The sequence below is a fragment of the Paenibacillus sp. LK1 genome (genome assembly GCF_002750415.1).
Taxonomy (GTDB): Bacteria; Bacillota; Bacilli; order Paenibacillales; family Paenibacillaceae; genus Paenibacillus; species Paenibacillus taichungensis.
On record NZ_PEII01000002.1, the window covers coordinates 403,701 to 461,371 of the forward strand.

56 protein-coding genes and 1 riboswitch (2 of these 57 cut by a window edge) are annotated in these 57,671 nt (G+C 44.6%); of the genes, 8 read left to right on the forward strand and 48 right to left on the reverse strand.

Going from position 1 to position 57,671, the window contains the following annotated elements; translation table 11 throughout:
• From CS562_RS05520 to CS562_RS05580, 13 genes are all read right to left on the reverse strand, one after another.
• Positions 1–28: the beginning of an alpha/beta hydrolase gene (locus CS562_RS05520; RefSeq protein ID WP_099854216.1), read on the reverse strand. 128 nt of this gene lie to the left of the window's left edge; only the first 28 of its 156 coding nucleotides appear in the window; the start codon lies at positions 26–28; its stop codon lies off the left edge, out of view.
• 119 nt (positions 29–147) lie between these two features.
• Entirely contained in the window at positions 148–1,200 is a 1,053-nt protein-coding gene (gene vanG / locus CS562_RS05525) for a D-alanine--D-serine ligase VanG (RefSeq protein ID WP_099854217.1), read from the reverse strand.
• 52 nt (positions 1,201–1,252) lie between these two features.
• Positions 1,253–2,059, reverse strand: a complete 807-nt coding sequence (locus CS562_RS05530; RefSeq protein WP_099854218.1) for a D-alanyl-D-alanine carboxypeptidase family protein — start codon at positions 2,057–2,059, stop codon at positions 1,253–1,255.
• Positions 2,025–3,179, reverse strand: a complete 1,155-nt coding sequence (alr, locus tag CS562_RS05535; protein WP_099854219.1) for an alanine racemase — start codon at positions 3,177–3,179, stop codon at positions 2,025–2,027. The genes CS562_RS05530 and alr overlap by 35 nt, the downstream gene beginning before the upstream one ends.
• A gap of 319 nt (positions 3,180–3,498) precedes the next feature.
• A complete protein-coding gene (locus CS562_RS05540; protein ID WP_099854220.1) occupies positions 3,499–4,350 on the reverse strand; it encodes a hypothetical protein in 852 nt (283 codons plus the stop codon).
• Positions 4,347–4,877 carry a sigma-70 family RNA polymerase sigma factor gene (locus CS562_RS05545; protein WP_180287037.1) on the reverse strand — a complete coding sequence of 177 codons (531 nt, stop codon included), beginning with the start codon at positions 4,875–4,877 and terminating at the stop codon, positions 4,347–4,349. The genes CS562_RS05540 and CS562_RS05545 overlap by 4 nt, the downstream gene beginning before the upstream one ends.
• Before the next feature lie 238 nt (positions 4,878–5,115).
• Complete coding sequence (locus CS562_RS05550; RefSeq protein ID WP_076288481.1) at positions 5,116–6,477, reverse strand: LLM class flavin-dependent oxidoreductase; 1,362 nt, start codon at positions 6,475–6,477, stop codon at positions 5,116–5,118.
• Between the two features lie 32 nt (positions 6,478–6,509).
• Entirely contained in the window at positions 6,510–7,322 is an 813-nt protein-coding gene (locus CS562_RS05555; RefSeq protein WP_099854221.1) for an ABC transporter permease, read from the reverse strand.
• A complete protein-coding gene (locus CS562_RS05560; protein WP_099854599.1) occupies positions 7,319–8,164 on the reverse strand; it encodes an ABC transporter permease in 846 nt (281 codons plus the stop codon). The genes CS562_RS05555 and CS562_RS05560 overlap by 4 nt, the downstream gene beginning before the upstream one ends.
• A 42-nt stretch (positions 8,165–8,206) precedes the next feature.
• Positions 8,207–9,217: an aliphatic sulfonate ABC transporter substrate-binding protein gene (locus CS562_RS05565; RefSeq protein WP_099854222.1), complete on the reverse strand. Its 1,011-nt coding sequence runs from the start codon at positions 9,215–9,217 to the stop codon at positions 8,207–8,209.
• 54 nt (positions 9,218–9,271) lie between these two features.
• On the reverse strand, positions 9,272–10,048 hold the full coding sequence (locus tag CS562_RS05570) for an ABC transporter ATP-binding protein (protein ID WP_099854224.1): 777 nt from the start codon (positions 10,046–10,048) through the stop codon (positions 9,272–9,274).
• A gap of 182 nt (positions 10,049–10,230) precedes the next feature.
• A complete protein-coding gene (locus tag CS562_RS05575; RefSeq protein WP_076288477.1) occupies positions 10,231–10,905 on the reverse strand; it encodes a TetR/AcrR family transcriptional regulator in 675 nt (224 codons plus the stop codon).
• Between the two features lie 50 nt (positions 10,906–10,955).
• Entirely contained in the window at positions 10,956–12,185 is a 1,230-nt protein-coding gene (locus tag CS562_RS05580; protein WP_373561682.1) for an aminopeptidase, read from the reverse strand.
• Positions 12,186–12,369: 184 nt separating this feature from the next.
• Here CS562_RS05580 and CS562_RS05585 point away from each other — a divergent pair, with 184 nt between their 5' ends.
• Complete coding sequence (locus CS562_RS05585) at positions 12,370–13,644, forward strand: stalk domain-containing protein (RefSeq protein ID WP_099854228.1); 1,275 nt, start codon at positions 12,370–12,372, stop codon at positions 13,642–13,644.
• 107 nt (positions 13,645–13,751) lie between these two features.
• Here the strand turns inward: CS562_RS05585 and CS562_RS05590 are convergent, their stop codons facing one another.
• The 8 genes from CS562_RS05590 to CS562_RS05625 form a co-directional block, all read right to left on the reverse strand.
• The gene (locus tag CS562_RS05590) at positions 13,752–14,255 is read right to left on the reverse strand and encodes a GNAT family N-acetyltransferase (protein WP_099854230.1); all 504 of its coding nucleotides are present in this window, start codon (positions 14,253–14,255) and stop codon (positions 13,752–13,754) included.
• 213 nt (positions 14,256–14,468) lie between these two features.
• Positions 14,469–14,777, reverse strand: coding sequence for a hypothetical protein (locus tag CS562_RS05595; RefSeq protein ID WP_076288473.1), 309 nt, complete (start codon positions 14,775–14,777; stop codon positions 14,469–14,471).
• Between the two features lie 15 nt (positions 14,778–14,792).
• Complete coding sequence (locus CS562_RS05600) at positions 14,793–15,977, reverse strand: aminotransferase-like domain-containing protein (RefSeq protein WP_099854232.1); 1,185 nt, start codon at positions 15,975–15,977, stop codon at positions 14,793–14,795.
• A 191-nt stretch (positions 15,978–16,168) separates the two neighbouring features.
• Positions 16,169–17,323 carry an NAD(P)/FAD-dependent oxidoreductase gene (locus tag CS562_RS05605; RefSeq protein ID WP_257219386.1) on the reverse strand — a complete coding sequence of 385 codons (1,155 nt, stop codon included), beginning with the start codon at positions 17,321–17,323 and terminating at the stop codon, positions 16,169–16,171.
• A gap of 41 nt (positions 17,324–17,364) precedes the next feature.
• Entirely contained in the window at positions 17,365–18,099 is a 735-nt protein-coding gene (locus CS562_RS05610; RefSeq protein ID WP_099854234.1) for an SAM-dependent methyltransferase, read from the reverse strand.
• Between the two features lie 324 nt (positions 18,100–18,423).
• Positions 18,424–19,518 carry a Ger(x)C family spore germination protein gene (locus tag CS562_RS05615; protein WP_180287038.1) on the reverse strand — a complete coding sequence of 365 codons (1,095 nt, stop codon included), beginning with the start codon at positions 19,516–19,518 and terminating at the stop codon, positions 18,424–18,426.
• Positions 19,515–20,585, reverse strand: a complete 1,071-nt coding sequence (locus CS562_RS05620) for a GerAB/ArcD/ProY family transporter (protein WP_099854238.1) — start codon at positions 20,583–20,585, stop codon at positions 19,515–19,517. Before CS562_RS05620 ends, CS562_RS05615 begins: the two co-directional genes overlap by 4 nt.
• Positions 20,578–21,924, reverse strand: coding sequence for a spore germination protein (locus CS562_RS05625; protein WP_099854240.1), 1,347 nt, complete (start codon positions 21,922–21,924; stop codon positions 20,578–20,580). Before CS562_RS05625 ends, CS562_RS05620 begins: the two co-directional genes overlap by 8 nt.
• 205 nt (positions 21,925–22,129) lie before the next feature.
• Between CS562_RS05625 and CS562_RS05630 the strand changes: the two genes are divergently transcribed.
• A complete protein-coding gene (locus CS562_RS05630) occupies positions 22,130–22,603 on the forward strand; it encodes a MarR family transcriptional regulator (protein WP_076288466.1) in 474 nt (157 codons plus the stop codon).
• A 149-nt stretch (positions 22,604–22,752) separates the two neighbouring features.
• Entirely contained in the window at positions 22,753–23,988 is a 1,236-nt protein-coding gene (locus CS562_RS05635) for an MFS transporter (RefSeq protein ID WP_099854242.1), read from the forward strand.
• Between the two features lie 88 nt (positions 23,989–24,076).
• On the opposite strand, the gene CS562_RS05640 is transcribed toward CS562_RS05635, so the two are convergent.
• The 7 genes from CS562_RS05640 to CS562_RS05670 form a co-directional block, all read right to left on the reverse strand.
• Entirely contained in the window at positions 24,077–26,092 is a 2,016-nt protein-coding gene (locus CS562_RS05640) for an alpha-L-arabinofuranosidase C-terminal domain-containing protein (protein WP_099854603.1), read from the reverse strand.
• 32 nt (positions 26,093–26,124) lie between these two features.
• Positions 26,125–27,018, reverse strand: a complete 894-nt coding sequence (locus tag CS562_RS05645) for a carbohydrate ABC transporter permease (RefSeq protein ID WP_099854244.1) — start codon at positions 27,016–27,018, stop codon at positions 26,125–26,127.
• Between the two features lie 16 nt (positions 27,019–27,034).
• Positions 27,035–27,997, reverse strand: coding sequence for an ABC transporter permease (locus CS562_RS05650; protein WP_099854246.1), 963 nt, complete (start codon positions 27,995–27,997; stop codon positions 27,035–27,037).
• A 33-nt stretch (positions 27,998–28,030) separates the two neighbouring features.
• Positions 28,031–29,599, reverse strand: coding sequence for an extracellular solute-binding protein (locus tag CS562_RS05655; protein WP_099854248.1), 1,569 nt, complete (start codon positions 29,597–29,599; stop codon positions 28,031–28,033).
• 158 nt (positions 29,600–29,757) lie between these two features.
• Positions 29,758–31,449 (reverse strand): response regulator, encoded by a 1,692-nt coding sequence (locus tag CS562_RS05660; RefSeq protein WP_099854250.1) that lies wholly within the window; start codon positions 31,447–31,449, stop codon positions 29,758–29,760.
• Between the two features lie 3 nt (positions 31,450–31,452).
• Positions 31,453–33,252, reverse strand: a complete 1,800-nt coding sequence (locus CS562_RS05665; protein WP_099854252.1) for a sensor histidine kinase — start codon at positions 33,250–33,252, stop codon at positions 31,453–31,455.
• A 74-nt stretch (positions 33,253–33,326) separates the two neighbouring features.
• Positions 33,327–34,181, reverse strand: a complete 855-nt coding sequence (locus tag CS562_RS05670) for an AraC family transcriptional regulator (protein WP_076288460.1) — start codon at positions 34,179–34,181, stop codon at positions 33,327–33,329.
• Between the two features lie 123 nt (positions 34,182–34,304).
• On the opposite strand from CS562_RS05670, the gene CS562_RS05675 reads away from it, so the two are divergent.
• From CS562_RS05675 to CS562_RS05685, 3 genes are read left to right on the forward strand one after another with little or no spacing between them, the layout of a single operon-like run.
• Positions 34,305–35,843: a sulfatase family protein gene (locus tag CS562_RS05675; protein WP_099854254.1), complete on the forward strand. Its 1,539-nt coding sequence runs from the start codon at positions 34,305–34,307 to the stop codon at positions 35,841–35,843.
• 43 nt (positions 35,844–35,886) lie between these two features.
• Positions 35,887–36,489: a chromate transporter gene (locus CS562_RS05680; RefSeq protein WP_306553764.1), complete on the forward strand. Its 603-nt coding sequence runs from the start codon at positions 35,887–35,889 to the stop codon at positions 36,487–36,489.
• A gap of 24 nt (positions 36,490–36,513) precedes the next feature.
• The gene (locus tag CS562_RS05685) at positions 36,514–37,044 is read left to right on the forward strand and encodes a chromate transporter (protein WP_099854255.1); all 531 of its coding nucleotides are present in this window, start codon (positions 36,514–36,516) and stop codon (positions 37,042–37,044) included.
• 105 nt (positions 37,045–37,149) lie between these two features.
• Here CS562_RS05685 and CS562_RS05690 read toward each other — a convergent pair whose 3' ends face one another.
• The 10 genes from CS562_RS05690 to CS562_RS05735 all read right to left on the reverse strand — a co-directional run bounded on the left by CS562_RS05690 (position 37,150) and on the right by CS562_RS05735 (position 48,425).
• Positions 37,150–38,160 carry an aldose 1-epimerase gene (locus CS562_RS05690; RefSeq protein ID WP_257219387.1) on the reverse strand — a complete coding sequence of 337 codons (1,011 nt, stop codon included), beginning with the start codon at positions 38,158–38,160 and terminating at the stop codon, positions 37,150–37,152.
• Positions 38,161–38,172: 12 nt separating this feature from the next.
• Entirely contained in the window at positions 38,173–39,957 is a 1,785-nt protein-coding gene (locus CS562_RS05695; protein ID WP_099854257.1) for a glycoside hydrolase family 2 protein, read from the reverse strand.
• Positions 39,958–39,974: 17 nt separating this feature from the next.
• Positions 39,975–41,741, reverse strand: a complete 1,767-nt coding sequence (locus CS562_RS05700) for a glycoside hydrolase family 2 protein (RefSeq protein WP_099854259.1) — start codon at positions 41,739–41,741, stop codon at positions 39,975–39,977.
• A 50-nt stretch (positions 41,742–41,791) separates the two neighbouring features.
• On the reverse strand, positions 41,792–42,598 hold the full coding sequence (locus tag CS562_RS05705; protein ID WP_062318999.1) for a carbohydrate ABC transporter permease: 807 nt from the start codon (positions 42,596–42,598) through the stop codon (positions 41,792–41,794).
• Complete coding sequence (locus tag CS562_RS05710; RefSeq protein WP_076288454.1) at positions 42,598–43,488, reverse strand: carbohydrate ABC transporter permease; 891 nt, start codon at positions 43,486–43,488, stop codon at positions 42,598–42,600. The genes CS562_RS05705 and CS562_RS05710 overlap by 1 nt, the downstream gene beginning before the upstream one ends.
• A gap of 87 nt (positions 43,489–43,575) precedes the next feature.
• On the reverse strand, positions 43,576–44,868 hold the full coding sequence (locus CS562_RS05715; protein ID WP_099854261.1) for an ABC transporter substrate-binding protein: 1,293 nt from the start codon (positions 44,866–44,868) through the stop codon (positions 43,576–43,578).
• Between the two features lie 198 nt (positions 44,869–45,066).
• Complete coding sequence (locus CS562_RS05720; protein WP_099854263.1) at positions 45,067–45,996, reverse strand: ArsR/SmtB family transcription factor; 930 nt, start codon at positions 45,994–45,996, stop codon at positions 45,067–45,069.
• Between the two features lie 105 nt (positions 45,997–46,101).
• Positions 46,102–46,317: a hypothetical protein gene (locus CS562_RS05725; RefSeq protein WP_076288451.1), complete on the reverse strand. Its 216-nt coding sequence runs from the start codon at positions 46,315–46,317 to the stop codon at positions 46,102–46,104.
• A 228-nt stretch (positions 46,318–46,545) separates the two neighbouring features.
• A complete protein-coding gene (locus CS562_RS05730) occupies positions 46,546–47,808 on the reverse strand; it encodes a cytochrome P450 family protein (RefSeq protein ID WP_099854265.1) in 1,263 nt (420 codons plus the stop codon).
• Between the two features lie 35 nt (positions 47,809–47,843).
• Positions 47,844–48,425, reverse strand: a complete 582-nt coding sequence (locus CS562_RS05735) for a cysteine hydrolase family protein (RefSeq protein WP_099854267.1) — start codon at positions 48,423–48,425, stop codon at positions 47,844–47,846.
• A gap of 129 nt (positions 48,426–48,554) precedes the next feature.
• Here CS562_RS05735 and CS562_RS05740 point away from each other — a divergent pair, with 129 nt between their 5' ends.
• Entirely contained in the window at positions 48,555–49,151 is a 597-nt protein-coding gene (locus tag CS562_RS05740) for a TetR/AcrR family transcriptional regulator (protein WP_240321389.1), read from the forward strand.
• Positions 49,152–49,244: 93 nt separating this feature from the next.
• On the opposite strand, the gene CS562_RS05745 is transcribed toward CS562_RS05740, so the two are convergent.
• Complete coding sequence (locus CS562_RS05745) at positions 49,245–49,715, reverse strand: GNAT family N-acetyltransferase (RefSeq protein WP_076288448.1); 471 nt, start codon at positions 49,713–49,715, stop codon at positions 49,245–49,247.
• Positions 49,716–49,801: 86 nt separating this feature from the next.
• Complete coding sequence (locus tag CS562_RS05750) at positions 49,802–50,977, reverse strand: MFS transporter (RefSeq protein ID WP_076288447.1); 1,176 nt, start codon at positions 50,975–50,977, stop codon at positions 49,802–49,804.
• Positions 50,978–51,181: 204 nt separating this feature from the next.
• On the opposite strand from CS562_RS05750, the gene CS562_RS05755 reads away from it, so the two are divergent.
• Positions 51,182–51,730 carry a TetR/AcrR family transcriptional regulator gene (locus tag CS562_RS05755; protein WP_076288446.1) on the forward strand — a complete coding sequence of 183 codons (549 nt, stop codon included), beginning with the start codon at positions 51,182–51,184 and terminating at the stop codon, positions 51,728–51,730.
• Between the two features lie 150 nt (positions 51,731–51,880).
• On the opposite strand, the gene CS562_RS05760 is transcribed toward CS562_RS05755, so the two are convergent.
• From CS562_RS05760 to CS562_RS05795, 8 genes are all read right to left on the reverse strand, one after another.
• Positions 51,881–52,231 (reverse strand): MmcQ/YjbR family DNA-binding protein, encoded by a 351-nt coding sequence (locus CS562_RS05760; protein WP_076288445.1) that lies wholly within the window; start codon positions 52,229–52,231, stop codon positions 51,881–51,883.
• A gap of 131 nt (positions 52,232–52,362) precedes the next feature.
• Entirely contained in the window at positions 52,363–53,139 is a 777-nt protein-coding gene (locus CS562_RS05765; protein WP_099854269.1) for a class I SAM-dependent methyltransferase, read from the reverse strand.
• A 200-nt stretch (positions 53,140–53,339) separates the two neighbouring features.
• Positions 53,340–53,669, reverse strand: coding sequence for an antibiotic biosynthesis monooxygenase (locus CS562_RS05770; protein WP_099854271.1), 330 nt, complete (start codon positions 53,667–53,669; stop codon positions 53,340–53,342).
• Between the two features lie 175 nt (positions 53,670–53,844).
• Positions 53,845–55,224, reverse strand: a complete 1,380-nt coding sequence (locus CS562_RS05775; protein WP_072732762.1) for a DEAD/DEAH box helicase — start codon at positions 55,222–55,224, stop codon at positions 53,845–53,847.
• Positions 55,225–55,352: 128 nt separating this feature from the next.
• On the reverse strand, positions 55,353–55,667 hold the full coding sequence (locus CS562_RS05780; RefSeq protein WP_099854273.1) for a DMT family transporter: 315 nt from the start codon (positions 55,665–55,667) through the stop codon (positions 55,353–55,355).
• Positions 55,664–56,005: a DMT family transporter gene (locus CS562_RS05785; protein ID WP_063565132.1), complete on the reverse strand. Its 342-nt coding sequence runs from the start codon at positions 56,003–56,005 to the stop codon at positions 55,664–55,666. Before CS562_RS05785 ends, CS562_RS05780 begins: the two co-directional genes overlap by 4 nt.
• A gap of 95 nt (positions 56,006–56,100) precedes the next feature.
• Positions 56,101–56,201: riboswitch (guanidine-I (ykkC/yxkD leader) on the reverse strand.
• 76 nt (positions 56,202–56,277) lie between these two features.
• Positions 56,278–57,255 (reverse strand): aldo/keto reductase, encoded by a 978-nt coding sequence (locus CS562_RS05790; RefSeq protein WP_099854275.1) that lies wholly within the window; start codon positions 57,253–57,255, stop codon positions 56,278–56,280.
• Between the two features lie 178 nt (positions 57,256–57,433).
• Positions 57,434–57,671 carry the 3' portion of an aldo/keto reductase gene (locus CS562_RS05795; protein ID WP_180287039.1) on the reverse strand. 749 nt of this gene lie beyond the right edge of the window, so only the last 238 of its 987 coding nucleotides appear in the window; the start codon falls outside the window, past its right edge; it ends in the stop codon at positions 57,434–57,436.

Consider the following 57,671-nt stretch of genomic DNA (forward strand, 5'->3'; position numbering starts at 1 on the left):
TCCCAAGTTCTTTCACATGGCTTTTCATCCATAAAAGGGATCATAACAATCATTCTACTCTTCACTACACTGTAAACCGTCGATGTCTTTCCCCCGCTGTTGAATCCGATCTTTTTTTGATTTTCCTCATCGAGTTAAGCCACGCTCTCAGTTCTCATCAATGGCGAGCTCGATGAGCTGGTTAAGAATATTTGCATAAGTCATGCCACTAGCTTGGAGCATGTTGGGATAGCGGGAATTCGATGTGAAACCAGGTATCGTGTTGACTTCATTGAACACAATTCTTCCATCAGCGGTCAGGAACATATCTACTCGGGCAAAACCTCTGCATCCAAGCGTTTTATAAATAGTCAGAGCGCTCTCCTTAACCTTCGTTGCAGTGTCTTCATCAATGCGGGCTGGCAAGTGAATCTTCGAACTGATCAAGGAGTACTTTTCCGAGAAGTCAAAAAAGTGCCCCTGTAGTTCAATCTCATCAATCATACCGATGATGGGATCAGAATTGCCCAATACAGCACAACCCACTTCAAAACCGTTAATATTTTGCTCAATGACTACTTTGCTGTCGTGTATGAAGGCGTGTTCAATTCCGGTAATCAACTCTTGCCTATTGTTCACCTTCGATATGCCTAATGACGATCCTGATCTAGCCGGCTTAACAAAGAGTGGGAAGCCCAGTGCTTCTGCTTCTGATAACACTTCTTCCATCCGTTCACTCCTATGTATTGTAAGGGAACACGGCGTATCTATGCCTGCTGCCTGCACCAGTTTATGAGCCAGTTCCTTGTCCATACATAACGCAGAGGATAACATGCCACATCCAACAAACGGTATACCCGACAGTTCCAATAATCCTTGTAGAGTTCCATCCTCACCGTATTTGCCGTGAAGTACTGGAAACACAACATCAATCGGTGTTACATGATATTCCGTATGCACAAGCTCAATGAGTCCTCTGACTTCTCTACTCGGCGAGAAAAAGGATGGGATACAACTCGGATGCAAATGCCACCGATCATTGCGAATATCCTCAACCGTTCCACTATATCGGAGCCAAGAGCCTTGCTGTGTAATTCCAATTAATACAAGATTATATTTTTCGGTATCCAAATTTTCAATCACTGAAGCGGCTGAGCTCAAAGATACGTTATACTCACCTGAACATCCGCCAAACAATACCGCAATCGACTTCTTCTGCATCGTAAAATCCTCCTAAAATGTGATATGTCTAAATCATCCTTATTGCTATAACTTAATTTTTAGAGAATGTCGTAACAATGAATCCTTCACGATTCGTTCCTGATATCCGATAAGAATCACAACTCAAGATCGGGATATGGCTAGATGTCCCTTTATCCGCGGGAACGTAATATATCTGGATTGTCATGTCCTTTTCTTTAATCGTAAGCTGCTTTCCAGGGTACCGATACTGCTGTACAAAATCGATATACTCCTCTAAACATAGATTGTTCTCTTCCATGATTTTGGAATGGGGATATCCTACATATCTAAAATGCCATGGTTCATAAGCAATACGCGTGATTGATTCTTTTTCTTGTTTATATCGAAGGATAAAACCGAATTGTATGGCATGTTGTCTGAAGGACTTGTAAATGCCCGTATCCGGAAAGGAAGGAGCAATAAAATCGATATTCGATTTCAATTTACCCACATCGATAGCCAACCCCGTTTGGTGTTCACTATGGTCAGGCAAGGCTACGTATTTGGAAGTATATTCCGAACCCTGTTCAATCAAACAATCTTGATAGATCTGGACTTGATCTTCTTTTGTTCGATATGCGCTGACAGCGACAATATCATCCGTCCCCCCACAAGCTTTAAGCAGAGCATGAAATTGATTGAAACACTGCTTCTCCAGAAGCATCTCCTTATTTAACTTCTTTATTGAAGGCAATGAATCCAATGACTCTAGTTGATGGACTTGTACTTGTCTTCTGATTGGGTTTTGATCATTGATTAACACTAAGTGTCCTTGAAACCGTTCTTCGTTACTTACGCTGATTTCAATATGTTTTTGTACGACTTCCCGTGATTTCATGATGAACTTCCCCACCTTCTTTATAAATTCGTAACACTCTGTCCGTGATGGAACTCGTTATTTCTTGAGAGACACCACCGATATGATTGGCCAGTTCCTGAATCTGAATTTCTTGGTCGCCTGAATAGCCAACGAAGGTCACCTTTGATCCTTCCGGAAAATACATCGGAAGCTTGACCATCAATTGATCCATGGAGATTTTCCCTATAATTTTTGCGCGAACCCCTTCCACCAAAACCTCCGAATTTTGCATTCTCTGCGACCATCCATCGGCATAGCCGATAGGTACTGTTCCGATCCATTGCTCTGAGTCTGTTTGATAAGCATTGTTGTACCCCACATATTCGCCTTCTTTTAATTTTTTCGTTTGCAATAATCTACTGTGCATACTGAATGCCGGCTTTAGTTGGATGTTAGGTACTAGTTTTTCAGGATAAAAGCCATAGATTGCAGCTCCTATTCGAGCCATATCCATGCACAATTCCGGGAATCGAAGTGCTGCTACACTTCCCGCACAGTGATAATGATTGATCGGAATCCGTGATATACTGCTCCATTCTTTCATTTCCAGGAAGCGTTGAATCTGAAGCTGTAGATAACGGTTGTCTGCCTCACCTGCAGTTGCGAAGTGGGTATAGAACCCGTCGACTACTACATCTGGTGCTCTGAGCCAAGGAACCATTTCAAGCCACTCTTCTTGCGTGCGTATACCTATTCGCCCAAGTCCAGTATCCATTTTCACATGCACAGATAACTTATGTGGGGTATGAATAGGCTTGTATTTTCTCATCTCATGAAACCATGACGCCTGTGTAACGGTAAGCATCAAATCATGTTCAAGAGCCAGAGGTACAAGTTCGGGACGAATCGGAGTCAAAATAAGGATCGGTTGTTGTAAGCCGGCATTTCTAATGCGGATGGCTTCTTCAATGAAGGCACACGCTAAATAATCCGCGCCTGCCTCTACTGCTTCTTTGGCTGTCTCGATATCTCCATGCCCGTATGCATTTGCTTTAACAACGGCCATTAATTTGGTCGAACGGGGTAGAAATTTGCGGATCTCTATGATATTCTCGCGAATTTGCGTTAAATCTATTTCAGCCCAAGTATCTCGGTACATCCGAGGGATCTCCTCAACTGAATAGATGACTTGTTTTTACTTCCTATTTTCAGTAGATCCGCATATGCACTTTTCATTGTTTGGCCTCCTAAAGGTGTAAATGTAGTGCGTTGAATTGATTTAAGTGTATATTAAGGCCGCTTCAGCTCCTATCGATCAAACTTACACAAAACTGACAACGATGTAAGATTACAGATTTACACTTCTCATAGTTACAACAAAAAAAGTCGCCAAAAGGGCGACTCGTAAAAGATAACGGAAATGAACTTCAATAATAAAGTCTACAAGAAGAAGCCTGCGTTAAAGCAGGCCACTTTCATTATTGCGGATTTTCATTACTCATCCAACTGTCGACACGCAGTGGTTCACTGTAGTCTTCCCGGTCAGTAAATTCTTTCAGGTGTTTCTCTGCATCTGCACGGTTCTCGAAGGCACCCATAACGACGGAGAATTTTCCATTTTGGGTCTGCACAACGCTGCTGCCATCGGCTGAATATTGTTCAGCCAACATGGCCAGTGATTCACCCTGCTCCATGTCTTCGCTACGGACAAAGAAAAGCTCATGCGATTGCGTTTTCTTCCCGTCGGAAAAAAGCTTCAACTGAATATATCCAGGCTGCTGATACTCTGACACGGAATAATCCACATCATCCTTCAGTTCAACCACAAAGCCAATCGCAGAATCATCCAAAATGATATTTTGATAGACATCTTTTACATTCTTAAGTGCTTTAATATCCTTCTCCAACTTGTCATAATCCAGATGACGTACCCCATTGAAGGTGAAGATCAGACGATTCGGCCCTTCTTTGTGATCCACAGTATACGATGGAGCAGAGGTGATCTGTTCACCATCGATCTGAAAATGAATGTTTAGTGTATCCGATTCTTTGGTCGTTGTAACCGAAACCCCATCTGTGCGCTCCCCGCCGCCACCAACTTGCAAAATTTTGACGACAGAACCTATAACAGGTACATCGGATAATGCCTTGGCTACACCTGGAACGTTAGCTGTTATCATCACCGCAGCACAGGCAGCAACCAGGGAGGAGCTACGCCAGATCATCATTTTTCTTCGCTTTTGGTTTCGTGCGCGCTGACGGGCTTGCTGAATAACTCCGGAAAGGCCGGATGGAATATTGATCTGTTCATATCGTTCTTTTCCTGTCATGTAAAATCAACCTCTTCCTTGGTCAGATGTTTTTTGAGTTTGTTTAAGATCTTATAGAACCTGGTCTTCACCGTGCTTTCCGGCAGGGACAATACCTCCGCCATATCCTTGAATCGCTGATCCTGGAAAAATTTCAAAACGATAAATGCCCTATCTTCGGGAAGCAGGTGATCAAGTGCTTCGTATAAATCCCATTGCTCTTCAAGCCCCATGGAACTCTCTTCGGCTGCAAACGGTATTGTACTGTCTTCCATATACGTGTATTTCTTCTTTCGTCTGATGTGATCCAGAGAGCAGTTGATGACGATTCGGGTCATCCAGGTTTCAAAATAATCAGGAGTTTTCACTTTTTCATAAGATAGAAAACCTTTATAAGAGGCCTCAGATATGATTTCCAATGCTTCCTGTTCATTTTTCACATAAGAGAACGCGAAGCGATAAAGCTTTTCTTTACATGCCTCCAGACGATCACTGAACTGCTGTTCAGTTAGTGCTGTACTTTCCTTGCTCAGTTTGTCCACCCCCATTGCGACTGTATATTTTGATTATTGCCGCATTTTTAATAAAGCTTACTTTGTATGTTGTTTCGCATGTTAGACAGCTGAGAGTCGAAAATAGTTTTAAAGAAGATGAATTTTTTGAATTTTTTATCTGGGAACAAGAACTTATATCGTCCCAAACGAAAAAAGCCGCCAATAGGCGACTTCTTTTCTCTTTCTTCTTTAGGAAGACCAGTAATTGAAAATCAGACTAAAACGGGAATGCTCATATTGTTATGGAGGTCTTATCTAACGTCTTCTCTTTTTGAAAATGACTTATACCCGGGCGATCCAGCCCAAGATGATCACGAAGCGTGCTGCCCGTATAATCCGTACGGAAGAGCCCCCGGGCTTGAAGAATCGGAACCACATAATCCACAAATTCATTCAAATCTCCCGGCAAAACGGGTGGCATGATGTTAAATCCGTCGCAACCATATTCTTCAAACCATTGTTGCATCAAATCAGCCAGTTGTTCATAGGTCCCAACAAACTGCATATGCCCTCTTGCCCCTATCAGCCTCCGACCCAGCTCAAGAATGGATAACTTATCTTTTCGAGCCATGTCCATAATCAGCTGTACCCGGCTTTTCATGCCATTGGAAGCTTCTACGGGATCTGGAATATCAGGCAACTGGCCTTCAACAGGATACTCCGAAAGGTCAAACTTAAGCATACCGGATAACATACCAACTGCAGCCGCCGGAGGGATTAACTCCTGTAGTTCTTGATATTTCCGCTGAGCTTCCTGCTCCGTCTTACCCAAAATCGGTGATAAACCAGGCATTATTTTCATGCTGCCTTGTTCGCGTCCATATAGAGCGAGTTTGGATTTGACGTTATTATAGAACTCTTTCGCAGCATTCAGAGACTGTTGGGCCGTGAAAATCACTTCACCATAGTTGGCTGCAAAATCCTGTCCCGGTTCGGATGATCCGGCTTGGATGAGTACAGGATATCCTTGCGGGGAACGAGGAACATTGATTGTACCTTGGGTAGAATACCACTGCCCTTTATATGAAACTTCCTTTAGTTTAGACGGGTCCGCAAATAGTCCAGCCTGTCGATCCACAATTAAGGATTGATCTTCCCAGCTATCCCAGAGCAGGGTGGCTACTTCGACAAATTCCCTGGCCATTTTATATCGAAGCCCATGCTCGGGATGTTCTGTTCTTCCATAGTTATTTGCTTCAACATCTAATTGGGATGTCACGATGTTCCATCCTGCGCGTCCTTCACTGATATGGTCCAATGTGGCAAATTTTCGAGCTACGTTATATGGCTCGTTATAGGTAGTCGACACGGTGGCGGTCAAACCCAGCTTTTCTGTATCCGTAGCCAAGGCCGACAGGAGCGTTAGCGGGTCCAGCATCCCTGCAGCCGATTGATCAGCGCCCATCACGTAGAGAAGATCAGCCAGAAACATCATATCAAACTTGCCTCGTTCAGCCGTCTGTGCGATGGACCTGTAAAACTTATAATCAAAAATCTGTTCAGCTCCTGAATCCGAGCGCCGCCAGCCATAGTGATGATGACCTGTATAATAAATGAATGCCCCTAGATGAAGTTGCTCTTGTCTCGTCCCCATATAAATCTCCCCTTCTTGTTTCAATTATCGGATTACCCCTTGAACGTATCTCGCCAGCGAAGCCATCTGTCTTCAAGGAGCCGGACAGTCGAATCCGAGAGCTTTCCTACAACCGCAAAGACTACAATACCAACAAATACAATATCCGTTTGCGAGTAAGCACGAGCATCCTGTATCATGTAGCCGACACCTGCGCTGGTTCCCATCATTTCAGCCACAACAAGGACTAGCCACGCCGCGCCCAGAGACAGTCTAACTCCAAGCAGAATATTGGGAAGTGCCGCAGGAATAATGAGTTTGCCGAGTAACTCCCATCTTGAATACTCGTAAATCCGGGAGACTTCAATCAGCTTCATATCAACGTTTCGTATACCGAGAAATGTATTCACATATACAGGAAAAAACGCACCTAGCGAGATCATTAGAATTTTTGAAAACTCTCCTACACCAAACCATAAAATGAATAATGGAATGAGGGAAAGAAGCGGGATCATCCGCAGCATCTGTAATGAAGGGTCAAGTGTGCGCTCCGCCAATTTCCCAAGCCCTGTGGATAGGCCGAGCATGAGCCCGGCAGCTGTTCCAAGCAGAAATCCCAGGCCCGCTCGATAGGAGCTGATCCCGAGATGTTCCAACAACTCGCCGTTCAAGATTAGACGGATGAACTGCTCTGCAATCTTGGAAGGAGCGGGTAGCATGGTCGCTGAAACCAGCTGAAGGGCAGAGGCCAATTCCCAGATGAGGAGAATAGCCAACGGAATAATCCACCCGTGAAGACGACCCGGAATTCTGCTCAGCCAGTCTCCTGCTCGTTCGGTTTGTTTACCAATCTCCAGCTTGCTCATTTTGCTTCTTCTCCTTTAAAACCGTCTTGCCACCGTAGTGCTCTCACTTCCAGAAGCTTAATGATGGAATCTGACAGTTTGCCCACGAAAGCAAAAACAATAATTCCCACAAACACTACGGTGGTGAGTGAGAACGATCTAGCATCATTGATCAGGTATCCCAAGCCTGCACTCGAACCCATCAATTCGGCAACGACCAGACCCAACCAGGCGACACTAACGGATAAACGTATACCCAGAAAGATATTCGGCAGAGATGCTGGAAGAATTAACTTCGTGATCATCTGCCATTTGCTGAATTGTAGTACCTGTCCTACATCAAAAAGCTTACTGTCAACGGATCGGATACCCAGAAAAGTATTAACATACAGCGGAAAGAAAGCACCTTTAGCGATCAGCAGCAATTTTGAAGTTTCACCGAAACCGAACCACAAAATAAACAAGGGAGCAATGGCCAAGTGAGGCAGCGTCCGCAGCATTTGAAAGGAAGGGTCCAGCAGTCGCTCTGTCTTGTAAGAAAACCCGACCCACAAGCCCATTGTTAGACCAAGACCGCCTCCGATCAGAAAACCAAGTAGAGCTCTCCACGTCGATATGCCCAAATGCCTTACAAGTTCACCTGTCTCCGTCATGCTGACGAGCTCTTTCCATATACTGCTTGGCGTTGGAAGCAGAACGGGGTTCAAATATCCCATAGTCCCGGCTACCTCCCACGCGATTAACAGACACACCGGAACGATAAGCCCTAGTACCATATTGCTAGCTCTTAAGTAAAGTTTTCGCCGCTTAACCGAGTTTTTCTTTTGAATTAAAGGCGGGATAACCGCCTTTTCCGCACGCATTTGCATGTAGTGAACGCCTCTCTTCTATAGGGGTCATTATATTTATTTCAGTGGATCCTTGAGAGCTGCGTCGATATATTGATTGTCCGTTATTGCTTTAACAACAACCTGATTCCGAATGTTCTTCACTTTATATTGGAAATCCGCTGTTTGCTGCATTTCTTCTACAATATTTTCATTAACTGGTGTGTTAATCATGCGGGAACGTTCGAATGTCCCACTGATAACACTGGCAGGAACACTACGTTCAGCTGCATATCTGTCGATCGCTTCGGTTTCATGCTCGCTTTCCCACTTCAATGCTTTATTAACTACCTTCAAGTACAGAGTCACAAGCTCTGGATGCTCCTCTGCAAAACCAGTTCCCGCGATCGTAAACGAAGGGGACAATACGCCAAGCTGCTCTCCGTCGGATAGCACTTTTCCTTTTCCAGTTAAGGTATTGAGTGTAATGTAAGGGTCCCATGTCGCCCAGGCATCGACACTGCCGGTTTCAAACGCAGACTGTGTCTCATCAGGCTGTAACTGAATGATTTCAAAATCTTTATCCGTCAGACCGGACTTCTCCAAACCACGGTATAAAAAGTTATATGCATTGCTTCCTTTTGTCACGGCAATCTTCTTGCCTTTCAGGTCACTAAGTGACTGGGCGGTACTACCGGCAGGTACAATAATCGCAACGTTATTTTTTCCGTCCAGAACTTGCGATACGATTTTAAAAGGAATATTCGCAGCTTGTGCTGCGATAATAGGCATGTTCCCCAGGCTGGCGATATCCAGCTTATTGGAAGCAATCGCCTCTGTCATAGGCGGTCCACTCTGAAACTCAATCCATTCCACTTTGGCACCTGTTTTTTCAAATTCTTGTTCAAACCATTTTTCTTCGCGTGCTTTACCGAACAAGCCACCGCTTCCCTGAATCCCAATTTTGACAGTTACATTTTGGCTCGTACCTGAACCACTTACATTTTCATTTGAACTCTTGGATGCACAAGCCATTGTCAATAAAGACAACGTGAGTACCATAACAAGAACCAGATATGATTTTTTCATATAATCCACTCTCCCTTTAATATGCTGTACTTCCTTCTTCGTCTATGGATAACGCTATATACCGCCGCCTACGTCATATAAAGGCTCATCCACTTTTTCGAACTCATTTAATACCAGTCTTCGCATCTCCTGAAATGCACTACCTGATCTTTTTCGGGGAAAAGGTAAATCAATCGAAAGAATACTCCGAATATGACCTGGACGCGGATTCATAATGACGACGCGTTCCCCTAGGAAGACGGCTTCATCGAGATCGTGGGTTACAAACAGCATTGTTGTTCCATTACGTTGCCAAATATCAAGCAGCACTTCCTGCAAATGAGACCGAGTAAAAGCGTCGAGCGCTCCGAACGGCTCATCCAGCAACAATACGTCCGGATTACGCAGCAAAGCTCTCGCAATGGCGACGCGCTGAGCCATACCACCTGATAATTCGCGAGGATATGATTTTTCAAATCCTTTTAAGCGGACCAGATCAATTAGTTCCTCTACCTTTCGGCGGACATTCACATCTCTAAGAGAGAGATTGGCTGCAATGTTTTTCTCCACCGTTAACCATGGGAATAGCCGGGGCTCCTGAAAAATGAATCCTTTCTCTATGCTGGGGCCGACAATTGGTTTACCGTTAAGCAAGACGGTCCCCGTATACTGCGTATCTAAGCCAGCCACAATTTTAAGCAACGAGCTTTTCCCGCATCCGCTTGGACCAATGATGGTTACTAATTCACCTTTTCGAACGTTGAGCTGAATGTTGTTTAACGCAATGATTTCGCCTACAGGGGCGACAAACGTTTTGTTCAGGTCACTGATCATAAGCATATCCCCAGACATTAAAGACACCCTTTCGCATTTAATCAATAATACTTACATGTTTACTTGGTTTTGAGGCCAAAAAAAGAGATTTACCCATTCCCACAGCATATAGAGCGGTGCAGTGTAAATCTCAGTGTTTGCAAATCAACAAAGTGAATTTCGGTTCGTTTTGTTATACGATATATTATCAATACCAATTCTTACCTGTCAAACATTTTTTTATTTATGTAACTTAAATCATTGTTTTTCTTGAACAGATCGCTTGTTAAACCCTCCTTCTCTGGTATCATAAAAAGACGAACAATTTTTTCCGGGTCAATATCTACTTGTATTTCATAACCTGGAGCGAGCTGCAAGGTCAGACCTTGAATCAGACTTACAAAATAAAATGCAAGTTGTCGAGTATCTCCATGTATGATGCCGCCTCTCTCCTGTCCTTGGCGAAAAATCTCTGCCAAAGGTTCCAGATTGTCGGTAAATCTCTGAGTTGCAGCTTGTTTTATTTCGGTGCTGACCGCCTGATTCGTTCGTATACTTTGGAGCATGATGGTGAAGGCCCAATTACTCTCGTTTGATAACCACCCTTTGCTAATCTCGAATAGTTTTTCACGAGGATCTATATCCATGTCTGCTATCTGTGCAATTGTCCTCCCATACATCGTTTGTCCTCGACGCAGAACCTCACTGAAAATTTCGTCCTTCGATGTAAAGTAGGTATAAATATTGCCTACGCTAAGTTTTGCTTCCTTGGCGATATCTTTAATATTGGTTGAATCTATCCCACGTTTAGCCATGGTTTGTAAGGCTGAATTTAAGATATGCTCAATGCGTTCCTTTCTCATTTGTTGGTCCTTCAAAATGTTTCTGGGTGACATTTGAATCCTCCTCCGTTTTATTACCAATTATTGATCTATGATTATTAATTCTAGGCCCAGTTACCGTTACGAAACACAGGTTCCAAGTTCCCATTTGCAAGTTCTCCATCAATATTCATAGTAGCCGATCCAATCATAAAATCGACATGAATGAGGCTTGAGTTCACACCGTTTGCCGCTTTTTCCGCTTCAGTCATCTCGTTCCCTCCCTCAAGACAGAAGGGATAAGCATTACCGATCGCGAGATGGTTGGATGCATTTTCGTCAAAAAGAGAGTTATAAAAAACAAGCCCTGATTCCGAAATAGGAGAATGATGGGGCACCAGCGCAATCTCGCCCAGATAGGCCGCCCCTTCGTCGATGCTTATTAATCTTTTTAGCACCTCATGCCCTTGCGCTGCTTGAATATTAATAATTTTCCCATTTTCAAACGTCAAGGAGAAATCATCGATTAGATATCCTTCATAACTTAGCGGCTTAGTACTGCGAACCGTGCCGTTCACCCCCTGCTTTAACGGGGTAGTCCATACTTCTTCTGACGGAATGTTTGCCAAAAATGAAATACCCTTTTCATTAATGTTATCTGCATCACTAACCCAGATATGTTTAGGCGACAATTCTATCCGCAGATCCGTACCAGGTCCACGGTATCGCAGTGCTCGATACTTTTTACGATTAAGCTGATCCGTCTTGTTTCTAAGCAGCTCAAGATGTGTCTTCCATGCCTCAACGGGATCAGCCGAATTAATCCGCGTAACGTTAAAGATAGCTTCCCACATCGTATCAATCAAATGCTCCTCGACAACATCAGGAAACACCTTGGAAGCCCAAGCCATTGATGGAACCGTAGCTATAGACCAACTGACCTTGTTGGACATGCCGTAGCTGCGAAATTTGGCTAATGCCTTACCTTTGGCTGCATTCAAATTCATGATCCGCTGTGGATTTATTCCATGCAGAAGATCGGGATTGGGTGCCGTGATCGTCAGGAAAGCTGCATTTTTTTCGGCAAAATTCTCCCAACCGGCTGCCCGGAACGCCGGGTATTCGTGGAACACCGAATCTGGTGCAAGTTCATACTTTAAACGCGTAATCTCATCGTCGTTCCACTCGATATAGACATCATGAGCGCCGGCCTCATAAGCATGTTTTACAACTAGTCGAACAAACGGTGCAGCCGATATTGGCGCGGTTATGACAAGCGTTTGTCCCTTCTGAACATGAACACCAACGTTGACCACAAGTGCTGCATAACGCTCCAATTTTTCACGCAAATCCAATCGCATTCTCCTCCTGCTTCTGACTAAAATTAATATCGCTTGGTTTAATTATTACTCTGCAAAAGTCCATCATATCTTGTAATTGGAACTCTATGAAAATTTTGCTATACTATTTTATACTAGATCATGATTCAGATAAGATGCAATTCTACTATATTTGATGAGTTGGAGGAATACAAAAAACATGTTTCATACACGAATAGGAAAAACTGCTGCTGCCACTATTCTTGCCATATCCTTGCTCGGAACCACTCCAAACCTTAATGATGCCTACGCCGCACCAGCCATTTCGGTCTTGCTGGATGATGTTCCTCTGAAATTCGATGCTGCCCCTCTGATTGATAAAGGTGTCACCTATGTCCCTTTCCGGACAGTTGGCGAAGCCCTGGGAATTAGCATTACATGGAACAGTAAAACGCAAACCGTGAAAGCGATTGGAAATGTAAAAGGTCAGGCGACGGAAGTGCTGCTTCAAGTGGGAAGCACTACAGCAACCGTTAATGGAGAAAAAGTAAAGCTCGCAGCGCCACCTGTTCAGCGGGAAGGTCGTGTGCTTATTCCACTCAGTTCGTTCAGTAGTCAGTTCGGTGTTAATGTAGGCTGGAACCAGTCAACTCGTACCGTTTCTCTTGTTTCACCTCAACGTGAAATGCATTTGAGAGCCTTCTATGCGCTGCAATCCTATAAGGAAATCGATTTGGTGTCATCCATGAACTCGGTCGCTTTTGGCTGGAGTCGCATCGATCGCGAAGGTCAATTTACACTTCAGGGTGATGAGTATCAAATTCCTGCTGCTGCCGGTGACGTTACACCTCAATCCATCGTTTCTGATGCAGCGAATCAGAGTATTAAACCGTATCTTATGGTTTATTCTTTGGATGGAAACGGAGAACTGACCAAGGTGCTGAGTGACAGCAGTATGCGCAAGAAGTCCATTGAGGGCATAACTGCTGCCATAGCTGAGAATGGCTTCGGAGGGGTTGTTCTTGATTTTGAAGGACTAGGTTTTAAGTTGGATGCTGTAGAGCAGCAGAAGCTGCTGAACAATTACGTCAAGCAATTGAAAGATTCCTTGCCTAAAGACATCGCTCTATCTTTGGCCGTACCTCCATTAAATAGTGCATATAAAGGTTATGATTACAAAACGCTCGCTTCATTGGCAGACGACATCATCATTATGGCTTATCAATATAATCCGGTCGGCACCAAAGCGCAGGTTCCCGAGCCGAACAGTCTTGTGGATCAGGCCATCCAGCTTGCGTTAGATGCTGGTGTTTCCAAACAAAAGCTTTTGCTCGGTATCAGCTTAAATAGTGAAACCTCATCTTCCATAGATGATAAACTGGGTCTTGCCAAGCGGTATGATCTCAAAGGAGCTGCCTTCTGGCGCCTTGGTTTATTCCGTACCTACAATAATCAGATGGAAGGCGCTGTCAATGCCTCTGTTATAAAAGAGTAAAGGAATTCCGTTATTCTTGAATCCATTAGCTTTTCACACACCAAAAAAACGAACCGAAATCTCTGGATGCTGACAAGAGATTTCGGTTCGTTTTTTATAAATGATATCTATGCGTTCAATGAGGAAGAATGTTCATTTCTGTGAGATTCACTGAGTACCAGATCTTTTTGATAAGCAAGCACTCGATCCCAGTCCCCGTGAAAAATCGGTATCCGATAGTACCCAACTCTTTCATAAAGGGCAGCCGCCTCAGGCTGTTTGGGGCCAGTTTGCAGCTTCAGATTGGTGTAGCCGAATTCTAGCGCAAGACGCTCTGCTTCGGCGAGAATGGCCTGGGCCACACCCTTGCGACGGAAATCCGAACGTGTATACATGCGCTTGACCTCCACGGATGTATCATCAAGGGGTCTGATGGCTCCGCAGCCTACCGGATATCCATCCAAACGCGCGACAATAAAGGCTGCTCGTGGTGTCTCCACATCGGATGGCTGAAATCCCGCCGTACCATCGCCGCCATATAACAATCCCAGTTCTTCGCTCAGCTCCTTGATTAAAAGTTCCGAATCCTCGCTTCGTATATCTTCGGCAGCTGCAAGCACGATTGACGACATTGCGTAAAACCCCTTTCCCTCATTGGATTTATTGGATTTTGTGATTTATATAAATTATCACGAACAGGTCCTTAGCGTCAATTCCCCATCGATTGAATATTTCAATAAGCAAACTGACGAATAGATTCAGAGCAAAAAAGTCGCCAGATTGGCGACTTTCCCGACACTTATATGGTTACAATTGGACGGATGCATTTCATTCCAAGCCTCTGCTTACCCTTCAACCACATCGGCTCGCAAATCCGTAGCAACCTCGATCATTTGCGGAACAACAGCTTCATTGACAATGGCAACATACAGATCTCCCATATACAGACGAAATGGAATCTGCAGGTTTTCATACGCCCACATGAAGAAATCCCCATCGATGGACATGACGCTCTCCGGTCCCTGGACGGTAAGAACAGGTGAGTACGTAAAGTCGGGTTTGGATGCAAAATACTGTTTGCATTCTTCCAAGGAGATGGATTGCTCCTCGTTATTTTCTTGCATGGATCGAGTGATCCGAAAACGTTGATTCATGAAATATGCCTCCAATTAGAATTTGTGCAGAACCTGTCCCAGAATTTCGATGCCCTTCACAATTTGCTCATCGGAAGGTGTTGAGAAATTAAGTCTGATCGCATTGCAGGGTTCGTTCTCGTCGACGAGAAAAGCAGTGCCCGGAACAACCGCTACACCTTCCGCAGCAGCTGTTTTGGCATAATCCAGCATCGGGATATGAGCCGGCAGATCACACCAGAGGAACAGCCCTCCATCCGGTTGAGTAAAGGTAATGGACTCACCCATATGCTCCTGCAGCTTGTCAATCATCAAGGCAGACTTCCTGCGATAAATCGCACGGATACTGCTGATATGCTCTGCATAGTTATACTCAGTCATGAACTTGTGTGCCAGAATCTGCGGCAGCATGGCTGTATGTACATCCTCTCCCTGTTTGGCAACAACCATCTTCTGAACAACCTCGGAAGGAGCCAGAACATAACCAACACGCAAGCCAGCGGACAGAATCTTGGAGAAAGAGCCTACGTAAATAACCAGACCTTCATCATCCATCGACTTAATCGTCGCTACATCTTCTCCGCTAAACCGAAGTTCTCCGTATGGATTATCTTCCAGAATCATGACTCCATACTTCTTGGCAAGATCATAGATCGCCTTGCGTTTCTCCAAGCTGGTGGTAAAACCTGTAGGGTTTTGGAAGCTCGGAATGACATAGATCAGCTTTACATTCTGCTCGGTTTGCAGGGCATGTTCCAGCTTCCCGATATCCATACCGTCCGTCTCCATCGGAACGCCGACCAGGTTTGCTCCTGAAGCCCGGAAAGAGTTCAGTGAACCGATAAAGCTTGGGCTCTCACAGATAATCGTATCCCCTTCATTACAGAATACTTTACATGCGAGTTCAATTCCTTGTTGTGCTCCAGACACGATGAACAGTTCATCCGATGCTTTGCCTGTGTCAAAGCCTGTCTTCAGATGTGTAGTCAATGTATCCCGCAGTGGGGCATAACCTTCGGTAATTCCGTATTGCAGTGCTGTTACCGGGTCCTGTTTCAGAATTGATTGGGTGAATGTGCGAATGGCCTCAATAGGGAAAGTCTCCGGAGCGGGATTTCCCGCAGAGAACGGAATTACATTTTGACCCGAAGAAGCCTTCAGAATCTCGCGAATGATGGATGGCTGTAATGCAGCAATCCGGTTGGAAAATGAATAGTTCATCTTAAAATAATGCCTCCCGAATTCAAATCAGACTCTTGTCTCTATAACTACAATTAGATTCTATTATACGAGTATTTGGCAGATTTCTAAACGGTCTCGACAAAATTGGCAGAGAAACAACAAAAAGAGGCTGACATAAGCCGCCCCATACTCCTACGGATTTCACTTTATGGATGTCACTTTGCTGCCATCTATGATCGGTGGACAAGATTAATTTCCGATAACCGTGTTGCCTTCACCAGATAAGTCGCCAGACCAGGGACCATGCGGGCCAAACCAGGATAGAATTTATTCGTTTTGGCAAAAGCCAGCTTTTGAATCCGTCGTGCACGCCGGAGCAGTCGGGAGAAATCAAGATTGGCTTCCTTCGAATACTCGTGCTGCCACTGCGCAAAGCTGATCTTCCTTTGAAGATACCTGTCAGTCCATTCAGCACACAGCAATGAGGAACGAAGCGCAATAGACATCCCGTCACCACACAAAGGAGGGATCATCAGCATGGCATCCCCAATATGAGGATATTGGGACCACGGTTCAGGAACATTGGATAGATGGAGTGGTGCAATCGAGACCTGTGTTCCTTGAACTGGTCTTCCCTCGGCTAGCCTCGCTGCCAATCTTTCGTTAGTCAAGGAAGCAGACTGCAAAATATCCTCTACAGACTTGCCGCTTCCCCGCACCGTATCAAGTGTCAGCAATGCAGCTACATTTGCGATACCCTCCTCAATCGGTGAAATGCCGACATACCCTCCCTTGCAAAAATATAACTCTACCCGTTGCGGGATGGTGATCCCCCGATAGTGCGATTTGACACCAACATATGCTGTTTTATCCCGCAGCTCTGCTGGCGAGGTCATCCCCCTCAGCTTCTTCGAGCCATGGGCTCCGATAACGGTTTTTGCACTATAATGAATCCGCTCATTTCCTTGTTTGGCTTCGACTTCATAACTATAATCATCTAACTGCTGAATGTTGGTTATCGTTGCCCTCGTAACGATCTCAACGCCTGCAGCTGTGGCCTGCTCGTGTAAAATCCGATCCAGCTCATATCTGCTAATGCCATAGGCCAATCCTGGCAAAGGTGCCACGATTTCCCCGCCCTGAGGCATAATAATCTTGGCATGGTCCAAGGTACTCGGCTTTATCTTTTGTTCACTAAGGTTAATCCCCAAATAATCCAGCATCTCCGTTGTCTCAGGCGACATAAATTCACCGCATGTTTTGTGACGTGGAAATTGTTGCCGATCCAGCACTAGTGTCCGATGCCCTTGCCTGGCAAGCTGCAACGCACAGGTACTGCCAGCAATTCCCGCTCCGATGACTATGGCATCCATTGAGGTAGACACGTAAGAACACCCGCCTTTCATTGTCCATTTAAGATAACTGCCTATTGATGTAATGATAACGTCCCATGGTGGGGTATCACGACAGAATAGCGGAACAATGGCTTCCATTCATAGGTCAGCGTGTCATGGTTCAACTGCTGTTTCAATTCCCGCCAATCCCTTCCCGTGAAGCCTTTTGCAACAGACAGCGGTCCATCATGACGAATATACCGATTGCGTGAGATTATTCGAGTTGTTACCCAGACAGCTGCATAAGATATGGGATGCCGATGGATATCGTTAATGACAACGCCATATTTGGAGGCACGCAGCATATGCGAGACCATCTCCACGAGTTGCTTTCCTTCAAAATGATGGACAAATTGCGAGCCAGTCACGATGTCTGCTGAGGCATCCGGTAATTCCCTGACATCGGCACGTCGAACCTTGATTCTCGGTTCATTCCGGAAAAGGTTTCTCGCTTCCTCACATGCCTCCTCTGTCAGATCAACCAGAGTAATCTCAAGCTTAACGCCCTTCTGGTCCGCCCAGCGCAATAACTTCTGGTTTACATCGCCTGAACCTGCTCCCACATCCAGAAGGGTCAGCTTAGTTGGTCGGCCAATCGCTTTCCATAACTTCTCCACCCCTGCACGGGTTGGAGCGGGAGCAGCAAATATTTTGTTTAGCCGTCTCAAATGTTTGAGCGCTTCGCTCAATTCTTCTCCCCCCATGGAGAAATCATCCATCAATTCGTCTTCCTTTGCCCGTACGGATAGTGTTCTAAAGAAGGACATGATCCCGCTCCTTTACAGCTATATATTGTGAATGATTTTCTCCAATTAACAGTTATCCCCTTAACCCGCCCTAATAATCGTAAGAGCTGCGATATGTTATTTTACGAGGAGTTATCCAATCTCAGAATGCTTAATTTCATTGCTCCTTAGCCATATTGTTTTTTACGGGAATGGAAGAGCAAGTAAATAAGATATTGGAACTGAATCTTTCATAAATAAAACGCCATGCTGACCCTTTCTGATATTATAAAAAAAGTCGCCACCTGGGCGACTCCATAACGATATAGCATTTCCCTCACTTAAAACGGAGTTAACAATGCTAAACTATTTTTTTAACATTTTCCCCTGACTCTCATTATCGTTGGCATTTTCTTTAAAATAAATTTCGTTCAGAACGTTAACACGAACATTAATCTTTTGCTCCAACTTCGGAAACCACTTGGTTTTCCATTCCTTTAATTTCCCCTCCGACAGTTGGGGTCTGAATATCATGCCCACACCCAGTACATCCGATTTAAAGGATTGGACCTTCTTTATCGTTTCATTAAATTGTTGGCTTATCTGTTCCTTCATTTCCTTCTCAATCACTGCGTTACCCTTACCTTCAGGGCTTTCCGTAATCACCACATTGAGAAGAATATCCGTCAGGATGGAAGGGCCGTTCTCCGACCAGGAGGTCTTGTGTTTGATTTTGGTGTCTTGAATAAGAACACTTGTATTCTGAGCCACTTCAATGGTTCCCCCTGAATATTTCCCTTTAAATAAATTAAACAAAAGTGTCTCTTCCTGATTCAGCGTTCCTACCATGCGGTCATCCCGCATCACGGCTGTGCCTTTAAAAGTGAATAAGGTTCGATCACCGTTTTTGAGCATTGGGATAGCCATGTCTTCCGTATATGAATTTTGGTTTTGATAGGCTTCCCATATTCGAACGATGGATTGATTGGGCGTCCACCCGGCGTCCTGGCTAAAGAAGTCGTAGGAAGAAATTTCAGGTGTTGGCGAGATTTGATGATACATCGTCTTCTCAAAATCACCGTCAATGACCCCTACCAGACCCTTGATCGAAATATCATTCGCTCTCACAGCAAAATTGATGATGTTATCTATCCCCTGTTCTGCGACCTCTCTGTCGATTAGCAACAACCTCAGATGTACCAATTCGATGCTTTTTTCCGAATCCGTACGTATCAAATCGATCGCTTTGCTGATGGATTTCGATTCTTTATCAAGAATTTGAGTTTTGCCTGATGCATCAGGTATTTGGAGAATGATCCTGTATTTTTCCGTTTTCCCTTTCCCCACGCCCATGACAACAGGCAGATATTGTTTGTTAATATCCTTGGTATCCCAACATCCTGGAAGTAACATCATCATAGACAGGGCTACAATTAGAGTCATAAAGGTACGCTTGTTCACGTACTCACCTTCTTTCGCTGCCATTGCGCGGCGAGGAATACAATGATGGGAAAACCGATCACGCTATAAAGGCAAAAGAAAGAATTCACGTACAGGTAAGAATTCAATGCGTTGACATCCGGTATCATGAGACTGAACACGTACAAGGTGAAGCACACCACGGAAAGAACCCATAATCGATTGATTTTCGGCATAAATAACTGATTCAACAGGGACACCAGAATCCAGAGTAAAACGGAAACCTTTAGAACACCCAGCGCACTGGAGGCTACCACGTAGAAGCTTGGAAGCCAGTCAAATACAACCCACTCCAGATCAATGGTATCCGATGCCATAAGCATGGGATATTGCAGATGGATAACTGTTTCCTGTCCGAATACAAGAAGCGGAACATATACGGATCCCAAAGCAAATACAAAAATGATACCAACCGCTGCAGCTGCTTTGCCAAAACTAAGCCGCTGTTTGGAAGGAATCATGCCAAGGAATAAAAAACCGGCTGAAATGACCGTGCATACATAGAAATCCGAATTGGAGAAAAACGACATTCCACTATCCCAAATCGGAAAAATGTAGCTGATTCTGAAATTCTGGATGCTGATCATCATGGAGAAAAAAATGAATGGCATCAAGAGAATACACAATCCGATGCTGGCCCGGATCATTACCTCAAGTCCCTTCCAAACAGCATAGAAACACAGAACGATAAAGAGAGCGGATGTAGCTGCTGGCGGTGTTCTCTGTAGTAATACAGCTTTGATTTCGACAGACTGAAAATACATAAGTAATAGAAGCTCGATATATAGGAAGATCAACATCGGCAGAACGATCAGTCTAGTTACCCATTTGCCTAGTGATTCATTACAGATGTCCACCACTGTTTTTCCTGGAAATTGCGATAACGCTTTTAAGTACATCCATAGAATCAGTAACTCTGCCAAAAAGAGGATCGTTATGGCTTCCCAGTGTCCTTTTGAAGTTGCAGAAATAATCCGTTCTGGGAAGATGGCAAAGATTGAAGCGAGGTGAAGCAGAACAAACATGGTTAGAATCTGAGCTTTATTCATCCGGGGCCTTTCCTTTCACACTTAAACTTAAGTAAGGAACGGAGCAAGTACTCAACGAGGAAAAATACAATATAATCCAAATCATCGCTGCCTCAAGACCCCATATGCCAAAAAAGGAACTGATAAGCATGACAACGTATTTGTACATTCGTATACCCGTTGTATTCATGTAGCCTGCCAATACAAAGTTGGCAATTGCTGAGGCAACCAGAATAATAATTAATAGATTGCTGACGAGTTTGGCCTGAACAATGGCTTGTCCCAACAGAATACCGCCAATCATAGTAATAGTGGGTCCGATATTCTTTGGTAGTCGAATGGTAGCTTCGATAATCATCTCCAAAAGCAGCATAACTAAAAGCATTTCGATTAATGAAGGATAAGGAACTCCTTCCCTGCTCTTGGCAACCGTGATGGCTAACTGAATTCGCAACAGTTCGGGGTTTACCGAATTAAGCACAATGTATAGACCTGGAAGTGTGATAGCCAAAAGTGCACCAATCGCTCGGATGGTTCGCAAAAACACCTGGAATAGATACGGATAGTTGACGTCCAACGTTGTTGACCACAAATCCGTTATAATCGCAGGAAAAGCAAATGCAAACGAATATTGGTCAAGCAGTATAACCACTTTACCATTCATCAGATTCTGTACCATCTCCCCAGGTAACTCCGAAGAGATATACGTTGGTGTTATGGAAAATTTCGGATGCCCCAGTATACTAAGCAGGTCCCTTACCGTAGTCAGTTCCTTGTCCTTATTTTGTTCCAATTTGTCCCGAATTGCCGCAATAACTTTGGTTTGGGCTACTCCCTCCAAATACACCATGGCAATTTTCTTGGTCGACTGGGTCCCAGTCTCTCTGCTTTCAATTACCAACTGGTCGGATATCATTTTTTTTCGCAGCAAACCTATATTTTTATCAATATCTTCTGTAAAAGCATCGAACGCGGATTGAAGGGGATTCTCGCTCTCTGGCGAGCTTACGGATCGTGAAATTCCAGGATGTTCCGGTTCAATGACTGCTGCTAATCCTTTTGTGCTGAACAACACCAGTTTTCCATGCAGGAGATTGTTGCATAGTTCGTCCAATGACATGGATGCTTCTTCTTCAAAAGGACTGAACATTTTCAGAAAAGATTCGTTCTCATTACCACTTGCCGCTTGATTTATTGTGGACAACGTTATTGGAAGATCAACTAGCGTTTTCACGAAGTATGCTCTGAATTTCTGATTAGCGATAAGCACGTCTTTATTACTGAAATCCGTGCTCTTTTCGAAACGGTCATAGAGTTGCTTCTCTAACTCGTGAAGATCTTGTTCATGGATTCGCTGCAAATTTTACCACCTCTTCTGAAGTAGTATGTCGTTAAGAAAAAAGTTTATTCAGAAATAAACCTTGATTTACACTGTAAATTACAAGCTTTTGTCTCTCTTTTATCACGTATAGATCCCTTCCTGAATAATTGTTTTCAAAATTTTTGAACTGGAAACCAAAATTGAATATAATATGGTAATGCACCAACGGGTGGGAGGATAGGTCATGAACAAAGAAGAACAGGTCCTATTGGGTTTCAGGGACTTATATAATAAGCTGGTTTGGCTTAATAAAGATAAGATGGAAGAAAGTCTTAAGGGTTATAAGCCTTCTGAGGTACATTGCATCGAATATATTGAAAAGAATGCAGATTCCAATGTGACAAAACTTGCGGAGTCTTTTTATATGACTCGCGGTGCGATAAGTAAATTAACGAAGAAGCTCATCGAAAAAGGCCTGATCGAAAGCTACCAGAAGTCGGATAACAAAAAAGAAATCTATTTTAGGCTTACGCAGCAAGGGAAAGTCATTTATCAAATTCATGAGGACCTGCACAACGAGTTTCACGAGCGAGATAAAGCGGTATTTGAACAGGTAACCGATGATCAATTCGACAGTATGCTTCAATTCGTGGACAAGTATAATCGGCATCTGGATGCAGAAATAAAGAAGCTGGGTACAGATCTGAAGTCGGAATAAATCTGAATAATCAAACTAAAAGCAGCCGGACTCTATTTGAGGACAGGTTGTTTTTTTGTTGTTATTATTTTGTTGACAAGGAAACAAAGTGATTGTACGATATTAATGTTTCCAAGGAAATAAAAAACAACATTTGAGGAGAGAATTGAATGTATAAATCACGATCACAACACACACAGAACACAGAACAAACCATTGACAAACACGCTTTATTATTTGGTTTGATCTCTGTGTTCCTTTGCGGAATAGGATTCAGCATCATTGCACCTGTCGTCCCCTTCTTAGTACAGCCTTATATAAGCAGTCCAGGACAACAAGCTATCGTTGTTACGCTGCTGACCTCTGTTTATGCCTTTTGCGTATTTTTTGCTTCCCCCGTACTTGGAGCTCTGAGCGACAAATATGGTCGTCGTCCATTGCTCCTGGTATGTCTTTTGGGTTCCGCAATCGGATACTTTGTTTTCGGCATTGGTGGAGCTCTATGGGTACTCTTTGCGGGGCGTATAATTGAAGGTATAACAGGCGGAAGTATAGGCACCATTTTTGCGTATTTTGCGGACATCATCCCACCCGAACAGAGAACCAAATACTTTGGATGGGTGAGTGCGATTGTAGGTGTAGGCACCGTCATTGGCCCCACTGTAGGCGGATTGCTCGCCAAGATTGATTATTCTGCCCCCATGTATTTTGGAGCAATCATAACTTTGGTGAATGTTATATATGGATTCTTTTTTATGACTGAGAGTCTTGACAAGAAAAATAGACTGAAAGAAATTACTTTGGCGAGACTTAATCCTTTCATACAACTTGCGAACCTGCTTTCCATGAAAAACTTAAACAGATTACTGATCTCAGCCTTCTTACTTTGGATACCCAACGGATCTTTACAGGCCGTTTTCTCACAATTTTCAATGGATACTTTCAATTGGAAGCCTGCAATCATCGGACTTATGTTCTCGATTATGGGTGTCCAGGATATCATCTCACAAGGTCTCATCATGCCTAAGCTTTTGAAAAGACTGAGTGATAAACAGATCGCCATTCTTGGAATGGTTTCAGAAATTATAGGCTACAGTCTCATTGCACTGTCTACTTTGTTCTCATTCTATCCACTGTTTATCGTTGGTATGTTTATCTTTGGTTTTGGTGATTCGATCTTTGGGCCTTCCTTCAATGGTATGCTCTCCAAATCTGTCGATTCTAGTGAACAAGGCAGGATTCAAGGAGGTAGCCAATCTATTCAGGCTTTAGCAAGAATGATTGGTCCTATTATTGGAGGTCAAATCTATGTATCACTTGGTCATGCTGCACCCGCCATTATGGGTGTGATCCTTATAGCAGCGGCAATACCTGTATTGTATAAGCGAACGCAAGTAACGATTTAAAACGCCTGCTTTCATCAGGAATAGGGTTTCAGAACTTAGGTATAAGTTCTGAAACCCTATTTGTCTACACCCCAGGATTTCAATTCAATTAGTCTGCCTTTCCAAACTCCATCACATAGATGGATGAAGGACGTAATACGTAACCATGCTGCCAATTCTCGGTCAAAACACTCCGTTCTGTGCACTTGATATGATCAGGTTGAAAGACGGAGTTAATGTTATTGTGCGAATTGCTGGTAATCTCATATAAGGTCCCCTCTTCGCTCGCGTCGAAAGATCGTAAATCCAGCTCAACCCTTACCTCTTCCAAGCTTCGGTTCACAATAAACAAAGTGATCCTGCTCCGATCATCATTCGTTCCGGCTACAACATCCAGATCGGGGAGTGCGTCCAGCTCTACAGGCGTTTTTTGGTTTGAAGTCACCGAGAATGTCCCACATTCAGCTTCTACGTGTAGGATATGACGTATATCCCGATTCGCGTAAAGCTTTAATACTTCATAGGTTGGTGTTCCATAGATCGTGAGCGGGTGTCCACTCCATCCAGCCTGCTTGCCCCGATATTGATCGGCATAGAAATCACCGACACGGATGCATCCCCCGAGCCAACCGTTGACCAGATCAGAGAAACTGCCGATGTGTACGCTATTGCTGCAACGAATCATTTCATTCAGATTGGCGGCATTCGCCACGGCTGCTCCAAGGGTATGCTCGTCTGGCAGTCCTTTTCGCACAGTGTTTGGATAATACATCGTGTTATATTCGGTGATGGCCAGCTTCACATGCTGATGTTTGATGTCAGAATGGATAGCCTCCATTGTCTGACGTATATAGTGCCGGGTCCACTCGGGGTAACTGGCCATTGCTTTATATCGATCCTCAGCCGGCGTATCCCGATTCATGCCAAAGGGACCGTAACCATGATACAAATGTAACGTTAGATAATCGATATGCTCCCCTGCCAGAGCAAGCACGCTTTTATTCCAACCCTGTTCATAATGTCCACAAGCCAGCAACACAATGGAAGCATCTGCTTCCTTCATTCTTTTGGCAAACTGTACAGTCCTCTCCGCAAATTGCTCCGCTGAGCATGCACCCACCTGCCATTGCCCCCACACCTCGTTGCCGATCTCCCAATACTTGACATGATATGGTTCCGGCGATCCATTCTTCGCCCGAAGAGCTCCCATTGGGGTATCTACGCTTCCATTACAATATTCAATCCATTGGGCGGCCTCTTCAGGTGTACCCGATCCATCGTTCACACAAATTAAAGGTTCTACTTGCAGTTCGTGGCAAAAGCGGATAAATTCATCCGTTCCAAAATACTTGCTGGTCCAGCCTCCCCATGCCTCGTTGTACATGACTGGTCTCTCCAGAACCGGCCCGATGCCATGCTCCCAGTGATAGGCACTAATGTAGTTCCCTGCGAGTCTCATCATGCCTGCGTTTAGAGCTCTGGTCATCTCTACTACTTCGCGTTTTACCAGGGCAATATGATCCACAGGTAATAAAGACACATGGTCCAGCCAGAGCAATCCCGTGGAGACATGGTCGATCCATCTAGGATGCTCCTCCGGAACATACACCCGAATTTCTGCATCAGGACAAGCACGTAGGATCGTCAGCCGTCCTTCATAATCCTGCCAGTTATGGCTGTGCAATTCGATTTTCAACTGACCGAGCACTTCTTCCGTACGTCTATCGACCGCCTCCACCATCAAATACTGGAGTTCAATGGAGGCACGCGCAACTACACGTACGGTGTAATCCATGGGGCCTTTCAAGGCGGATTTTTGTGCAATCCCCGAGTATGCTTCATCATCACTATAGATACGAATACGCTGAGCGCGGCCCGAATGTCTGGGGGCTGGAGCTTCCATCGCATATTGCGTATTTCTCCCGTTGGTATAAGCGTACCAGCTTCCTGATACAGAAGTCCTTAATTCAGCCTCGCTTTCAAAGTCCATATCCTTCAATGGAAAGGCAAGCATCGCTTCCATATGGTCCCGGATGTCTTCCACAAAATGCCCAAACAAATAAGGGTTGACCGTGTGCTCGCTTACGCGACTACAATCTATACTAATTTTGGCGTTTGATTTCAACATAAGTCCTCCATCATTGTGGTTGATCTGGATTAACCTTTAATCGATCCAATCATGACCCCTTTAACAAAATGGCGCTGCACAAAAGGATACATCAACAGTACAGGTAAACTGGAGACGATAATTACCGCATATTTGATGCTCTCCGCGAGCAGGATTTTGTCTTCCAATCCAAGGCTACCATCTACGGCATCGGATTGGCTGATCAGCAGAATTTCGCGCAGTACCAACTGAAGTGGATGTAGATTTTCATTACGAATATAGATGAGCGCGTTAAAAAACGAATTCCAGTGGCCTACGGCATAGAACAGCACCATTACGGCCAGAATCGGCTTGGACAGGGGCAGGATAATGCTCACAAGCAACCGCCAATTGGAGCACCCATCCATATGGGCAGCTTCTTGCAGCTCCCAAGGAATACTCGACTGAAAATATGTTCTCATCACGATCAGATTGTACGTGGCGATTGCGCCGGGAATGATCAGAGCCCACATCGTATCCACCATGCCCAGATTTTTGACCAATAGATACGTTGGAATTAATCCGCCACTGAAGAACATTGTTAGCGTGATGAAAACCATGATTACATTACGTCCAGGAAGGTCAGGTCTGGAAAGAGGATATGCGGCCAATACGGTCATGATAATGTTAATCACAGTGCCCACAACCGTATAAAATATCGTATTACGATACCCCAGCCAAATCTTCTCGTTGTGTAGAATATTCGTGTAAGCATCCAGCGTCAGTCCTTTGGGTAGTAACCAGACTTCTCCGTTTAATACTTTTGTGGGGTCACTGAACGAAGAACTCACGATAAAAATCAGTGGGTACAGCACAGCGATGATAATGATTGAGGCTATGATGTAGATGATTACATCGAAAATCCGTTCATTGGAACTGGTTTGTATTGTCGCCTGCTTGGACATGGGATCTTGCCCTCCTTTACCATAAGCTCGTCTCAGACGTCTTGCGCGCAATCCGATTGACCAGTAAAAGTAACAGCAGATTAATGATTGAATTAAAAAGCCCGATAGCAGCTGTATAACTGTATTCTCCCTTGAGGATACCTGTCGTATAGACAAACGTGGAAATGACGTCGCTCGATTCCAGATTGAGATTGTTTTGCATCAACAAAATTTTCTCAAACCCGATGTTCATGAAATGACCGATATCCAATATGAGCAAAATGATGACGACTGGAGCGATGCCAGGCAGCGAAATATGCCAAATGCGCCGCAGCCTTGATGCTCCGTCCATCTTGGCAGCTTCATACAGATGCGGATTCACTCCGCTCAAAGCTGCAATATAGATGATGGATTGCCAGCCCATGTTCTGCCATATATTCGAACTGATAAAAATGGTTTTAAACCAACCTGCTTCCTCAAGAAAACGGACCGGTGTACCTCCGAAAGCCTCAATCAACAGATTGACTGGACCCGTATGAGGCGAGAGAAACACATTCAGTATGCCAACGATAACGACCACTGAAATAAAGTGGGGAATATACGTAATATTTTGCAGCCACTTGCTGAAGGTTTTATTGCGAATTTCGTTAATAATTAGTGCTAGCAGAATCGGAATCGGAAAAGCAATTAATAAGGAGAACAAGTTAATCGATAATGTATTCCATAGAAGTCTCCAGAAATAATAGGAATCAAAGAATCGTTCGAAGTGGCCAAAACCTTCCCAGCTGCTGCCCAGAATCCCTTTAGCCGGATTGAAGTTTTTGAACGCAATTTGCAGTCCATACAACGGGGCATAATGGAATACCACATACCAAGTGACTGGCAAAAGCAGCATAAGGTACAGGTCCAATCTTTTACCCATTTGCCTTAACACGCCTGAACTCTTTTTTGGATGGCTTCGTGGCATCGTCATCATTGTATCGGTTTTGACGCTTTTCATAGGCAATTGCTCCTCATCCATGATGTTTCAGGATTATTTCTGCATCTTGTCAAAGGCATCCTGATACAACTTCTCCAGTTCCTCAACTCTCATCTTTTTGAGCGTGGTCTGGAATTGCTCCCACTTGTCAAAACCGATTGCACCCACAATAAATTTTGTACTCTGTTCTTCGTAATATTTATCAATATCATTTCGCAGAATATTGACTTCCTGGGCAGTTTGCTCATCAAACATCGGAGCTGCATAGCGGACTTTTGGCATAAACGGATCGAGCTTATGCTGCGCCTCCTGCACCTGAGGTGGATTGATAAAGGAAGCCACCTGTTCACTGATCAGATGTGGCGCGCCTCCGCCGGCATAAGGCGTAATTTTGGCCTGGTTACTGATTTCTTTCAAGAAGTCCTCTTTATAGTAAGGAATACCGTCCTTCATCTCGTAATGCTCGCCTTCTCTTCCGAATCGGAGCAGGGTAGAACCCTCGTCACTGTAGAAATAATCAATCCAACGCATTGTGACTTCCGGATATTTATTGACGGATGTAATTGCAAAGGCTCCAAAATCTCTGGCGATTGGTAGAGCCTGACTTTGCAATCGGTCACCTTGCGGACCTTCCAGTGGGGCGATACCGGTATATTGGTCTTTGATCGACAAGAAGTTATTGTTTGTCTGGTCAAAGAAGAAACCTGTATTTCCCGATCCCTGCTTGGCCAGGTATTGCGCTTCTGTGTGTGAAAATATTTCCTGGTCCAGCAGCTTTTCCTTATACAACTTGTTTAAGTACATCAGCATTTCTTTATTCTGGTCACTGCCCATCCAGATACTTACTTTGTCGTTTTCAATATTGATGTTATAGCCAAGCTGTGAATCCAATCCGAATGATCCGCTCATCGCGTTAACCACAGCCAATCCTACACGGGCTGTCATCGGAAGTTCATCCTGTTTGCCGTTTCCATTCGGATCACCATCACGGAAGGCAAGCAACACATTGTACAGTTCTTCGGTGGTCTCCGGCACTTTCAGATTCAGCTTGTCCAGCCACATCTGATTGATCCATTTCTTATCCGTACGCGCCGCACTTAGCGTAACAATACCCGGAATCGTATAAATGTGGCCCTCTGGTGTAGTAATACCCGAGCGAATTTCGGGATATTGTTCCATTAATTTCTTCAAATTCGGAGCATATTCATCGATAAGACCTTCTAGTGGGATCAATTGGCCGGCAGAGCCATAGCGGATGGCTTCAAGCGGGGAAATACCTGAACGGAACAGGGCATCCGGCAGTTCATTCGAAGCGAACAACAGGTTTTTTTTCTCCTGAAAACCATCTGTCTGCGCTTCAATGAATTCCACCTTCACATGGCTTAATTTCTCGTAATCCTGGAAAACCGGCATCTCCTTGAAAGGGCCATTTACGGGTGCAATTCGGGTAAACATCTTGAGATTCACCGGTTCGTCCACAATCGGAAACCCGGTCGTATGAACGTCGTTCTTCGAAACCTCTGGTGAAGCTTCGTTATTGGTTCCACCGGAATTGCATCCAGCCAGCATCAAACTGGAAGCGATCATCATCATGATCATATTTCTTCCCCAGCGTTTGCGCATAAAGTTGTGCCCCCCACAATTCTTTATCACCAACGTAATTTGTAAGCGTTCACGGTTGGTGTGTGCTCATTATAATTCACCGGGCATGGAAGGTAATTACAATAATATGACCCTTTACTCCACATATTTTACGAGTTTAGAGTTCTGCTCTTATCTGCCTAGTTTCCCATGTGCAAAGTCGGGAGTTTTGTTTCGTTCTTCCTTTTTCCTGGATTGCTCAAATACGCTTGTGGTGTTAAACCCGTTATTTCTTTGAATACTTTGAAAAAGTAGTTGTGTGTCGTAAATCCCACTTGCATGCTTATTTCTTTAATCGAGTATCGGCCGCTGTCCAACAGCTTGCACCCTGCATCAATTCGAACCTGATTCACATATTCTGAAAAAGTCCGCTGCGTCTCCTCCTTGAATATTCTGCTTAAGTAGGAGGCATTCAGGCCGATTACGCTTGCCGCAAGCTCCAATGTGACATAACCGGAATACCTCTCCAGAATGAATTGGATCGTCTGCGTGACATGGCGAGAATAGGACCCGATTACACGATGTTGATTCAACAAATGAAACAGGCTGGAGAAAAAGGACTGCAGGCCTTGCTCCAGTTCTCTTATCGTTTTCATGCGCCCAAGCTCGCTTCTTGAAGGCAGATTAGCTACCGCTGGATCTGTAGAAGGCAAGCAGGTCCTCCATGCTTTATCACCCGTTTGCATGAGCTCGCTGACAACCATCTGAACCGTATGTGAATGGATAGGTAGGTCGTCTATCGAAGCAAAAATGGAGGAAATCAATTGATGCACGCCTTGCTTATCAAACCTTTCTATGGATAACAGAAGCTGCTTCTGCTCCTCAATGGTCAGTGAAACTCGCTGACTCTGATCTTTTTCATGTGAATGCTTGTCCGAACATGGAGTTTCATTTTGGAGGGTATGACTTCTGAACGTTTTCACAGACGAAGATCCATCGAGTTCGTATTCGGCTGAACAGTAACTGGATGCCAGCTGTGACAGACTGGTGCATATAGGTCCTACTGCGGTTACACTTTGTAAATTCAGGAACAGTTCCAATGCATGCTGAATCTTCCGCAGTTGTCCGTCTACCTCACGCTGCATGATGTGCTCGCTTCGTTCCCTGAAAGAAAACACGATAACAAATCGCCCTTCCTCAACGTACACCGCTGTCCGCTCATGGATATCACCCAGGCTCTGCTGCATCATATCGACGACCTGCTGAACCAGGCCATTGGTCTGCACGTCACTGTACGACTCTGTCAGCAGCAGGAACGGAACAATCTGTAAAGCTGCTGTTGCATATCTGGACGCATGCGGATATAGATTGTCTTTCTGGGAAACGTCTTCAAACCCGTACGTTGTCTTCGTCTGTCTTTTGAGCAAATACAACAAATAATCGCGCATATCCTCGGGACTCACTTTCTCGGCTATGACGCTCTCGGCGAACTGTTTCTCCCGCAACCGATTCTCCTGCTGCAATTCCGATACGGCTTTATTCAGGATGTTGAGTAGTGTTGACTCGTCCAATCGATGCTTAAGCAAATAATCAATGGAGCCATTGTTCAGGCAATCCCGCACATAATCATAATCGTCATAGCTGCTAAGCATAATCGTCTTAACCCCTGGAAAACGTTCCTTGATTGTCCGATTGAGCTCTACACCGCTCATTTCAGGCATATCTACATCAATAATGACAATATGCGGTGGCGACTGCTCAATCATCGTTAAAGCAATTAACCCATTATGCGCCTGACCGCATAATTCAAATCCATAGTCAGCCCAGTCCAATAAGGTCCATAGATTATGGCGTACTAACGGTTCATCATCGACGAGTAGCACCTGAAACATGGCTTATATCACCTCTCGTTTGTTATTTTCCACACTTTTCTCCAGTTTGGGGAGCCGAATTTCAGCTTTAGTGTACACCCCCGGTTCACTGCACAAATGGACGCCATACGAGTCGCCGTACGTGCGAACGATTCGTTCGTGTACATTACGTACACCCATTCCACTAAAACGTGAGGTTTCTCCGTTTGTACCCGTACCTTTCAGTAAATACTCCCGCTGCTCCTCCGTTATCCCCTTTCCGTTGTCCACCACATCAATATGGAGATTGTTTCCTTCTTCATACACCCGTATCAATATGAATCCATCCTGTTCGAGTGGTCCGATTCCATGAATAATTGCATTTTCAACCATGGGCTGCAGCATCAGCTTCAACACCCGACAATCCAGCAATTCGTCATCTTCAATTTCGGTAATCATCCGAATTGGCTTCATATATCTGTACTTCATGATGGAGATGTAGTGCTCAACATATGCCAATTCTTCACGAACCGTAAGGAATTCGCTTGAATTACCGAGGACACTTCGCATGAGCTCAATCAACGATCCCGAGACCGCTTCAATGTTTGGCACTCCGTTCATCCTGGCCAGATACTTGATCGTATTGAGCGAATTGTATAAAAAATGAGGATGGATTTGTGCTTGGAGCGCAGTTAGCTCAGCTTCCCGCTTCTCTTTCTCGCTGACGCGGATTCCTTCGAGCAGATCTTTCAATTCTTCCACCATGCCGTTAAAGACATGGTACAGTTGTCCTGTCTCATCTTCACTGTTAATCTCATTTTTGGGAAGTGTCAGGTTCCCATCCTTAACCAACATCATTAGTGATTTTAGTTTCCGGATATTCAGAGTAATTCGGGAAGAGACTTGAAGAGAAACAATCAGAACAACGACAAACACAATAATGGACACCTCTGCCAGCAGGTTGCGCAGCTTCACCGATTCGGTCAGCAGAGAATCCATCGGAACCAAAGAAATAGTACTCCACCCAGTATAGTCGGATTGACGGCAAACAACGATATATTCTTTTCCATCAATGTACCGCCTGACTGCTTCACCATCCGTTTTAAATTGCTGATTGATCTCCTTGATTTGCTGATAAGATGGAGTAAGAGTTGAGTCAGTTCGGGTTTCATAGATGAATTGATTTCCCTTGTCGAGTACATAGATCATGCTATCTGTAGTTGGTCTCACGTCATATGTTTTCTGGATAAACTCATAATTAAGATCCACCATGACAAACCCAATAGTCGCACGGTTATAACGGATTTCCCGACCGATGGTGACGGCATTTGACACCCCTGTCTGCTTGAAATATGCGTGCTTTGATCCATTTTGCAGCATGTAATTCATCATTGGTGTACCCAAGATGGTCCTGTCCAGCCAAGGTCCACCTGAGAAAAAAACTTTCCCGCTCAGGCCCACAACGGCTATCCGTGAAATGTAAGCTTTATAATCGATCAGCGACGATAGAAATTCATCCATCCGCTTCTGCTCCTGAAACCACTCATAGCTGATCTCTTCATTCGGACTGAGCAAAGTGTCAATGACCGTGTTTTTGTTAGTCACCACGACCGTATTCAGCCGGTCGATCTCTTCCAACATTATATTCAATGATTCATCTGCCTGCCTTATGCTGTCCGAAACCGACGTAATGGCATTTTGCGTAATCGTCTCACGCATGCTCATATAAACAATGACCGTAATCAAAATAATGGATACTAGCGTAACGGCAATAAAAGCGATAAAAATTTTGCCTTGAATGCTGCGTTTCGGTGAAATCCATCTCTGCAATGTAGAGAGCTTCATTGTGGGAGTCTCCTTTTTCATGATCCATTAAAAAAAGTAAGCGTTCTCCATACTGGACATCGGTATATTCAGGATCAGCTTGAGGTTCTCCGCATCATGATTGGAGGTACTTTATAATAGATTTTGAATGCTCTGGTAAATGAATATAAATTCGGATAACCCAGCGACAAAGCAATCTCCGTAACAGTAGCATCCGTATCCTTTAGAAGCTGTTTGGCCTTATCCATTCGTATTCTCTGCATGAATTTTAACGGAGGCAGTCCAACCTGAGTGGTGAACATGTTGGAGAAATATGAACGATGAACCCCTGCAAAGTCGGCAACCTGCTGCACGGAAATGCCCTCTGTTGCATGCAATTCCATGTAATCCATGCATTCATGAATCCAGCCAGCCAATTCTGTAGGCTGTGCATAGTTGGTGTCTGGAACAATACTGGCTAACAATCCATATACCAACCCATGCAACTCCAGCGATACTGCTGGCTTCCACCGTTCCACACATGCTAATGCATGAATCAGACGTTCAGACGTTTCCTGGACCTGTGGAGAACACATCTGTTTGCCAAACGGACTTTCCGGAGTCAAGCCGGCCAGCTCCAATAAAGGTTTGACTTTAGGCCCATCCAATGCTAGCCAGTTCATTTGCAATGGAGATTCCGAGGCAAGCATGTGATAGTAATAGGTTCTGCCGGGAAACAGACAAAACAGATCATTCTTCTGCAGGTCTACTCGCTTGCCATCAAACTCAAGCCTAATCATACCTTCACGCACAAAATGAAGACTGTAACACTCGATACGTTTGGGGCCAACCCGGTAATTGGATTTGGCTATACTTCGCCCTGCTCGCACTGGCCAGATGTGTTCCTCTTTATCCAAATATCCTGGCTTATAGTAGATGAATTCTGCATACTCATACTCATATTCCTGCATCGTAGAGAGTTCCCTCCTTTTCCTATTTTGTTCGATCATAACAAAATGACAATAAAAATATAACACCGGGCTATTTTGATAACTCGTTTTTTTCAATATCATCTTACTAGGAGGCGATTACACTTGTCGAGAACACCTAACATTTTGCTAATCACTAGTGACCAGCAGCACTGGAACACAATCGGGGCTTTTCAGTCTGAGATTTCCACGCCCAATCTGGACCGGCTTGCCCGGCAAGGAACAACGTTTGATCGGGCTTATTGCCCAAACCCTACCTGCACCCCTAGCCGTGCTTCTATTATTACAGGCATGTACCCCAGTCAGCATGGAGCCTGGACGTTAGGCACAAAACTGCTTGAAGATCGTCATACCGTCGGGGAAAGTTTCCAGGAGGCAGGTTACCGCACTGCCCTAGTAGGTAAAGCACATTTTCAGCCTTTAAAATCTACAGAGGAATACCCGTCGTCTGAAGCGTATCCCATCCTGCAGGATTTGGAGTACTGGAGACATTTCCACGGTCCATTTTACGGCTTTGACCGCGTAGAGTTAACACGTAATCATACGAATGAAGCGCATGTCGGTCAGCATTACGCGCTATGGCTGGAAGAACAGGGATGTACGAACTGGAGGGATTACTTCCTTCCCCCAACTGGGACGATGGACCCTTCCGTAACGTATACGTGGCCCATCCCTGAGAAATATCACTACAACACCTGGATCGCCGAACGAACCAATTCACTTTTGGAGCAATACACCCATGATGATGATCCATTTTTTCTGTGGGCCAGCTTTTTCGACCCGCATCCGGAATATCTGGTACCGGAACCTTGGGATTCCATGTATGACCCCGATGATCTGACGATTCCCTCTATAACACCTGGAGAGCATGATCGTAACCCACCACATTTTCAACTGACCCAGGAGGATAATCCGAATTTTGAGCATCTGGTTGAAACCGGTTTCGGCATTCACGGTTACCGTTCGCATCATTATTATGAATATGGCGACAAATCCCGGCTAACGAAGTATGACAAGAAAAAACTGGTCGGCGTGTATTACGGAATGATCAGCATGATGGATAAATATATTGGCAAAATTCTCGATAAGCTGGATGAGTTGGGTATTGCAGACGATACGATCGTCGTTTTCACAACCGATCATGGTCATTTCTTTGGACAGCATGGTCTTCAGGCCAAGGGTGGATTCCATTACGAAGATCTTATCAAAATCCCATTTATCGTAAGATACCCTGGTGAGGTGCCTGCTGCGAAAAAATCAAATGCCATACAATCGCTGGTCGATCTGGCTCCTACCTTCTTGTCTCTTTGCAACATTGCAATTCCGCATGCCATGACGGGCATCGATCAGAAGAAAGTGTGGATGGGCGCCAAGGAAGCCGTTCGTAATCATGCTCTCTGCGAATTTCGACACGAACCCACGACGATTCATCAAAAAACATATGTCGAACAGCGGTATAAAATCACCGTCTATTACAATCAGACCTATGGTGAACTTTTCGATCTTGAACAGGATCCTGATGAACGTTTTAACTTGTGGAATGAACCTGAGTACACCGAGCTCAAGTCTGAGCTTCTGCTCAAATATATCTGGGCTGAGCTTGGCAAGGAGTCCATGCCGATGCCTCGAATTCATCATGCGTGATGGAAAGGATAAGGGTAGCATTAAGAACCTGAACGAACAATTTATGTTACTGATCCAGCTTTTTTGGACTTTCTTTTGCATCGGTCCTTCCACCTTTGGAGGCGGATATGCGATGCTGCCAATTATTGAACGCGAAGTGGTGAACAAGAAAAAATGGATGCAAGAGGACGAGATCGGTGAGCTTATATCGCTTGCCGGCTCGGCTCCCGGAGGAGTTGGCGTCAATGCCGCTGCGATGATTGGACATCGCCAGGCAGGAATTGCGGGAGCTGTATCTGCCGTCATCGGCGTGACATGTCCCACGTTTTTGATTGTGATCCTGATCAGCGTGTTCGCCATCCTATTTCGTAACCAACCCAAAGTTGAAGCTGCTTTAAAAGGAATGAACGGTGGCATTATTGCATTAATTAGCATGGCAGCTTATCGGACGGCCAGATATTCTATCTTAGATACAACAACAGCAATAGCTGCCATTGTGACCGTAGCCGTGCTGTTGTTTGCAGGAATCCATCCCCTCTATCTTATTATTTCGGGATTGATATGCGGCATGGCCGTGATTCGGATCAAAAAACGACTGGGCCTTCAAGTGAAAATGGAGAAGAAGTCTGTAACAGGCAGCTATCCGGAACTGGAATATTACATTTAAGTAAGACGAATCGGAGCGATTGAGATGTACTGGGACCTGTTCATGATGTTTATACGTGTAGGCCTCGTTTCATTTGGTGGCGGTTACGCCGTTATTCCGATCATTCAACACGAGGTAACGGAAAAAGGATGGCTCACAAGCGCTGAATTCCAACAAACTGTAGCACTGGCCGGTATGGCGCCCGGCTCGATTGCAACCAATGCCGCAACGTTGATTGGCTATCGGACGGCAGGTTATATCGGAGCCGCTGTCTCTACTGCAGGTATGATTTTGCCTTCACTCGTCGTAATTGTGCTACTCTCCGCCTTATTTTATCGGATGCACGACAACTCATGGGTAAAGTCCTCTTTATATGGCTTGCGCCCTGTAACGACGGGACTCATTATCTATGCTGCCATTCATTTTGGATATCCAACTGAAGAGGCAGGTATAAGCTGGGTATGGATCACGACACTACTTATTAGCGGAGTTTGTTTGTTTCTCCTGCTCAAGTACAAGCTTCATCCCCTTCTGATTCTCAGTGTGGCTGGAGCAGCAGGCATTATCTTATTTTAAATTCAGTGTGACGACGACAGGCTGAATTCACTGCATTCATTGGTTTTTAAAAGGAGCAGCGATCACAGCATTAGCTGTCCTGGCTGCTCCCCTTCATCTTTATTTTTACGAATGACGCAGATACAATCTGCTCGTTTCCTCCCAGATTTCTCCCGGATGCAGACTAAATAATCCAGCTTCCTCGGCCTGCATATCCAGATTCGGTGCATTCACAAGATTGATCTGCGGTTCGGGACAGAAAAAACCTTCTTCCGCATTATTGTTCCAGATCATCCATTGTTTATATGAAGTTCCCACATCGTAAACCAATGTCATTCCAACCTTCGTATCCTGAAGCTCCATCCGGTTTCTCCCGTTTTGCGGTACAGCAGTGTAGTGATTATCCATTTCTGCAAAGAACGGATATACCCCGGAGTCACGCATCTGCTCTTCCTCCTGAATCAAGGGCTGAAAACAGGTCGTTGGCAGCATACGTTGATTCAATTCCCATCTGTCTCCAATGGTCAACTTGAGCTTGTAATCACGAGCCGATCCTCCCGGATTAAAGGGAGCGTTAATTGAGGTATGAAAAGCGATCAGGCACGGCATGCTGGAGCTTCCATGATTGCGAATGCGGACATGCTGCATGAGTCCATCACTACTCAGCGAGTAGCGTAATGTAATACTGAATTGAAAAGGAAAGTATACGTATATCGGATGAGTTTCATCAACAGTTATGGACACCGAGACATGGCTTTCATTCTCGGTATGTCCATACTCATCCACAACCCAGGGCGTATTATACAAAAATCCATGCAAATGATTGCCTGTGGTTTCCTCATTGACCGGAAACTGAAGCGTCTGCCCGTTCCATGCAAACCGCCCGTCCTCATAGCGATTTGGCGGAAACAGAACGGGAATCCCGTGAATCATGGGTCTTGCCTTGAATGAATCCATCTCTTCTGGTGACGGTTCATGAAGGAAGCGAAGCCCCCGCTCAAGATCACGATAAGCGACAAGATTACCACCGATCTCCGGCAGCATAACAGCCTCACTGGAACCAAAGCGAAGGTAAATGGCCTTTTCCCCTTGAAAATCGCCTTCCCAGGATCTACTTGTCTCCTTTGTATTCAACACGTATTCCCCTCCTTATTCGCCGGCCGACGATGGATAATGTCCTTCAATAATCGCCCGAATCTGTTCCATCGGCATCTTGGGCTGTCGGTCATACGTCAGCAGACCGTTAATTTCCTGTTCCACGTCCGTCAGCTGGGTGTAACAAAATCCTTCTACTACTGGAGAATCCAATAGTGGCTGTACTACGGCATGCAATCGCTGTGCAAAATCTTCGTCATTTTCCGCTCCGGAGTAACCCCAGCCTTCCCAGTCACTTTTCTTATACCCGATTCCACCGAATTCGGTAATTAAAATGGGCTGTCCTTCATAACGATAGTTACCCACGCTAAGCTTTCGACTGCCCGGAAGGGCTTTTACCGCATTTTCACGAGTGCGGTAGCGTTCCTCCAGAACCTCTCTTCTCCATTCATAATCATGGATGTTATATAAGTCGGTCTGAACCATCTCCCAGCCATCATTGGAAATGACCGGACGGGTAGAATCCAGTGACTTGGTCAAATAATACATCGACAAGGCATGATACTGCTGTTCCTTGCTGGTCAGGATGTTCGGAACACCCCAGCTTTCATTAAGAGGTACCCAGACCACAACACATGGATGGTTGTAGTCCCTTTCCAGCGCCTCCTGCCATTCCCTTGTTATCTGGGCGACGTATTGATCCGAGAAATTGTACGCATTCGCCATCTCTCCCCACACCAGCAGCCCCAGCTTATCACACCAGTACAGGTATCTCGGATCTTCAATCTTCTGGTGTTTTCTGGCGCCGTTAAACCCCAGCTCCTTCGTTAATTCCACATCACGCCGGATGGCCTCGTCACTCGGTGGAGTCAGATTTCCATCCGGGAAATACCCTTGATCCAGAACAAGCTTCATATAATAAGGTCGGTTATTCAGAAACAGCTTACCTTGTTCAATAGAGATTTTGCGCATGCCGAAATAGCTATCGACCTCATCGACAGGCACACCATCCACCAATACAGTAAAATGAATGTCATACAGATTGGGCTGCTCTGGTGACCACAGCCTGCCAAGGCCATGCTCGTTAAAGGTGTGGAGCCCGATGGTACGGGTCTCTGTCCTGCCGCTAATCCGATATTCATCCTCAGACAGCTGCTCTCCTTGATAGGCAATTTGTACACGGAGCCTGACATCCTGTGCGTGCCAATCCCTTGGTTCTGTTTGCTCCCTCTGCAGATGAGCAGTAACTTCGATCTCGTTGCGATCAACATCGGGAGTCAGGCGCACCTTCTGCAGATGAACGGGTGCGACAGCTTCGAGCCACACCGATTGCCATATTCCAGTTGTTCGGGTATAGAAAATTTGGGCAGATTGCTCCTGCCAGAACTGCTTCCCGCGCGGTAATGTTACATCCCTGCTATAATCTATCGCTTGTACGGTCAGCGTATTGTTTCCTTCCAGCAGAGCATCCGTAATGTCGGCATGAAAAGGGGTGTGTCCCCCTTCATGCCGAACCACAAGCTGTCCATTGACCCAGACAGAGGCTTCATAGTCCACGGCTCCGAAGTGCAGCAGCAGACGTTTGCCAGTGAAGCTCTCCGGAATGTCAAAGGTTCGTTTGTACCATACATTATCGTGGAATTCCGGATCTGCAATGCCACTAAGTTGACTTTGAAAAGCAAATGGCACTTGGATTCGGCGGCTGAATGCTTGCTTGCCCTCACACCATTTTTCCGAACGTCCCTTGTTATCATCATCGAATTCAAATTCCCATTCCCCATTCAAACTCAGCCAATCTTTACGTACAAATTGAGGCCTTGGATAATCCTGTCGCAGCATGATGTTCAGCTCTCCTGTCACCCCAGATTAATTTTACGGATCACTTCCAGTGGCACTTTCGGTTTACGGTCTTCCGTCAACAGACCATTAATCTCCTGCTGCACATCGGTGACCTGTGTATAACAATAGCCCGAGATATAGGGAATGGCTTTGATCGCTTCGGTGATGGAACGGAAACGTTCAATAAAGGCTTCAACCGAGTCCACCTGATTGCCATAACCCCAGCCTTTATCCGATTGGAAAGCAATACCGCCGAATTCACTGATGATAATGGGTTGTCCTTTATAGTGGTAACCTTCAGCAAATGCAAACTTCCATCGATTGGAAGCAATCTTGTTATTTACGATCAAGTCCTTATCCTGATACCGTTCCAGAAAGGCTTCTCCCGTCTCCACATAATCATGGATTGTCAAAATATCCGATACCGTATGCTCCCATCCGTCGTTGGTAATGACCGGGCGATACGGATCAATGGCTTTGGTGAGATGGTAAATGGATTGCGTGAATTGCTGCTGCCTTACCTCGTGACCAATCGTCGGTATTCCCCACGATTCATTAAATGGCACCCAGGTAATGATGCTGGGATGATTGTATTGCTGAGGTACAATTTCAAGCCATTCTTTGGCGAATCGGCTCACTGCCTCATCATTAAACTCGAAGGTTGCTGCCATCTCAGACCAGACCAACATGCCTTTTACATCACACCAATACAAAAAGCGTGGATCTTCCAGTTTCATATGTTTACGGATTCCGTTATATCCCATCTCGGCAATTTTATCGATATCCTCAATCAGCGCTTCCACTGAAGGTGGGGTCAAATGGCTCTCTGTCCAATAGCCCTGATCCAGAATCATTCTTTGGTACAACGGAGCATTGTTCAGTAGAATCTGCCCATTTTCAATCGATATTTTACGCATACCAAAATAGGAATGAACCCGATCAATTTCTTTCTCATCTTCATACATCACAAACTCGATATCGTACAGGTTCGGTGAGCCCGGTGACCATAACGACTGTTTCCACGGACCGCCTGCTTCATGTTTGACACTAGCTTCCACGGTCATCCAGGGTCTGTCTGGAGATAGGCTAATAGTTTGCACATGCTGACCCTTCAGCTCAATCCGTGTCTCCAAACGCAAGTTGTTCTTGCCTTCAATCCCATTCAATTGAAAGTCCACACGAATCATATGACGATCGATATCCGGTGTCATCTTAACTGCTTCAACCCTTGCTTCACTCACATGCTCCAGCCAAACACTTTTCCATATCCCGGTACTTTGCACATAAAAACATTCAAAATTGTCATCCACCCAGCGTTGTTTCCCCCGAGGCTGCATCGCGCTCTGACTGTCTTCTACTTCAAGCACAATGTTATTCTCCGAACCGTAAGTGACATAAGGGGTAATGTCGAATGAAAACGCTGCGTACCCTCCTTCATGTTCACCAACAACCGTTCCGTTCACCCAACATTTTGCGTGATAATCCACTCCCTGAAAATGCAGAATGCTCCGTTTTCCTTTTGCTTCCTGGGGAATCTGAACACTTCTGCGGTACCAGACCAGAGGATGAAATGTCTCGATTCCGATACCGCTCGCTTGGGTCTCATACGTGAAGGGAACCTTGATTTTCGTCCCTTCCGGAAACTGATTCTGGTCGTACCACTGCTCGCTTTCACCCACCTGATTGTCATCAAAACTAAAATCCCATTCTCCATTCAAATCCAACCACTCATTGCGTACAAATTGCGGTCTTGGATAATCCTTGTTGTAAAATTTAGTTGTCATCTTGTTCTCTCCGATCTCCTCTGTATTTGGCTCATAGGCCTGAAAAAGTGTTAACCCTTAATACCGGACATGCTGATGCCTTTAACAATCTGTTTCTCAAAAATGATAAACAATATAATGATGGGAACAGAAGCCACTGCATTGATAACCATTGGTTTAACGTAATCTTCTGAATACTGACCCATTAGCGTTGGGATACCCATTGGCAGCGTAAACAGATTATCATCGGTTATGGAAAGGAATGGCCAAAGGAAATTGTTCCACGAACCGATAAATGTCAGAATCGCCATCGATGCCATGGCCGGACGAGTCAAAGGCAGCATGATGCTGGTAAAGATTCGCCAAAAGCCTCCACCGTCAATTTGCACACTCTCCAGCAGATCATTCGGAACCCCATCGAAGAAGCTTTTGAGCACGATGACAGCTACAGGTGAAGCCAAAGCAGGAATAATCAATCCACTGTATGAGTTCAGCAAATGCAAATCCTTGGCTACCTGATAAAGTGGAATAATGGTTGCTTCACCCGGAATCAGCAGCCCGCCAAGAATGAAGAAAAAAACAAATGTACGGAAACGAAACGGTACTTTGGACAGAGCAAATCCAGCCATCGCCGCGAAAATCACAGTTAGTACTGTTACAACTACGGCGACGAACAAACTGTTAACCACCCACTGTGATAGCTTTGTCGTTGTCAGAATTTCGTTATAGACGGCAAGTGAGTATGGCGGTTTAAACCAGTCCAGGACCGTAATAATCTTCATGCCTTCTTCTTTGATGGAGACCATCAGCATCCACACAAGTGGGGCCGCAAACATAACCGCCATCAACGCAGAACCTGTGCGATATAACCATTTCATCAGTATTCCGCCCCTTTCCGGTTAGTCATCCAGTATTGCAGCGCCGACAGCACCAGCAGGATCACGAATAAAATGTAGGACATCGTTGCGGCATAGCCCAGGTTGTTGTTCTTGAATCCGGTCTGATAGATTAACTGGATAATCGGACGTGTCTGATCCAGCGGTCCCCCGCCTGTAATGACATAAATCTGCATAAAGACCTTGTAGGAAGCGATAATTTGCAACATGGTAATGGTTTTGGTCAGTGGCTTCAGATAAGGAAGAGTAATCCTCCAAAATATTTGTGTATCACTTGCACCATCCAGCCTTGCTGCTTCATAAATCTCATCCGGTATTTCCTGCATGGCGGAAAGATACAAAATAAAGTTAAATCCGACTGTCCACCACAAGGTAATTACGGTAATAACGACCCAGGCGAGCCCCGTTTCCGTCAGCCAGAATATTTCGGAATTTTGAGGCAATAACCTGACAAGATGCAGGACGGAATTGACGAATCCCGTATAAGGCTGAAATACGAATAAACCCAGATAAGCTGCGACGGCAACGGAGAGTACGCTTGGTATAAAGAAGATGATGCGGTAGAACTTTTGTAAAGACGATTTTCGATTGGCAATTAAAGCCAGCAGAATCGCGAGTATAATCATGGTCGGTGTACTCAAGAAAACAAAGAAGGTTGAATGCCAGATCGCTTCCCAAACCTCTCTGTCCTGAAAAACTTTTCGGAAGTTATCCAGGCCAACAAAATCCATTTTCTTGATCAGCGTCCATTTGTAGAAGGTCATCTCCACACCTTTAATCATGGGCCAGATCGTAAATAAACCATAAATAATTAAGAATGGAAGCAGAAATACCAACGCTTGCATATCCGCTCTCATTTTTTTGATCTTCATATGCGTCTCCCCTTTGATTGGCACGCAAGCCGGCGATTTCTTGTCTAGAGATGGTGATTACGCAGGCTTGCGTGACCCGTCTTCCTTCTATTCGCTCACTATTTTCTGAATGGCTGTCTCCATGTTGTTCATTGCATCTGCTGGCGTCATTTTGTTCATCCATACTTCATTCAGAAATTTAAAGGCAGCTTCATCGCGGATTTGTGCATTTTTGGTGGAATGTTTGCTGAATTTAACTACACTTGCCACTTCGGAATAATCACTGCGGTATGGCAGATCCTTGAATTCCTGTTTCTCCAGCACGGATGGCTTGGATGGAATATGTCCGGCTTTCGCCCAGACCTGACCATTGTCAGCAACCCAGTCGGCAAAAACCATCGCCGCTTTGCGCTTAGCTGGGTCCTCATCCTTAGTCAGTGGTAAAACAATAGTATGGGAATCTCCCCATGTTGCTTCCTGGTCGTAGAATTTCGGAATTGGCATAGCTCCAAACTCAAGTCCTTTGGTGGATTCCCACGTTCCTGTCGTCCAAACCCCTGTCATGATAATAGCGGCTGTTCCACTTTGAAAATTTTTATAGAAGTCCGGATCATTTTTCTTGATATAACCTTCGGTATAAAGCTTCTGGATGTAGTCAGCGGCTTTGATGCCTTTCTCTTTATCAATGGCTGCGGACTTCAGATCGTCCGACACCACGTCGTTACCACCCAACTGGGAGTACAGCGACCACCACAGGCGGTAAGGGTCATCATTATTATTGGACAATGCAAACGGGGTCGTTTTGGCAGGCAACTTCTCCTTTAAAGTTTGAAGGAAACTCACAAACCCGTCAGCCGATTGCTCCAGAATCGGTTTTCCGTCTTCACCAAGCAAGCCTGCATCTTTTAACAATTTTTTGTTGTAGAACATGATAAAGGGATGCGTGTCAATGGGGACTGCATAATGTTGACCTTCTACAGTAACCGCATCCAAGAGATTCTGGTTATAAGTGCTCCAGTCCACACCTGCATCCGTAGCCGGAGTATCAAGCTCTGTGACAACCCCCTGATTGATCAGATCGGGCAGTCTGGAGGAATGGGAAATCCCAATATCAGGTCCATTGCCGTTACCCACAGCAGTTACGAGCTTCGTATAGTACTCGCCCCAGGCCAATTTGGTATTCTTCACTTCAATGTCCGGATGGGTTTTGTTAAATTCATCGACCAATGTCTGCATGTTTGCGCCATCACCACCATCGAACAATGTCCAGAAGGACAATGTCACTTTTCCATCACCAGAGCCACTCTCACCCGCCTCATTACTGCCTCCGCTACATGCACTTAAAACGGTTGAGAATGAGAGCAATAATGTCAGTGCTAACCTGCCGATCTTCTTTTTCATGCGAGTATCCCCTTTACTCTAATTTGTAGATACAAACGATATAATTGTTTTATTACATTATTACTGTATCTATAGGGGATTATATAAGGGAGTTTATCTCTTGTCAACGCTTTCAAACATATTTAATGTAATTATTAAATAAAAAAAGACCTTAGTTACATAATATCTGCAACCAAGGCCTATCTTCCTCATCTCATTCTAATGAATGGCATAATGTACAGTCATCTTAATATTTTGGTCATAATCTCCAAATTGCCGCCCAAAGAGATTTACGCCTCCTTGATGAACTGCATCCGGTTTAATACCTATTCGCACCCTTAACTTATGGCTGTTTTGAAGGTTAAGCTGAGCCAGATCAACTGCTGAAATTTTCTCCATATCCAGCGTCGTCTTATTTTTGTCCACCCGCCATGTCTTTAATAAACCATACTGTGTTGACCATTCAAACCACCATGCTGGGTTGAGCTTGCCGCGCCGATCTCCAAAGTCACCAGGACATGTCCACATGCCAATTTCCATACCGTTAATCCACACGGAGATATCGGAAGGCCAATTATGATCATAGTTTGGTGCTTCAGAACATATTTCCATGGACAGTTCCAGCGATTCGATGACCGCTTCAGCCGGAATCTCCAGTGGCATTAAATATTCGACATATCCCTTACGAAACCACATAATCTGCGCTCCGACATGCTTCGGATGATAAAAGCTTGCAGGTTCATCCTCTCGAATGATCATGCCCTCGCCATTCGCCATACCGCAAGTGGGTGACACTTCACAATCACTATAATGACCGATAGGCATATCCACTTCGTAAACCTGGATGTCGCCTTTGGGAATTGCTTTCTCCAGATTAAGAGCAATATGAATATCATCGTAATTGCGGCTGCATACTTTCATCGCCCCGCGAGAAGCAGGCAGCAGTTCCGTATTAATCAACCTTGCTGCTTCCAAAACCTTGATGTTGCTGGCTACCGTGGATACGGGAAGCTTGAGAGCTTCCGCGATTTCAACGATATTCAGGTTTTGGGAGATCAGTAGTCGGAGAATATCCACTCTGGATCGAGTCGATAACGCATGCGTGACCGTGACCAGCTCATCTGGATTATCAAAACTCAGCTCAAGCATTCGTTCACCACCTCTTATGTATTTATGAAACAAGAAATTTAAACGTAAAGTTTAATTCAGTCGATAATATTGTAACAAATCATTTATTTTGTATCAAATTGCTTTTTACTTCATCATTCTTCTTAGTTTTTCATACAATTTCCGGTTAATGTGCGCAAACCATATCGGTAAACCAACTAAAATGCCAATAATCCCCGCAGAAATGGCCGTTATCCACACTAACGTTGTCATACTTAAGTTTCCTTGATAAATACAGATACTGATGAGCGCAGCATAGATCAGTAGTACGATGCCAATGCTTATCTTGGAAAATGTTTTCATCATTTACCTCCTTCGATGAAAAAACTTATAGCAACAAGATCGAGATGATGTGAGGAATTTATTTCGTGTTTTCCCCAATCAGATCCTGCAAACAGATACTGAAATTGTTGATTTTACCTAATCGTAATGAAACTAATAGCTTAACACAAGAAATCCGCCAAACATGGCGGATTTTTTGGAGTATATATTTTTTTCTTGCCAATACAGGCTTAGTTCTAACTCTTGCTGCTAAAATGCGACAGGCAAGGCAGCCAAGCTCTGTGAACTTAACGCCAAATGCCACTCAATGTTTTCCCGAGGAATATTAAGTCGCAGATTAGGCATGCGTTTTAACAAGGTTGTAAAGGCGATATCTCCCTCCACACGAGCGAGTGGAGCTCCCAAGCAGGAATGAATGCCATGGCCAAAAGCCAAATGACGATTAATATGACGGGCAACATCCAGATCCTCTGACTGTTCAAATTGATGTTCATCCCGATTGGCTGATTTCAGCACGGGGATGACCATATCTCCCTTTTTGATCTGTTGCCCTGCCAGCTCTAAATCCTGAGTTGCAAAACGAGGTCCGGCAATGGTTGCAGGCCCGTTAAAACGCAGTAATTCCTCTACAGCAGAAGGTGCCAGACTAAGATCAGCCTTGAGCTTCTCCAATTGTTCAGGATGATCCAACAACATCATTGCACCCGTAGCAATCAGATTGGATGTCGTCTCATGGCCAGCAAAGATCAATAACGTAATCATGGATAGCAGTTCCGGTTCACTAAGTCGATCGCCCTCTTCTTCTATAGCAATCAATTGGCTGATCAAATCATCTGCAGGATGTTTGCGTTTCTCAGCTACCAGTTGTGCTGTATAGTCACCGAAAGCTTTGAGATGCTCCTCCACTCCCGGTTCGCGCACTCCGAGACCCAGACCGTGTGCAATCGCGGAGGACCAAGTCTGGATCTGCGGGCGATCCGCTTTAGGTACTCCCAGCATATCGGATATCACATGAATCGGTAAGGGATAGGCGTAGTCCTTGACCAAATCCATCTCGCCCTGAGCTTGAACCTGATCCAGTAATTCATCAGCGATCTGCTGCACACGTGGGCGAAGACTTTCCATGTATTTTGGGGTAAAGGCTTTGGAGACCAGTCGACGTAATCTCCGATGATCAGGATCATCTACAGAGAGCATGGATTTTCCGGTAAAGAACGTTGGAGGAGCATCTGGATCTATGTTTTCCACATAGGCTTTCAGGATATTCTCATTTCCGTCGATGGAGAGTGGGTCTACCGTGAAGTGGGCATGATCTTTGAGTACTTGTGACGCTTCTTCCATTCGTGTGACCAACCACTGCCCGCGATCTGTACCCCCCATTGGCAAAGATACTGGAATAACAGGGCCTGTGTCACGCAACTGCTTGATCAGTGAAAACGGGTCTTTACCACTATCTCCACTAAACAGGCTCAGCGCTGCTTTTTGTGAAACATTAAGATCTGGCTCACTCATCATAACCATCCTTTCGCTTCGACCATTTTATTGGTTTACATTAATGCATTTATCCAATCATCTACAGCCAGCACATCAGCTTGTTGGGGGAATACACTCTCTACGAGAACTCGATGAACTTCCGGGTCCCTATCCAGACATGCATCAGAAAGTACAGTCAACGCATAATCCTTATCCGCTGCCTCACATAAGGTAGACAGCACTACTCCGCTTGTTGCGATACCGCTAAGAATAAGTGTATTAATGCCATGGGATTGAAGAAGGGTCTCCAGGTTGCTTCCCGAGAATCCACTGACGCGGAACTTGTCCACAATGAGCTCTCCTGGGAGTGGCTGTACCGATTCGTGAAAGTCCATTGCCACTTTCATTGCCGGCTTGGCTGCGTTCTCTCCACCACGGCTCGACTTTTTTCCAAACAATTTGTTACGCTCACTGATTGGAGGGGAATCCTGGCGATGACCAACCTTCACAAAAATCACAGGTACGTTATGTCTGCGAGCTGCTTCTATCGCTTTCTGAAATGGGAGCAGTGCATCCTCGTGCTTCGCATAATGCGAAACAATGATGTTCTGCATATCCATGACCAGAAGTGCAGCTTGGTTATGATGACTCTCCATGGGTTGCACATCCCTCTCATTTTGATTAAGATTAAAGGGAGAACTCTCCGCTTAATCTCTTCTTGATATTAAACGGAGGGTTCTCCCCTTGTCAAATTTTGGACGTCTAAGGATAGGAAGTGACAGATAGTGGATAAAACCAATACAACCTCTCGTTCGGAGCGCCGGGATGCTGCCGAGAATCGCCAACGTATCTTGGATGTAGCTAGCAAATTATTCGAGCTGCACGGCGTGGAGCGGGTCAGCATGAATCAGATCGCTTCCGAAGCGCAGATTGGAGCGGGTACCTTATACCGCCGATACCGCAATAAAAGTGAGTTATGTATGGACTTGATCAAAGATAACGCAACGCTGTTCTTCGAGGAAGTAGAAATATACTTGCAGGAGAATGCACAGCATCCACCATCTGAGCGATTGCGGGGTCTGCTGACGTTGTTTATCCAGTTTAGAGAAAAAAATGCGGAGCTGCTCTCAGGTATCGAGAATGAGGTATATCAAGGATCAGAGTCCAGAACCTCAAGTCCTCTTTATGAGCAATTGCATCAACAGCTATTCGGATTATTCGAAGAGATGGCAACAGGGAATGGCGAATCGCAGGCCATCAGCTTGTTCAAAACGGACATGCTCCTGACCGCCATGAGTAATGATTCATATCTGTTTCAAAAAAACGTGCGCGGCAACTCTCCCGACCGCATTGTGGAGCAGCTCTGTTTGACGTTTCTTTAACATATATGGATATATAAAATGCAAAAAAAGCCTATTCAACGTCGGCAATCTGCCGCTAGAACTAGGCTTTTGGTGCATCGTGAGGTGTGAATATTATAATGTTTTGATATACCATGCATCACAAGCGAAATGCTCTGTTGCATTTAACGGTTCATCTAATGGAATAAAACCGTTCTTGATATAGAACTTGTTGGCTGCGACCATGTTGTTAAGCGTCTCAAGATAACATTGTTCATAGTGTTCTTTAGCAAAATCAAGGGAAATCTGAAGCAATTCATATGAGATTCCGGTGCCTCGTGCTTCTTTTAAGGCATACATCTTCTGCAATTCACAAATATGTGAAAATCCCTCCACGGGTCCGATACCGCAGCCAGCTACAACGGTGGAGTTATGCTCAACCACCCAATACCTGGAGCCCTCGCGCTGATAAAGATGATAAAAATCGCCCAGATTCGGGTCAGCCCACGCTGTTCCTGACTTATTGGCCCCGAATTCGATCAAACAACTTCGAATTAAAGACTCTACTTCTTGATTATCTTTTTCCTCTATCTCTCTAATGAACATGCAGTAAGCCTCCGCATCATGAAATAATTGCTGCTCTTAACTGCACAAATTATACTACAAATCTGATTTAACACACTACCATTCAACTACAGTGAAACGGAATCACTCGTTTTGGCAGGCAACGTCTGCTTGATTTTCAACAACCGTCTTACGTAGATCATGAAAAGCAGAAAAGAAACCAGGACCGACAAAGCACTAACCATAAACAATATGTGATAGCTCATGTATTCGGATACCAGACCCAGGGCCATGGCACCCAGTCCGATACCGAGATCAGTCGCCGTTGAAAAGAAAGCATTGGCCGCCCCTTTCCGATCCTCGGGAGCGAGGCGAAGCGTTATGGCCTGAAGAGCTGGCTGAGCGGAACCAAAGCCGATCCCGTACAGAACTGCTGAAGCGAGCACGCCAAGTAAGGTGGTTGCAAAGCTAAGCACAATCAAAGCAATGATCGTAATGATAAGCGCCGGGAGAATGACTGCTGTCTCTCCTTTCTTATCGGACAGCTTTCCCGCAATGGGCCGGGATAGCGCAAGTGTCGCAGCATAAACCAGAAAGAATGTGCCAGAATTGACTTTGATCTGCTCCGCAAACAAGGGTACAAATGTAGTAATTCCCCCATATGCAATGAAAAGAAAAAAGATTGGCGCCATCACAGGCAAAACTGATTTTTCGAAGATTTGGATTTTCTTTCTGTCCGTATGTGGTTGAAATGGCATTTTAGCTCCCAGCGTCAAAAGCAGGGCCACGACGGACAAACCAACAGCAAAGAGAAACATCGTCTGATATGATGTGCCTTGCATAATCCCCAGACCAATCATGGGGCCAACCGCCATTGCCAGCGTCATGGAGGTGCTAAACCACCCCATACCTTCCCCGCGCCGAGCGGAGGGAATCATGTCAGTCACAGCTGTCATCATGGACGTTGTGGATACAGCCCAGCTCATTCCATGCACGATACGAAGTCCAATCAGCATGATAATTCCACCAACCCAGTTGTACATGTACATCGCCAATATAAATAAAAGCAAACCACCGATCATAAACGGACGTCTGCCAAACCGATCCAGTAGTCCACCGACAAAAGGACGAAGGACGACGGAAGATAACATTAAAGCTCCCATGGCCAAGCCCACCTGTTTTTCATTGCCACCCATCTCTTTAATGAAGAGCGGCAGTGTGGGATACAGCATATAAAATGCAGTAAATAAAAAAAGCAAACCCAGCGTCATTAGAATAAATGACTTTGTCCATAAACGTTGCATCATTCATCCCCCCAACTGTTGTTATGATATCTATGATGCGATCTGATCTTGTACAAAAACAAATATTGATATATTAATGAACATCTGTTAATAATTATAAACAGAATGATTAAGGTTACCATTGTTAATTGGACGCATTTCGTTAATTAGTGAACATTAAACATAAATTTGTTTATTATCTTTAGAAAGTTTGGTGAGAATCACATGACCAAAGTGGATCGAAGAATTCGAAAATCACAAGAAGCCATCAAAGCAGCAGTGATTGAATTGATGTCAGAAAAAAATTTCGATGATATTACTCTACAGGATATTTCCGATAGGGCAGACGTTAGCAGAGGTACCATTTATCTTCATTACGTAGATAAGTATGATCTGTTGGACAAGCTCATTGACGGGCATATCCAAGAATTAAGTGAAATTTGCCATTCGGTTGCCGACCTGGAATGGAAAGAATCCATCGTTCCCTGGTTTACCTATTTGGAAAAGAATTACTTGTTCTTCTCGACGATGATGGCCAGTAAGGGAGCGGTACAATTCCGCAACCGCTTGGTTGAGTTTCTTAATGAGGATTTTAAAGAGGAAGTACACTTATCTCAGGCAAGAAAGTCCGGATTAAGTGAGGATATCCTTCTCCAATATGTGGTCATGTCTTATGTAGGGGTCGTTGAGTGGTGGATCAAGAACGAAATGCCCCATCCACCCGAGGTCATGTCTGAACAATTAGGCGAACTAATCAAAATGAATTTGGGGTAACGTGCAATGTGCACGTAACTAAAATAGCGGTATTCTCAGGATATGAAGTTAACATCCTGAGAATACCGCTATTACTTTTTGAAAAAAGCTGATTTTTCTGCAATTGGCGCCGAACATCTGCTGTCTGAATTGTTATTGCATGTGGCCTAATTACGATATGGATTCCAAAAGACTCTTGGACAGCGTTTTGACAACCAAATCGTATGAATGGTCAATCATGACAAAGATATCCTGTTCCGACAAGGAACCATCTAGAACAATGGTATTCCAATGCTTTTTGTTCATATGATACCCCGGTTGAACAGCTTCATGCTGCTCTCTGAGGTTTTCCGCAATGATCGGATCACATTTTAAGTTCAAGCGAACGTTATCCGCCTTGTCCTCAAAAATAAGCGCAAACATTTTGCCTGCAATTTTCATAGCAACAGGATCAGCTCCGAAGGGATAATCCTTCGTTGCACCTTTTTTCTTCAAACAGTACTCTATAATCTTATTCTTCAATTCCGTATCTCTCCTTTACGCAGAAGACAACAACTTTCCCTACCCAATCTAATGATACCGAATGTACGTTTGCATGTAAATATCAAGCATTTCATTTCAACTATTCTTTCAGTAGAACAGGAATTATCTTCTCAGACAGCTTCCTTAATTGCTACGATACGTAATCGGGTTGTGTCGAGAAACCATTGACCTTCCCGCTCCAAATGGGGCTTAACCTCAGTCAAGATGGCTTGATAAATTGATTCCAGGTCTGCGGAGGAAACGTCCTTAAAGAAATAATCAGCGAAACTGTTTAGCCAATTCCGAAGTCCTTCTTCTCCTTTGAGCGGAGCAGGCTTGTCAAAATGCTGAGCGAATGTGACGCGGAAACCGTTCTGCTCCAGCAGGTTGGCGTATTCACCAAGAGTGGGATGATACCAGGGATTCCGTCCTGCCCACGTATAACCATGCTCCTCCAGAGCCTGCTTCATCGCAGTGATCAAGATGGCGATATTTCCGCTTCCGGCAAATTCAGCTACGAATCGGCCACCTTCGCGCAGGGCCAACCAGATGGATCGGGTTGTTGCCGCAGGGTTATTGATCCAATGTAAAGCTGCATGTGAGAATACAGCGTCAAAGGGTTCATCTGTACGATATTTAGAAGCGTCTTTCACTTGAACATTCAGGTCAGGGTACTTCTGTTGGGCAAGTGTCACCATTCTCTCCGATAGATCGATACCTGTCGGTATCGCTCCGGCAGCTGCGATCTTGGCTGTCAAATATCCGTTGCCACTACCGATATCCAGAATACGCTCCCCAGTTTGCGGCTGCAATAAGGACAGGATATCCACTCCCAGATTAGATAAGAAATCCATTGAATAAATGTAGGGTACTGAATTGTGCTTGTTTTTAAATGGTTCACCAGACATGGCTCAACCTCCTTTATAGATCTTAGATATCTATAATAACTTCAATGTTTAAAACCTGTCAACTTGCGTTCTTAACTCCGTATTATAGTATTTATAATGAACCTCTAAATAGAAATGATGCGACAAAGCTTCTATGGACATACAAACAAAAAAAACCGATCTCATGAAATAATTCATGAGATCGGTTTTCATCATTCGAATTATGCATTCGATACTCTAGCTGTCTTCACTTTCTGCACTTCGTACATATTTACCGTAGTGCTAATCAGATACTCGGGTTTATCCTGTCCTCTTTTCTCCCGATGACCTTTAATATGCACATCACTCTTCTCCCAATTCTTCCATGCTTCTTCTGATTCCCAACGAATTAACACCATTACTTCTTCGTGTTCTTTACTCTTTTTATTAACCATTACACTGAAATCAATCAGTCCCGGCATTTCTTCTACAGGGCTAGGGGCACTGAAACGTTCCACCAGTTTATGACTATGGCCCTTTTCGACTACCATAACGCGAGTTTGAATGAACATGAAATACGCCTCCTGATGCCTCAAGTCACTGAATTTATACAATGGCCTTTGGGCATTTTTTTAACTTCCACTCTATTATTCTATTCTTATTGAAAATGATTATCAATATCGTATCGATTTTGTGATTATAAAAAAACCTCCTCCACGAAATGGAGAAGGCAATTTACTCGTTATTTTAAAGTGCTTTATTCACTTTGCTGCTCTTTGGTTTACTGTGACTTGTACTATTATGGTTTGGTTTACCGCTATTTGGCTTACTACCGTTTGGCTTACTGTGATTAGCTTTACCACTCTTTTTAAACCACTCGGATTTAGGTTTGCGAGCCGGATTCGCTTTTGACTTCGCTGGTTTATCAGCTGCAGATTTATGGGGAGCAGACTTTGATGTTTGATTCGACTTTACAAAAGCAGGCACACTTGTCATCGGATAAGGATGATTTTTCACTTCAGGAATGGTCTTCTTAATTACTTTCTCGATATCCTTCAGGAACGGAAGCTCTTCCTTTTCACAAAAGGAAATGGCCATTCCGCTATGCCCTGCTCTGCCTGTACGGCCAATTCGGTGGACATACGTTTCTGGAATATTAGGAAGGTTGAAGTTGATTACATGTGACAGCTCTTCAACATCAATGCCCCTTGCCGCTATATCCGTCGCCACCAGCACTCGTGTAACTCCGCTTTTGAAATTATTTAGAGCTCTTTGACGCTCATTTTGAGATTTGTTGCCATGAATGGCCTGCGCCGTAATATTCACTTTGGACAAATCGCGAGTTACACGGTCAGCTCCACGCTTGGTACGAGTGAATACCAGTGCCGAAACAATAGATTTATCCTGCAAGATATGATTCAACAGACTCTGTTTTTTGCCATTTTCCAATAAATACACAGACTGTTCAATTCGATCCACTGTGGAGGATACCGGCGTAATTTCTACTTTTACCGGATCAACAAGCAGCGTTTTTACCATTTTTGTAATTTCCGGAGGCATTGTAGCTGAGAAGAACAACGTCTGTTTCTTGCTCGGCATCTTGGCGATAATCCGTTTAACATCATGAATAAAGCCCATATCCAGCATACGGTCTGCTTCATCAAGAACCAGTATTTGCACATGTTTCAGGTCAATACGCTTTTGATTAACCAAGTCAATCAGTCTACCGGGCGTTGCAATAATAATATCTGCACCTTGATTGAGGGCACGCTCCTGGACTTTTTGTGAAACGCCTCCCACGATTGCTGCACAACGAATATCGGTAAAACGGCTATATGCCTTAATATTATCTGAAATCTGAATCGCAAGTTCTCTTGTTGGTGTTAAAATCAATGAGCGAATATGACGTGCGGCTTTGGGTCCATTCGACTTTTCGCTTAATAACTGAATGATAGGCACAGAAAATGCTGCCGTCTTGCCTGTACCTGTTTGCGCACAGCCAAGCAAATCTCTGCCTGCCAATACTGCTGGAATCGCCTGTTCCTGTATAGGTGTAGGGGCAGTATAGTTTGCTTTGTTCAAGCCTTCCAAAATTGCGGGTATAATATTCAAGTCTTTAAATGTCATTAGGTCTCCTTAATTTACGCAACAAATATTCATTTGACGTATATCTCATTTCAAAACGTAACACATAAGGATAACATTAAAAAGCACTTCTGTATATTATATTTTGAAAATCAAGTCCCGAATATCCATTAACTCACCAGTTTCAACCCTACTGCTGATCCAAGCACCATGGCAATAAACAGAATCCTTAATGCATTTCGAGGTTCTCCATAAAATATCATGCCGAGAATAGCTCCCCCGGAAGCGCCGATTCCCGTCCATACAGCGTATGCCGTCCCCATCGGAAGAGTCTTCATCGCCAGCGATAGGAACAGAAAGCTTAGTCCAAATCCCGCGACCAGCATTATGATAGACATCAGGTTACGATCTTTGTGCAATTTATTAATCATCAGAACCCCAATCATTTCAAAGACACCTGCCAAAATAAGATATACCCAGTTCATGATTCATGTACCTCCTTTGTTTTTCCTTTGCTGAGCATTTTAAGACCGATTACGCCCAATAAAAGAACCCCAATGAGCAGCATTTTCCCAGATTGAATGGCCGCATCAAACAATATAATCTCTGCCAGTACAGTCCCTGCTGTACCCAGTCCAACGAATACCGCATATACAGTCCCTACATCAAGTGAGCGGGAAGCCGCGATCATCAAGGTGAAACTGACAATAATAGCGATCAGTGTAGCCCCCCACTCCAGAAAACCACTGGCATGTTTCAATCCAATGACCCAACCGACTTCAAATAAAGCTGCAATAACGACGGACAACCAGGTTTTGTTCATTTCTACACACTCCTTATCAATTTTTGCTACGTGTATTATTAGTTACATGAAGCCAAAATAAAAAAGCCCAGGAAACAAACTGCATTAAGCAGTTCATCTCCCAGGCTTTTGTCCCTCCGTGACACAACCAATAGGCTGTGAGTTTTCTCTCGGACCAGACCGACATAACTGTCGCGGAACCCTAGAAAACATTTGAATATTTTGATGTGACTCCAATTATACACAATTCTTTTTGATTGGCAACCCTTTTTCGCTACTAGGCTAGAAGGAACTTACATGCCGTATATTTTGTGTGGTACGTAGTATTCCTCCAAGCTTGCAACCTCCTGGGCATCTAGCTTGACGGACAAGGCTGCAACGGCATCCTCCAAGTGATGTTCTTTCGTTGCACCCACAATTGGTGCGGTAACACCTTCTTTTTGCAACACCCATGCCAGTGCAACGGTTGCTCTGGAAACACCACGTTTGTTCGCAATATCAGCGACAGTCTCCACTATTTTACGATCGGCATCAACCATTCCCGCAGCAAGTCGGTCTCCAGCTTCGTCGTTCGATGAACGGGATGTCTTTTCATCCCAATTCCGAGTAAGACGCCCTTTGGCAAGAGGACTCCATGTAATTACACCCACTCCCTCTTCACGACAGAGAGGCAGCATTTCCCGCTCTTCTTCCCGGTACATCAGATTCAACAGATTCTGCATGGAGACAAATGGGGTCCAGCCGTTGCGTTCCGCCGTATGTTGAGCCTTCATAAACTGCCAGGCGTACATGGAAGAAGCTCCAATATATCGGGCTTTCCCCGCCTTAACGACGTCATGAAGGGCCTCCATCGTTTCTTCTATTGGAGTACTGCTGTCCCATCGATGAATCTGATACAGATCCACATAATCGGTCCCTAGGCGCTTCAAGCTATTATCAATCTCATTCATAATGGCTTTTCTCGACAAACCTGCACCGTTTGGCCCCGGCTTCATGCGGAAGTAAACCTTTGTTGCAATAACAACCTCATCACGACGAGCAAAATCCTTCAATGCACGACCCACGATTTCTTCGCTTGTACCATCCGAATAGACGTTGGCTGTATCAAAGAAGTTAATACCCAAGTCCAGCGCTTTTTGGATAAAAGGACGACTCTCTCCCTCATTCAACGACCATGGAGCGATTCCGCGTTCAGGGACTCCATAACTCATGCAACCAAGACATAATCTCGAAACGTCCAGTCCGGTACGACCCAGTTTTACATATTCCATAATCAAACCCTCCTTTATGAAGTTAATTTTATCCAATAACTGAGATACAATTCTTTGAAAATCGGATTTTCTTCCCATTTGATCTGGGACTCCAATCTCTCGATTACAATTTGCTTCACTTGGTTCGATAAGCGTTTACTCAACCTTTCCACCCATCTCTCTGGCATACTAAAATGGATCAAAGACCCGTTCTTCTCTCCAATTCTTCCGTATATCTAGAACCCATCAGGGTGATTTTTGCAGCTGCATCATTAATGCTCTGTACATCTTCGTTTGTAAGTTTAATGTCCGCCGCATCCATATTTTCTTTGAGACGACTTGACTTGCGTGTTCCCGGGATCGGTACAATCCACGGTTTTTGGGCCAGCAGCCAAGCAAGAGCGATCTGTGCAGGGGTGGCTTGGATCTTCTCCGCC

Bases quoted from the DNA above. Each gene is read 5' to 3' on its own strand.
- vanG (WP_099854217.1), bottom strand. From the start codon at position 1,200: ATGCAGAAGAAGTCGATTGCGGTATTGTTTGGCGGATGTTCAGGTGAG.
- CS562_RS05530 (WP_099854218.1), bottom strand. From the start codon at position 2,059: ATGAAATCACGGGAAGTCGTACAAAAACATATTGAAATCAGCGTAAGT.
- alr (WP_099854219.1), bottom strand. From the start codon at position 3,179: ATGTACCGAGATACTTGGGCTGAAATAGATTTAACGCAAATTCGCGAG.
- CS562_RS05540 (WP_099854220.1), bottom strand. From the start codon at position 4,350: ATGACAGGAAAAGAACGATATGAACAGATCAATATTCCATCCGGCCTT.
- CS562_RS05545 (WP_180287037.1), bottom strand. From the start codon at position 4,877: ATGGGGGTGGACAAACTGAGCAAGGAAAGTACAGCACTAACTGAACAG.
- CS562_RS05550 (WP_076288481.1), bottom strand. From the start codon at position 6,477: ATGGGGACGAGACAAGAGCAACTTCATCTAGGGGCATTCATTTATTAT.
- CS562_RS05555 (WP_099854221.1), bottom strand. From the start codon at position 7,322: ATGAGCAAGCTGGAGATTGGTAAACAAACCGAACGAGCAGGAGACTGG.
- CS562_RS05560 (WP_099854599.1), bottom strand. From the start codon at position 8,164: ATGCGTGCGGAAAAGGCGGTTATCCCGCCTTTAATTCAAAAGAAAAAC.
- CS562_RS05565 (WP_099854222.1), bottom strand. From the start codon at position 9,217: ATGAAAAAATCATATCTGGTTCTTGTTATGGTACTCACGTTGTCTTTA.
- CS562_RS05570 (WP_099854224.1), bottom strand. From the start codon at position 10,048: ATGTCTGGGGATATGCTTATGATCAGTGACCTGAACAAAACGTTTGTC.
- CS562_RS05575 (WP_076288477.1), bottom strand. From the start codon at position 10,905: ATGTCACCCAGAAACATTTTGAAGGACCAACAAATGAGAAAGGAACGC.
- CS562_RS05585 (WP_099854228.1), top strand. From the start codon at position 12,370: ATGTTTCATACACGAATAGGAAAAACTGCTGCTGCCACTATTCTTGCC.
- CS562_RS05590 (WP_099854230.1), bottom strand. From the start codon at position 14,255: ATGTCGTCAATCGTGCTTGCAGCTGCCGAAGATATACGAAGCGAGGAT.
- CS562_RS05595 (WP_076288473.1), bottom strand. From the start codon at position 14,777: ATGAATCAACGTTTTCGGATCACTCGATCCATGCAAGAAAATAACGAG.
- CS562_RS05600 (WP_099854232.1), bottom strand. From the start codon at position 15,977: ATGAACTATTCATTTTCCAACCGGATTGCTGCATTACAGCCATCCATC.
- CS562_RS05610 (WP_099854234.1), bottom strand. From the start codon at position 18,099: ATGTCCTTCTTTAGAACACTATCCGTACGGGCAAAGGAAGACGAATTG.
- CS562_RS05620 (WP_099854238.1), bottom strand. From the start codon at position 20,585: ATGAATAAAGCTCAGATTCTAACCATGTTTGTTCTGCTTCACCTCGCT.
- CS562_RS05630 (WP_076288466.1), top strand. From the start codon at position 22,130: ATGAACAAAGAAGAACAGGTCCTATTGGGTTTCAGGGACTTATATAAT.
- CS562_RS05635 (WP_099854242.1), top strand. From the start codon at position 22,753: ATGTATAAATCACGATCACAACACACACAGAACACAGAACAAACCATT.
- CS562_RS05645 (WP_099854244.1), bottom strand. From the start codon at position 27,018: ATGTCCAAGCAGGCGACAATACAAACCAGTTCCAATGAACGGATTTTC.
- CS562_RS05650 (WP_099854246.1), bottom strand. From the start codon at position 27,997: ATGAAAAGCGTCAAAACCGATACAATGATGACGATGCCACGAAGCCAT.
- CS562_RS05655 (WP_099854248.1), bottom strand. From the start codon at position 29,599: ATGCGCAAACGCTGGGGAAGAAATATGATCATGATGATGATCGCTTCC.
- CS562_RS05660 (WP_099854250.1), bottom strand. From the start codon at position 31,449: ATGTTTCAGGTGCTACTCGTCGATGATGAACCGTTAGTACGCCATAAT.
- CS562_RS05665 (WP_099854252.1), bottom strand. From the start codon at position 33,252: ATGAAGCTCTCTACATTGCAGAGATGGATTTCACCGAAACGCAGCATT.
- CS562_RS05670 (WP_076288460.1), bottom strand. From the start codon at position 34,181: ATGCAGGAATATGAGTATGAGTATGCAGAATTCATCTACTATAAGCCA.
- CS562_RS05680 (WP_306553764.1), top strand. From the start codon at position 35,887: ATGTTACTGATCCAGCTTTTTTGGACTTTCTTTTGCATCGGTCCTTCC.
- CS562_RS05685 (WP_099854255.1), top strand. From the start codon at position 36,514: ATGTACTGGGACCTGTTCATGATGTTTATACGTGTAGGCCTCGTTTCA.
- CS562_RS05695 (WP_099854257.1), bottom strand. From the start codon at position 39,957: ATGCTGCGACAGGATTATCCAAGGCCTCAATTTGTACGTAAAGATTGG.
- CS562_RS05700 (WP_099854259.1), bottom strand. From the start codon at position 41,741: ATGACAACTAAATTTTACAACAAGGATTATCCAAGACCGCAATTTGTA.
- CS562_RS05705 (WP_062318999.1), bottom strand. From the start codon at position 42,598: ATGAAATGGTTATATCGCACAGGTTCTGCGTTGATGGCGGTTATGTTT.
- CS562_RS05710 (WP_076288454.1), bottom strand. From the start codon at position 43,488: ATGAAGATCAAAAAAATGAGAGCGGATATGCAAGCGTTGGTATTTCTG.
- CS562_RS05715 (WP_099854261.1), bottom strand. From the start codon at position 44,868: ATGAAAAAGAAGATCGGCAGGTTAGCACTGACATTATTGCTCTCATTC.
- CS562_RS05720 (WP_099854263.1), bottom strand. From the start codon at position 45,996: ATGCTTGAGCTGAGTTTTGATAATCCAGATGAGCTGGTCACGGTCACG.
- CS562_RS05725 (WP_076288451.1), bottom strand. From the start codon at position 46,317: ATGAAAACATTTTCCAAGATAAGCATTGGCATCGTACTACTGATCTAT.
- CS562_RS05730 (WP_099854265.1), bottom strand. From the start codon at position 47,808: ATGAGTGAGCCAGATCTTAATGTTTCACAAAAAGCAGCGCTGAGCCTG.
- CS562_RS05735 (WP_099854267.1), bottom strand. From the start codon at position 48,425: ATGGAGAGTCATCATAACCAAGCTGCACTTCTGGTCATGGATATGCAG.
- CS562_RS05745 (WP_076288448.1), bottom strand. From the start codon at position 49,715: ATGTTCATTAGAGAGATAGAGGAAAAAGATAATCAAGAAGTAGAGTCT.
- CS562_RS05750 (WP_076288447.1), bottom strand. From the start codon at position 50,977: ATGCAACGTTTATGGACAAAGTCATTTATTCTAATGACGCTGGGTTTG.
- CS562_RS05755 (WP_076288446.1), top strand. From the start codon at position 51,182: ATGACCAAAGTGGATCGAAGAATTCGAAAATCACAAGAAGCCATCAAA.
- CS562_RS05765 (WP_099854269.1), bottom strand. From the start codon at position 53,139: ATGTCTGGTGAACCATTTAAAAACAAGCACAATTCAGTACCCTACATT.
- CS562_RS05770 (WP_099854271.1), bottom strand. From the start codon at position 53,669: ATGTTCATTCAAACTCGCGTTATGGTAGTCGAAAAGGGCCATAGTCAT.
- CS562_RS05775 (WP_072732762.1), bottom strand. From the start codon at position 55,224: ATGACATTTAAAGACTTGAATATTATACCCGCAATTTTGGAAGGCTTG.
- CS562_RS05780 (WP_099854273.1), bottom strand. From the start codon at position 55,667: ATGAACTGGGTATATCTTATTTTGGCAGGTGTCTTTGAAATGATTGGG.
- CS562_RS05785 (WP_063565132.1), bottom strand. From the start codon at position 56,005: ATGAACAAAACCTGGTTGTCCGTCGTTATTGCAGCTTTATTTGAAGTC.
- CS562_RS05790 (WP_099854275.1), bottom strand. From the start codon at position 57,255: ATGGAATATGTAAAACTGGGTCGTACCGGACTGGACGTTTCGAGATTA.